45 protein-coding genes, 4 tRNA genes, 3 pseudogenes and 1 riboswitch (2 of these 53 cut by a window edge) are annotated in these 57,496 nt (G+C 66.7%); of the genes and pseudogenes, 28 read left to right on the forward strand and 24 right to left on the reverse strand.

Annotation, left to right across the window (positions count from 1 at the left end):
• The 4 genes from GK109_RS06385 to GK109_RS06400 all read right to left on the reverse strand — a co-directional run.
• Positions 1–818, reverse strand: partial view of a carbon starvation CstA family protein gene (locus GK109_RS06385; RefSeq protein ID WP_157239145.1) — the 5' end (the start) only. Its footprint begins 1,486 nt before the window's first position; only the first 818 of its 2,304 coding nucleotides appear in the window; the start codon lies at positions 816–818; its stop codon lies off the left edge, out of view.
• A 232-nt stretch (positions 819–1,050) separates the two neighbouring features.
• Positions 1,051–1,335, reverse strand: a complete 285-nt coding sequence (locus GK109_RS06390) for a DUF1540 domain-containing protein (protein WP_157239147.1) — start codon at positions 1,333–1,335, stop codon at positions 1,051–1,053.
• Positions 1,336–1,429: 94 nt separating this feature from the next.
• Positions 1,430–1,963, reverse strand: coding sequence for a PadR family transcriptional regulator (locus tag GK109_RS06395; protein WP_157239148.1), 534 nt, complete (start codon positions 1,961–1,963; stop codon positions 1,430–1,432).
• A gap of 38 nt (positions 1,964–2,001) precedes the next feature.
• Complete coding sequence (locus GK109_RS06400) at positions 2,002–2,985, reverse strand: NAD(P)H-quinone oxidoreductase (RefSeq protein ID WP_157239150.1); 984 nt, start codon at positions 2,983–2,985, stop codon at positions 2,002–2,004.
• Positions 2,986–3,092: 107 nt separating this feature from the next.
• Between GK109_RS06400 and GK109_RS06405 the strand changes: the two genes are divergently transcribed.
• A tRNA-Ser gene (locus tag GK109_RS06405) sits at positions 3,093–3,180 on the forward strand.
• A 109-nt stretch (positions 3,181–3,289) separates the two neighbouring features.
• Here GK109_RS06405 and GK109_RS06410 read toward each other — a convergent pair.
• Positions 3,290–5,230 (reverse strand): FAD/NAD(P)-binding protein, encoded by a 1,941-nt coding sequence (locus GK109_RS06410; RefSeq protein ID WP_370460438.1) that lies wholly within the window; start codon positions 5,228–5,230, stop codon positions 3,290–3,292.
• 84 nt (positions 5,231–5,314) lie between these two features.
• Between GK109_RS06410 and GK109_RS06415 the strand changes: the two genes are divergently transcribed.
• From GK109_RS06415 to GK109_RS06430, 4 genes are all read left to right on the forward strand, one after another.
• Positions 5,315–7,558, forward strand: coding sequence for a prolyl oligopeptidase family protein (locus tag GK109_RS06415; protein WP_157239151.1), 2,244 nt, complete (start codon positions 5,315–5,317; stop codon positions 7,556–7,558).
• Between the two features lie 2 nt (positions 7,559–7,560).
• Positions 7,561–8,082, forward strand: a complete 522-nt coding sequence (locus GK109_RS06420; RefSeq protein ID WP_157239153.1) for a GNAT family N-acetyltransferase — start codon at positions 7,561–7,563, stop codon at positions 8,080–8,082.
• 102 nt (positions 8,083–8,184) lie between these two features.
• Positions 8,185–8,272: transfer RNA gene (locus tag GK109_RS06425), tRNA-Ser, on the forward strand.
• Between the two features lie 124 nt (positions 8,273–8,396).
• The gene (locus tag GK109_RS06430; protein ID WP_157239155.1) at positions 8,397–9,830 is read left to right on the forward strand and encodes an MFS transporter; all 1,434 of its coding nucleotides are present in this window, start codon (positions 8,397–8,399) and stop codon (positions 9,828–9,830) included.
• Positions 9,831–9,939: 109 nt separating this feature from the next.
• Here the strand turns inward: GK109_RS06430 and GK109_RS06435 are convergent, their stop codons facing one another.
• Entirely contained in the window at positions 9,940–12,150 is a 2,211-nt protein-coding gene (locus GK109_RS06435; protein ID WP_157239157.1) for a RecQ family ATP-dependent DNA helicase, read from the reverse strand.
• A 143-nt stretch (positions 12,151–12,293) separates the two neighbouring features.
• Between GK109_RS06435 and GK109_RS06440 the strand changes: the two genes are divergently transcribed.
• The 4 genes from GK109_RS06440 to GK109_RS06455 all read left to right on the forward strand — a co-directional run bounded on the left by GK109_RS06440 (position 12,294) and on the right by GK109_RS06455 (position 15,974).
• The gene (locus GK109_RS06440; RefSeq protein WP_321215343.1) at positions 12,294–13,712 is read left to right on the forward strand and encodes a phosphomannomutase/phosphoglucomutase; all 1,419 of its coding nucleotides are present in this window, start codon (positions 12,294–12,296) and stop codon (positions 13,710–13,712) included.
• Between the two features lie 6 nt (positions 13,713–13,718).
• The gene (locus GK109_RS06445; RefSeq protein ID WP_370460439.1) at positions 13,719–14,207 is read left to right on the forward strand and encodes a hypothetical protein; all 489 of its coding nucleotides are present in this window, start codon (positions 13,719–13,721) and stop codon (positions 14,205–14,207) included.
• Positions 14,208–14,222: 15 nt separating this feature from the next.
• Positions 14,223–14,672, forward strand: coding sequence for an Rrf2 family transcriptional regulator (locus tag GK109_RS06450; RefSeq protein ID WP_157239159.1), 450 nt, complete (start codon positions 14,223–14,225; stop codon positions 14,670–14,672).
• A gap of 141 nt (positions 14,673–14,813) precedes the next feature.
• Entirely contained in the window at positions 14,814–15,974 is a 1,161-nt protein-coding gene (locus tag GK109_RS06455) for a globin domain-containing protein (RefSeq protein ID WP_157239161.1), read from the forward strand.
• Between the two features lie 150 nt (positions 15,975–16,124).
• Here GK109_RS06455 and GK109_RS06460 read toward each other — a convergent pair whose 3' ends face one another.
• Positions 16,125–17,960, reverse strand: a complete 1,836-nt coding sequence (locus GK109_RS06460; RefSeq protein WP_157242707.1) for a phosphoenolpyruvate carboxykinase (GTP) — start codon at positions 17,958–17,960, stop codon at positions 16,125–16,127.
• A gap of 277 nt (positions 17,961–18,237) precedes the next feature.
• Between GK109_RS06460 and GK109_RS06465 the strand changes: the two genes are divergently transcribed.
• The 6 genes from GK109_RS06465 to GK109_RS06490 all read left to right on the forward strand — a co-directional run bounded on the left by GK109_RS06465 (position 18,238) and on the right by GK109_RS06490 (position 24,022).
• A tRNA-Arg gene (locus tag GK109_RS06465) sits at positions 18,238–18,314 on the forward strand.
• Between the two features lie 81 nt (positions 18,315–18,395).
• Positions 18,396–19,847 carry an NAD(P)/FAD-dependent oxidoreductase gene (locus GK109_RS06470; protein ID WP_370460770.1) on the forward strand — a complete coding sequence of 484 codons (1,452 nt, stop codon included), beginning with the start codon at positions 18,396–18,398 and terminating at the stop codon, positions 19,845–19,847.
• 80 nt (positions 19,848–19,927) lie between these two features.
• Positions 19,928–20,593: an ABC transporter ATP-binding protein gene (locus tag GK109_RS06475; RefSeq protein WP_157239164.1), complete on the forward strand. Its 666-nt coding sequence runs from the start codon at positions 19,928–19,930 to the stop codon at positions 20,591–20,593.
• Positions 20,590–22,626 (forward strand): YhgE/Pip family protein, encoded by a 2,037-nt coding sequence (locus tag GK109_RS06480; RefSeq protein WP_157239166.1) that lies wholly within the window; start codon positions 20,590–20,592, stop codon positions 22,624–22,626. Before GK109_RS06475 ends, GK109_RS06480 begins: the two co-directional genes overlap by 4 nt.
• Positions 22,623–23,306, forward strand: a complete 684-nt coding sequence (locus GK109_RS06485; protein WP_157239167.1) for a TetR/AcrR family transcriptional regulator — start codon at positions 22,623–22,625, stop codon at positions 23,304–23,306. The genes GK109_RS06480 and GK109_RS06485 overlap by 4 nt, the downstream gene beginning before the upstream one ends.
• Before the next feature lie 8 nt (positions 23,307–23,314).
• The gene (locus GK109_RS06490) at positions 23,315–24,022 is read left to right on the forward strand and encodes a hypothetical protein (protein ID WP_157239169.1); all 708 of its coding nucleotides are present in this window, start codon (positions 23,315–23,317) and stop codon (positions 24,020–24,022) included.
• A 31-nt stretch (positions 24,023–24,053) separates the two neighbouring features.
• Here GK109_RS06490 and GK109_RS06495 read toward each other — a convergent pair whose 3' ends face one another.
• The gene (locus GK109_RS06495) at positions 24,054–24,581 is read right to left on the reverse strand and encodes a histidine phosphatase family protein (protein WP_157239171.1); all 528 of its coding nucleotides are present in this window, start codon (positions 24,579–24,581) and stop codon (positions 24,054–24,056) included.
• Positions 24,582–24,657: 76 nt separating this feature from the next.
• Complete coding sequence (locus GK109_RS06500; RefSeq protein ID WP_157239172.1) at positions 24,658–25,524, reverse strand: winged helix-turn-helix domain-containing protein; 867 nt, start codon at positions 25,522–25,524, stop codon at positions 24,658–24,660.
• 659 nt (positions 25,525–26,183) lie between these two features.
• Between GK109_RS06500 and GK109_RS06505 the strand changes: the two genes are divergently transcribed.
• From GK109_RS06505 to GK109_RS06515, 3 genes are all read left to right on the forward strand, one after another.
• A complete protein-coding gene (locus GK109_RS06505) occupies positions 26,184–26,924 on the forward strand; it encodes a response regulator transcription factor (RefSeq protein WP_157239174.1) in 741 nt (246 codons plus the stop codon).
• 7 nt (positions 26,925–26,931) lie between these two features.
• Positions 26,932–28,458, forward strand: a complete 1,527-nt coding sequence (locus GK109_RS06510) for a HAMP domain-containing sensor histidine kinase (RefSeq protein WP_157239176.1) — start codon at positions 26,932–26,934, stop codon at positions 28,456–28,458.
• A 95-nt stretch (positions 28,459–28,553) separates the two neighbouring features.
• Positions 28,554–28,714: riboswitch (cyclic di-AMP (ydaO/yuaA leader) on the forward strand.
• 5 nt (positions 28,715–28,719) lie between these two features.
• On the forward strand, positions 28,720–29,415 hold the full coding sequence (locus tag GK109_RS06515) for a hypothetical protein (RefSeq protein ID WP_157239177.1): 696 nt from the start codon (positions 28,720–28,722) through the stop codon (positions 29,413–29,415).
• 15 nt (positions 29,416–29,430) lie between these two features.
• On the opposite strand, the gene GK109_RS06520 is transcribed toward GK109_RS06515, so the two are convergent.
• Genes GK109_RS06520 through GK109_RS06530 form a run of 3 tightly spaced genes read right to left on the reverse strand, consistent with a single transcriptional unit; the run spans position 29,431 to position 31,295 of the window.
• On the reverse strand, positions 29,431–29,820 hold the full coding sequence (locus GK109_RS06520) for a glyoxalase superfamily protein (RefSeq protein WP_157239179.1): 390 nt from the start codon (positions 29,818–29,820) through the stop codon (positions 29,431–29,433).
• 44 nt (positions 29,821–29,864) lie between these two features.
• On the reverse strand, positions 29,865–30,500 hold the full coding sequence (gene upp / locus GK109_RS06525) for a uracil phosphoribosyltransferase (RefSeq protein ID WP_157239181.1): 636 nt from the start codon (positions 30,498–30,500) through the stop codon (positions 29,865–29,867).
• A 12-nt stretch (positions 30,501–30,512) separates the two neighbouring features.
• Positions 30,513–31,295, reverse strand: coding sequence for a phosphatase PAP2 family protein (locus tag GK109_RS06530; protein WP_157242708.1), 783 nt, complete (start codon positions 31,293–31,295; stop codon positions 30,513–30,515).
• An 83-nt stretch (positions 31,296–31,378) separates the two neighbouring features.
• Here GK109_RS06530 and GK109_RS06535 point away from each other — a divergent pair, with 83 nt between their 5' ends.
• On the forward strand, positions 31,379–31,879 hold the full coding sequence (locus GK109_RS06535) for a nucleoside deaminase (protein ID WP_157239183.1): 501 nt from the start codon (positions 31,379–31,381) through the stop codon (positions 31,877–31,879).
• Here the strand turns inward: GK109_RS06535 and GK109_RS06540 are convergent.
• The 4 genes and pseudogenes from GK109_RS06540 to GK109_RS06555 form a co-directional block, all read right to left on the reverse strand.
• On the reverse strand, positions 31,876–32,943 hold the full coding sequence (locus tag GK109_RS06540) for a glycosyltransferase family 4 protein (RefSeq protein ID WP_370460440.1): 1,068 nt from the start codon (positions 32,941–32,943) through the stop codon (positions 31,876–31,878). The two genes, GK109_RS06535 and GK109_RS06540, sit on opposite strands and share 4 nt — an antisense overlap.
• 4 nt (positions 32,944–32,947) lie before the next feature.
• Positions 32,948–33,361 (reverse strand): 6-carboxytetrahydropterin synthase, encoded by a 414-nt coding sequence (locus tag GK109_RS06545; protein ID WP_157239186.1) that lies wholly within the window; start codon positions 33,359–33,361, stop codon positions 32,948–32,950.
• A gap of 3 nt (positions 33,362–33,364) precedes the next feature.
• The gene (locus GK109_RS06550; protein ID WP_231754810.1) at positions 33,365–34,471 is read right to left on the reverse strand and encodes a zinc-binding alcohol dehydrogenase; all 1,107 of its coding nucleotides are present in this window, start codon (positions 34,469–34,471) and stop codon (positions 33,365–33,367) included.
• 159 nt (positions 34,472–34,630) lie between these two features.
• Positions 34,631–36,375 (reverse strand): annotated as a pseudogene (locus GK109_RS06555) (DUF222 domain-containing protein).
• A gap of 165 nt (positions 36,376–36,540) precedes the next feature.
• Here GK109_RS06555 and GK109_RS06560 point away from each other — a divergent pair.
• From GK109_RS06560 to GK109_RS06580, 5 genes and pseudogenes are all read left to right on the forward strand, one after another.
• Positions 36,541–36,630: transfer RNA gene (locus GK109_RS06560), tRNA-Ser, on the forward strand.
• Positions 36,631–36,878: 248 nt separating this feature from the next.
• Positions 36,879–38,468 carry a CdaR family transcriptional regulator gene (locus GK109_RS06565; RefSeq protein ID WP_157239188.1) on the forward strand — a complete coding sequence of 530 codons (1,590 nt, stop codon included), beginning with the start codon at positions 36,879–36,881 and terminating at the stop codon, positions 38,466–38,468.
• Positions 38,465–39,397: a glutaminase gene (locus GK109_RS06570; protein ID WP_157239190.1), complete on the forward strand. Its 933-nt coding sequence runs from the start codon at positions 38,465–38,467 to the stop codon at positions 39,395–39,397. The genes GK109_RS06565 and GK109_RS06570 overlap by 4 nt, the downstream gene beginning before the upstream one ends.
• An 89-nt stretch (positions 39,398–39,486) precedes the next feature.
• A pseudogene (locus GK109_RS06575) lies at positions 39,487–41,003 on the forward strand (amino acid permease).
• Positions 41,004–41,023: 20 nt separating this feature from the next.
• Positions 41,024–42,769: a thiamine pyrophosphate-dependent enzyme gene (locus tag GK109_RS06580; protein ID WP_231754811.1), complete on the forward strand. Its 1,746-nt coding sequence runs from the start codon at positions 41,024–41,026 to the stop codon at positions 42,767–42,769.
• 119 nt (positions 42,770–42,888) lie between these two features.
• On the opposite strand, the gene GK109_RS06585 is transcribed toward GK109_RS06580, so the two are convergent.
• Positions 42,889–44,139: an FAD-dependent oxidoreductase gene (locus GK109_RS06585; protein WP_157239192.1), complete on the reverse strand. Its 1,251-nt coding sequence runs from the start codon at positions 44,137–44,139 to the stop codon at positions 42,889–42,891.
• The gene (locus GK109_RS06590) at positions 44,132–45,490 is read right to left on the reverse strand and encodes an aromatic acid/H+ symport family MFS transporter (protein ID WP_157239194.1); all 1,359 of its coding nucleotides are present in this window, start codon (positions 45,488–45,490) and stop codon (positions 44,132–44,134) included. The genes GK109_RS06585 and GK109_RS06590 overlap by 8 nt, the downstream gene beginning before the upstream one ends.
• 12 nt (positions 45,491–45,502) lie before the next feature.
• Here GK109_RS06590 and GK109_RS06595 point away from each other — a divergent pair, with 12 nt between their 5' ends.
• The 4 genes from GK109_RS06595 (at position 45,503) to GK109_RS06610 (ending at position 49,173) form a co-directional block, all read left to right on the forward strand.
• On the forward strand, positions 45,503–46,336 hold the full coding sequence (locus tag GK109_RS06595; protein WP_157239196.1) for an IclR family transcriptional regulator: 834 nt from the start codon (positions 45,503–45,505) through the stop codon (positions 46,334–46,336).
• A gap of 118 nt (positions 46,337–46,454) precedes the next feature.
• Positions 46,455–47,585 (forward strand): cupin domain-containing protein, encoded by a 1,131-nt coding sequence (locus GK109_RS06600; protein WP_370460441.1) that lies wholly within the window; start codon positions 46,455–46,457, stop codon positions 47,583–47,585.
• Positions 47,585–48,424 (forward strand): fumarylacetoacetate hydrolase family protein, encoded by an 840-nt coding sequence (locus GK109_RS06605; protein WP_157239198.1) that lies wholly within the window; start codon positions 47,585–47,587, stop codon positions 48,422–48,424. Before GK109_RS06600 ends, GK109_RS06605 begins: the two co-directional genes overlap by 1 nt.
• Positions 48,424–49,173: a maleylpyruvate isomerase family mycothiol-dependent enzyme gene (locus GK109_RS06610; protein WP_157239200.1), complete on the forward strand. Its 750-nt coding sequence runs from the start codon at positions 48,424–48,426 to the stop codon at positions 49,171–49,173. Before GK109_RS06605 ends, GK109_RS06610 begins: the two co-directional genes overlap by 1 nt.
• Positions 49,174–49,240: 67 nt before the next feature.
• On the opposite strand, the gene GK109_RS06615 is transcribed toward GK109_RS06610, so the two are convergent.
• The 6 genes and pseudogenes from GK109_RS06615 to GK109_RS06640 all read right to left on the reverse strand — a co-directional run.
• Positions 49,241–51,526: a gluconokinase, GntK/IdnK-type gene (locus GK109_RS06615; RefSeq protein ID WP_157242711.1), complete on the reverse strand. Its 2,286-nt coding sequence runs from the start codon at positions 51,524–51,526 to the stop codon at positions 49,241–49,243.
• A gap of 38 nt (positions 51,527–51,564) precedes the next feature.
• Positions 51,565–52,793: pseudogene (gene manD / locus GK109_RS06620) on the reverse strand (D-mannonate dehydratase ManD).
• A 185-nt stretch (positions 52,794–52,978) separates the two neighbouring features.
• Positions 52,979–54,412, reverse strand: a complete 1,434-nt coding sequence (locus GK109_RS06625; RefSeq protein ID WP_370460442.1) for a mannitol dehydrogenase family protein — start codon at positions 54,410–54,412, stop codon at positions 52,979–52,981.
• Positions 54,409–55,809: a glucuronate isomerase gene (gene uxaC / locus GK109_RS06630; protein WP_157239202.1), complete on the reverse strand. Its 1,401-nt coding sequence runs from the start codon at positions 55,807–55,809 to the stop codon at positions 54,409–54,411. The genes GK109_RS06625 and uxaC overlap by 4 nt, the downstream gene beginning before the upstream one ends.
• 4 nt (positions 55,810–55,813) lie before the next feature.
• On the reverse strand, positions 55,814–56,719 hold the full coding sequence (locus tag GK109_RS06635) for a sugar phosphate isomerase/epimerase (protein ID WP_157239203.1): 906 nt from the start codon (positions 56,717–56,719) through the stop codon (positions 55,814–55,816).
• 4 nt (positions 56,720–56,723) lie between these two features.
• Positions 56,724–57,496: the 3' portion of a Gfo/Idh/MocA family protein gene (locus GK109_RS06640; RefSeq protein ID WP_157239205.1), read on the reverse strand. Its footprint extends 394 nt past the window's final position; 773 of the gene's 1,167 nt are visible here — the last part of the coding sequence; its start codon lies beyond the right edge, outside the window; it ends in the stop codon at positions 56,724–56,726.

Here is a 57,496-nt window from a genome sequence, read left to right on the forward strand (position 1 = left end):
ATAATGGCAGCCATCAGCAGGACGAAGCCGATCAGCGAAACCTCCATCACCTTGCCGGGCCGCAGGTAGCGGAGGTAGATGCCCATGAACAGCGCAATCGGAATGGTCATGCCGACGGAGAAGACGCCCCATGGGCTCTCGCCCAGGGCGTTGACGACGACGAGGGCCAGGATGGCCACAATGATCACCATGATGAGCAGGGTGGCGATGAGGGCGGCAGTGCCGCCGATAACGCCCAGTTCCTCGCGTGCCATCTGGCCCAGGGAACGGCCACCGCGCCGCATGGAGAAGAACATCACAAGGTAGTCCTGGACGGCGCCGGCAAGGACGACGCCGATGATGATCCAGATAGTGCCCGGCAGGTAGCCCATCTGGGCCGCGATGACCGGGCCCACCAGCGGCCCGGCGCCGGCGATGGCGGCAAAATGGTGGCCGAACAGGACATTGCGGTCCGTCCGGACATAATCCTTGCCGTCGGCCTTGTACTCCGCCGGAGTGGCGCGGCGGTCATCAGGCCTGGTGATGTAGCGCTCGATGACCTTGGAGTAGAAGCGGTAGCCGATCAGGTAGGTGCACACGGAGGCGAACACGAACCAGATGGCGTTCACGGTTTCGCCGCGGACGATGGCCAGCATGAACCATGCCACGCCGCCGAGGAGGGCAATCGCAGCCCACAACGCGATCTTTCCCGGCGTCCATTTCCGCTCTTCGGCCTCCCGGACCGCTTCATCCACCGCTGTCGGCGGCAGCGCCGGGTCGGTGGCGGCCACGCCCCTGCCTCCGGATGCACTACCCCGCTGATCAGGCGTTTCGGCCATGTCTCCTCCTTGAGATTGTTATGCGTCTTCTGTCACGCACCCTACCAAGCCGCAGTCACAATCCGGAGGCATTCTGCCGGCTGCCGCAGAAACGTGCGGCGAGCGGAGTGGACGCGGCGACGAACGACCGGACCCGGGCTGCCAGTTGTGCCTGCGTCAACGCAGGCAAGGCCCCCGTCCGGAAGGTCCGGGCGGAGGCCTTGGCTCGTGGGAACTGCGTAAAGCTGCCCCCTTACGCGTGTGAGTAGGTGAGGCAGTCAGCGTTGTCGGCGCCGGGGCCGACGTGGACCTCGGTGGCCTTGCACATCAGGTGGTCATTGTGGACGCACTCGGCGCGCTGGCACGCCCCGACGTCGGCAAGGACCTTGGGCAGTCCGCCGTGGATGCCGGTCTCGATGAACGTGGCGCAGCGGGCGTGGTTTTCGGCGCCGCCCACAGTGATGGCGGCGGCGTTGCAGTTGGTGTGGTCATTAAAGGAACAGTTCGTTACGCTGCAGTCGGCGACGTGCGTTGTCATGAGCTTCCTCCGTTTGTTCCACCGCCCGGCCGGACGGTTCCTGGGACTTACGGTATGCCTGTCCGGGTCATTCAAAAAGACCCAATTGTGTGACCTATTTCCCCTGTCCCTGCTGGATCATCCTGGCCTCGCACAAGTCCAGCCACCGGACTTCCGCCTCCGCCTGGAAGATGAGTGAGTCCAGGACCAGCAGCGACGCGGTGTCACCGGCGCGCTGGTTCAGCGCCATGTCCCGGCGGGCCTTCGAATAGTCCTGCAGCGACTTCATGGAGGACACCCGCTGGCTCTGGATGATGGCCTTGACGTCGACGCCGGGCAGGGTGACGGCCAGCGCCAGCTTGATGGCCAGTTCGTTGCGGGGCGGGTTGTTCCGCTCCACCGGTGCCGCGAACCAGTTCCGGATTTCGGTCCTGCCGGCTGCGGTGATGCTGTACACCACGTGGCCGTTCCCGTCGTCGCCGTCCCTGGCCACCAGCGCATCGCGTTCCAGCCGGTCCAGCGTGGTGTACACCTGCCCGATGTTCAAGGGCCAGGTGGCACCGGTGCGGTTCTCGAATTCAACCCGCAGCTGGTAGCCGTAGCGGGGCTGGTCCTCCAACAGGGCGAGGAGGCTGTGGCGGATGGACATGCTGTTCCTTGTACTTGGCGGGCGTCGGTGTGCCGGACCTACATGACCAACAGGACCTTGCCCACGTGGTCGCCGGTGTCGAAATACCGGTGGGCGGCGCGCACCTGGTCCAGCGGGAACGTCTTTGCCACCAGCGGCCTGACCGATCCGTTGCTGACCAGCGGCCACACGGCGTCGCGGACGGCGTTCATGATGGCGCCTTTTTCCGCTACCGGCCGCGGCCGCAGGGCGGTGGCCACGACGGCGGCGCGCTTCTTCAGCAGCTGCCCCAGGTCGAGCTCCCCCTTCCTTCCGCCCTGAAGTCCAATCACCACCAGGCGTCCGTAGTCAGCGAGCGCGTCCACGTTCTGGGCCAGGTACTTGGCGCCCACGACGTCGAGGATCACGTCTGCGCCCTTGCCCCCGTTCTGGCGGCGAAGGCTTTCCGGAAAGTCCTCCTCGGCGTAGTTGATGGCGATGTCGGCCCCCAGGAAGGCTTTCGCCGTGCTCACTTTTTCGTCGGATCCTGCAGTTGCGGCAACCTTGGCGCCGAGCGCCTTGGCGAGCTGGATGGCCATGGTGCCGATCCCGCCCGTTGCCCCGTGGATCAGGACGGTCTCGCCTGCCTGCAGCTGGGCCGTCATCACCAGGTTGGAGTAGACAGTGGCCGCAACCTCGGGAAGGGCGGCCGCGGTCACCAGGTCAACGCCGTCGGGCACCCGAAGGACCTGCTCGGCCGGGACCGCCACCTGCTGCGCATACCCGCCGCCGGCCAGCAGCGCCACCACCTTGTCACCGAGGGAGAATGCCTTTGTGACGCCGGGACCGAACCCGGCGATCCGGCCGGATACTTCAAGGCCCGGAATTTCCGATGCGCCGGGAGGCGGCGGGTACAAACCCCTCCGCTGCTGCACGTCCGCCCGGTTCAGGCCGGCCGCCACGACGTCGATGAGCACCTCTCCGGGACCCGGTACCGGGGCCTCCACCTCGCGGACCTCCAGAACTTCCGGGCCGCCAGGCTCCGAAATGTAGACGGCTTTCATGGAACACTCCCGTTTCTGACTGAATACTGCGTGCAACCAGTGTGCACCGGACGCGTTCCGGGTTCTGTTTTGTTGCAGGCAAGTGCCTATGAAACACTACTGGGTGAGGAAGGTTGTCCGAGCGGCCGAAGGAGCTAGTCTTGAAAACTAGTGTGCGGTAACCCCGTACCAAGAGTTCGAATCTCTTACCTTCCGCGAAACAGGACCCCTGTCCGCCAGCATGCTGGCCGGCAGGGGTCCTTCGTTTTGCCGGCAAAAGCCTGCGGGCGCCGGGTTCCGACTGCTTGAAGCAACCTCCGGGCAGTTACAGCGCGAGTATTGCCCCGGCGATTTCGTCCGCGTCGCGAAGGGTCCGCTGGCCACTGCGGTAGTTTGGGCCGCCGGGCTGGATGGCCTCGGCGGCGATGGCCGTGCCCCATTGGACCGATGAGAGCTGGAGTCCCAGCACGTACAGGCCTCCGGTCACCGAGCCGTTGGCTGCCACGGGACGGTAGGGATGCGGCACCACATCCAGGCCGGTGGACTGCACGGGGGCACCCTCCACCGTCATCATCAGCCGCGGCCGGACCAGGCCGTCCGCCAGCAGCTGCTCCAGCACCGGCGAATCACTGGCCGAGACCCGGTTACCGGGCGCGAGCGCCTCCACCATGGTCCGGGCAGCCACCGGAGCTCCGGCCACCCAAGGTGAAGACGCCGTGAAGGCGGCGTTCTTCCGGTCCACTGAGAACTTGGGGTCTGGACCCACGAAGCTCACCACCCCCGCCCTGGCCAGCGCCGCCAGCTGCTCGGAGCGCAGGGCCGGAGGCCCGCTGGCGAGTCCTTCCACAAACGACTCGAACCAGCCACGCAGTCCCGCCACCCAGGATTCATCGGTGATGCCGCCGTCGGCCACTGCTGTCTTCAGCACGGCGCGCCCGTGGTGGAGTGCCCCAATGGCCATCTTCACGGGGTCATCTTCCCCGAGCGCGGACCGGCGGGCGTCGTCCAGCAGGTAGTCGACGACGGCGGCATCGAGTTCGGTGCGTGAGGCAAAGGATCGTCCGGCAAGGGGTGCGGCGAGCGCCGGCAGGTCCAGCCGGTGCCGTGGCCCCACGTGCACGGCCAGCACACTCTCCACGCTGTCTTCCCAGTTCGCGGCACTGTGCGCGTGCGGATGCAGCGCCTCATCGAGTGCGGCGAGGAAGGCCGCCGGATCCGGTACCGCGTTCGGCTGGGAACGCACCAGGGTGGAGTAGTACGCCCACAAAGCGTCACGGTGCAGGAGCGGCCAGAAATCGTGGTCGAACGCCGGGCGGATTCCTGCGGTGCGGAACCGTTCCAGCGCCGCTTCGGTGAAGTAGCGCAGGGTGACCGACGCCGGGTAGTAGCCGTCCAGGGCAGCTTTCGCCCGGTAGGGCGTTCCCCGGCGGGAGGCGGCAATGATCCGCGGTTCCTGGCCCGAAGGCTCGTACCTGAGCGCCGTTCCGTTGCTGATGAATTTTCCGCCGCGGCCCTCGGTCAGCTGCACCATGGTGTCGAAGAAGTTCAGGCCCATGCCGCGGACCAGGACGGGCTCCCCTGCGGGAACCAGGGACCAGTCCACGTCCGCAGGTACAGCCGGCGGGAAGTATCGGAGGCCCAACCGCTTGGCCGACGCCTGCAGTTCGCGCTGTTCGGGGTTCAGGCGGGACGGGACGTGGCCCAAGGCAAGCACCACGGCGTCGGTGCGCAGCCTGTCTCCAGTGGCCAGGCCGACGTCGAACGTTCCGTCCCCCGCGGGGCGCACGGACTGTGCCGACGTTTCGTGGAAGTCGATGGTGACGCCGTCGGGCGCTTTGGACGTCAGCTCCTCCAGCGTGCTGCGGAGGTAGCGGCCGTAGAGGGCCCGGCTGGGAAAGCCGTTCGGGCCCAGGGCGGCCAGTTCAGCGAGGTCCTCCCCTCCCAGGGACGGCGAGGGGTTGCGCTGCTGGCGCGCCCGCCACAGGTCGAAGGTGGTTCCTGCGACCGGCGGCGCCAGGTCAGGGTCCTCGGGGATCAGCGTGGGGTAGAAGGACTGCGTGTTCATCAGGAACAGCCGGGACTGCTGCGGCTGCCACACGTGCCCCGGGCCCGCCGGAAAGGGGTCGACGACATCGATGTGGAGACGCACCGTTCCTGCACCGGAAGCGATCTGCGCAGCACGGCGGGCAAGCAGGCGTTCCAGCACGCTGGTGCCCCGCGGACCTGCGCCGATGATGGCGGTCCGGATGCTCTGCGTTTTTTCCACGCCATCCAGCGTACGGGCTGGAAACAGAGTGTGGGCTGAACGCTTGACTTGCCAGCCGTCCGCGGTGTTGTTTGGATGGGGCGCATGACCACCACTGAAGCTGATCCAGCGCCCGCCTCCGGAACCGGCAACCCCTCCGGAACCGGCCCGCGGGACATCGCGCCCGAGCCCACTGACGAAAACGCCTGGCTCGAAGACATTTACGGCGAGGAGCAGCTTGCCTGGGTGAAAGAGCAGAATTCGCGCACGGAGGACCTCCTGGAGGACGCGGACTACGCCGGACTGGAAGGCAGCATCCTGGAGGTGCTGGACTCCACGGACCGGATCGCCATGGTGGGGAAGCGCGGTGACTGGTACTACAACTTCTGGAAGGACGCGAAGAACCCCAAGGGCCTGTGGCGGCGCACCACCTGGGAGAGCTACTGCACGGATTCCCCCGAGTGGGATGTGCTGCTCGACGTCGACGCGCTGGCGGCAGCCGAGGGCCAGGAATGGGTTTTCCACGGCGCCACCTTCCTGCGCCCCGCTTCCGGGGAACCGTACCGGCATGCACTTCTTGCCCTCTCCCCCGACGGCGGCGACGCCAACCGGTACCGCGAATTCGACGTGGAGGGCAGGACTTTCGTGGACCCCGCCCAGGGCGGTTTTGACCTGCCGACGGCGAAGGGAAACGTTTCCTGGCTGGACGCGGAAACGTTGCTGGTGGCCTCCACCGCGGACGGACTGCCGAAGACCGCTTCCTCCTACGCCCGGGCGGCCGTCACGCTCAAACGCGGGGATTCCCTGGCCGGAGCGCCGCGGCTGTTCGAGGTCCCCGAGCACCACATGATGGCCGTGGTTGCCCACGATTCCACCCCCGGTTTTGAGCGCACCTTCGCCGTTGACTACATCGATTTCTTCAACCGCAGGAACCTGGTGCTGCGTGAAGGATCCTGGGTCCAGATCGATGTGCCCACCGATGTGAATGTCAGCGCGCATCGGGAATGGCTGCTGTTCCGGCCGCTCCAGGACTGGGTGCGTGGCACGTCAACGTACCCGGCGGGCTCGCTCCTCGCTGCCCGGTTCGAGGATTACCTGGCCGGTTCAGCCGACCTGGCCGTGCTGTTCACCCCGGATGCGAATACGTCCCTGCAGTCCTGGAGCTGGACCCGGGACTTCCTGCTGCTGAACCTCCTGAAGGACGTGTCCTCCGAAATCCGGGTGCTGGATCCCTCCCGGCCAACGCACAATGCCCAGGCCGCGTGGGCGTCGTCGCCGCTGGATGCCTGCCCGCCGCTGCATGACGTCAACGCCTACGCGGTGGACGACGAAGACGAGGCCGACGGCGGTGCGGGCAACGACTTCTGGCTCGTCGCCACGGGCTTTACCACGCCTACCACGCTGCTGCGCGGCAGCTTGGAGCGTGCGGCGTCCGGTCCCCCCGGCGTGGTGAGCCGGCACGCGGTGGTCAAGGCGTCGCCGTCGTTCTTCGATGACGGCGGCTATGAAGTGCAGCAGCACTTCGCCGTGTCCGACGACGGGACCCGGGTTCCGTATTTCCAGGTGGCTTCCCGGGACCTGGCCCTGGACGGGCAGAACCCCACCCAGCTTTCCGGATATGGCGGATTCGAGGTTTCGCGCACGCCGGCGTACAGCGGCACGGTGGGCAGGGCCTGGCTGGAACGGCGCACGTCCGGGGCGCCAAACGCGGACGGCGGGGCACCACACTCCCGGGGCGGCGTCTACGTCGTGGCAAACATCCGCGGCGGCGGCGAATACGGGCCGTCGTGGCACCGGGCGGCGCTGCAGGAGAATCGGCACAAGGCGTACCAGGACTTCGCGGCCGTTGCGAGGGATCTTCTGTCCCGGGGAGTCACCTCACGGGAGCGGCTGGGCTGCGTCGGCGGGTCCAACGGGGGGCTGCTGGTAGGCAACATGCTTACCCGGTACCCGGAGCTTTTCGGAGCTGTCTCATGCGGCGTGCCGCTGCTGGACATGCGCCGTTACACCAGGCTTTCGGCCGGGCACTCCTGGATTGCCGAATACGGCGACCCTGACGTCCCGGAACAGTGGGAGTACATCAAGACCTTTTCCCCCTACCACCTGCTCAAGGACGGGGTTGAGTACCCGGAGACGTTTATCTGGACGGCCACCTCCGACGACCGGGTCGGCCCCGTCCAGGCGCGCAAGATGGCAGCCCGCATGCTGGCCATGGGCATCCCCAACGTCTGGTTCCACGAGGCGCTGGAGGGCGGCCACGCAGGGGCGTCGGACAACCGGCAGGCTGCGGCGCTGCAGGCCCGCAGCCAGCACTTCCTGTGGAAGGCACTGGCGGGCGGGGCCTCGTAGCGATGGCGCTCGAGGTGCGGCGGGCGGCGGCCTCCGACGTGGAGCGGCTGGCCGAGGTTCACGTCCTCTGCTGGCAGGAGACCTACCGCGGGATGCTGTCCGACGGGTTCCTGGCCTCGCAGAAGACCGGTTCGCGGCTGCAGCTGTGGCGCCACCTGCTGGAAGCCGCCGAACCCGCGCATGCCTGGGTGGCGTCCGACGGCGGCACGGTAGTTGGGTTTGCCGGCATCCGCAGGGAGCCTGGGGCCGCGTCGCACGGGTTTGCGCCGCCGTCGTCCGGGGACCTGGAACTGTGGGGGCTGTACCTGCTGGCGTCGCACCAGGGGCTGGGCCTGGGCCGCCGCCTCCTGGCGGCAGCGCTGGGCAATGAGGCGGCGAGCCTGTGGGTGGCCGCCGACAACCAGCGCGCCATTGGCTTCTACCGGCACTTCGGGTTTGAACCTGACGGCGCCGCCGACGTGATTCCCGGGTGGGAAGACCTTCGCGAAATCAGGATGGTCCGGGGCGGACAGCCGCCGGGGTGAAGCCCGCACCGGGCAGCCGGGAAGTCCTTTGGAGGCCCGGGCGATCCGTTTTGCACTGCATGCCCCGTTCTGCGTATCCTTGGTGGGCTAGGAATAGCAATTGGAGACGTGCCAGAGCGGCCGAATGGGCTTCACTGCTAATGAAGTGTGGGGCACAACTCCACCGGGGGTTCAAATCCCCCCGTCTCCGCGTTTGGCCCCGGTCCTGGACCGGGGCCTTTTGCGTTCCCCGGCAGGTTCAACGACCCGGACGTATCCGTCCGTGGGACGGACACCCGGCGCCTTGCCCGTCCCGGCGGTGGCAGGATTGTCGGATGGCAGCAAGCGACACGGTGGATGAGGCGCACGGCACGGTGCAGGCGTGGAACCCCCGCCTGGCGCTCCTGGTGGCCGCCACCTTCTTCATGGAGTTCCTTGACGGCACAGTCCTCACCACGGCCATCCCCAACATCGCTGCCGACTTCCGGGTGCCCGCCGCGGACGTCAACATCACCATGACGGCGTACCTGCTGACCGTTGCCATGGGTATCCCGCTCAGCGGCTGGCTGGCTGAGCGCTTTGGTGCCCGACGCATCTTTTGCCTTGCCATTGCGATCTTCACGGCAGCATCCCTGGCCTGTTCGCTCAGCCAGGACCTGGTTGTCCTCACCCTCAGCCGGACCGCGCAGGGATTCGGCGGCGCCATGATGGTACCGGTGGGAACCCTGCTGGTCCTTCGCGGGACGCCGAAGGCGGACCTCCTGCGCGCCACTGCGTTCCTGGTGTGGCCCGGGCTCCTGGCGCCAGTGCTCGCACCGCTGGTAGGCGGGGCCCTGACCACCTATCTTTCCTGGCACTGGATCTTCCTGATCAACCTCCCGCTGGGTGTGGCCGCACTGCTTGCGGCACTCCGGCTGGTTCCTGCTGCCGCGGGCGACGGCGGACGGCGGCTGGACTGGGTGGGCTTGTCCCTTACCACGCTGGGCGTGGGCGCCCTGGTGGCTGGCCTTGAACTGGTGAGCGCCCATCCTGCCGCCCCCTGGGCGGCCCTGAGCGCAGGTTTCGGCGTGACGGCTGCAGCCTGCGCCGTGTTCTGGATGCGCAGGACCCCCAATCCACTCTTTGACCTCGGGGTGTTCAGCACCCGCACGTTCAGGGCGATGGCCACCGGCGGGTTCGCCTACCGGCTGGCCATCAGCTCCGTCCCTTTCCTGCTGCCGCTGATGTTCCAGGCCGGGTTCGGCTGGTCCCCGCTGCACGCAGGTGCCATGGTGGCGGCCGTCTTCATCGGCAACATCGGCATCAAGCCGGCCACCACGCCGCTGATCCGGCGCTTTGGCTTCAAGGCGATGCTCGTCTTCGCCTCCCTTGCCTCTGCAGCCACGTTCATCCTCTGCGCCCTGCTCACGGCAGAAACGCCAGAGCCGCTGACGTTTGCCCTGCTGGTCTGCAGCGGCGCCTTCCGCTCAATCGGGTTCTCCGCCTACGCGTCGGTCCAGTACGCCGACATCGCGCCGGCGCAGCTCACCTCGGCAAATACTGTGTCTGCCACCCTGGTCCAGCTCGCCACTGCTGCGGGCATTGCCATTGGGGCCTTGCTCATCCGGCTGTTCGACGGGCTCAACAGCTTTCCAGCTGATTCCGCCGGACCTTTCCGCGGCGCATTCCTCGCCATGGCGGTGCTGATGCTGGCGAGCACGGCGGACAGCCTGTTCCTGCCACGGCATGCCGGAGCGGAAGTCAGCCGGCGCGGGGCCCAGCGGGTCTAGGCCCTGCGGGGTCCAGGCGCAGCGCGTCCAGGCCCTGCGGGGTCCAGGCGCAGCGCGTCCAGGCCCTGCGGGGTCCAAGCCCTGCCGGATTAGGTTAGCGAACCCAGAGTCAGCCCGCCTGGGCCAGCACCAGCGGAAGCACAGCACCAGCCCCGGCCTGGCGAAGAGCCCGGCCGGCCACGGTGAGCGTCCACCTGCTGTCCACGATGTCATCGACCAACATCACGCTGCCGCCCTGCAACGAGCCCAGCGCGGCCTCAAGTTCCGGCCCCACCACCAGACGGTCCCACACCCCCGCCAGCCGGTAGGCGCTGTTGCCCCCGCGGTTTCCCGTAGGGCCACCGTGCGCCAACTGAAGCTCGCCCAGGTACGGGATGCGTCCGATCTCCGAAATTCCCTTCGCAAGGGACCCCACCAGCTCAGGCTTGCCCCGCGACGGGATGCTAACAATGGCGGCCGGCCGTCCGGCCCCGCTCCACGCGGGGTTGCGCGGGTCACCGCCGGCCCATTCGCGCAGTACCTGGACGCATGCCTGAAGCATGCCCGGGTCAACGGGCCGGTCCCCCGCGCCGGCCGCAAACAGCTCCCGCAATGCCCCGCCCCAGCCCAGGTCTGTCAGCCGTGCGAGGACCCGCCCCTCGGAGACTCCTTCTGCAGGTTTGAGCTTCCCCTTCACCGGAACACCAAGGCGGTCCATGCCGCTGGGCCACTGCAGCCGCGATTCCAGTACTCCGCCCGCCCTGCTGAGGGTCTGGCCGGCCGCCGCGGTGGCCTGCTCGGCAATCTCCGCCGGGAACCACCGGCCGGCGCAGTTATCGCACCTGCCACAGGCGTGGGCGGTCTCGTCATCAAGGACGGACGTGATGTATTCCATCCGGCAGCCGGCAGTGTCCTGGTAGATCACCATGGAGTCCTGCTCGTCCACGCGGGCCTCAGCTATCCGCCGGTACCGCTCGGCGTCGTATGCCCAGGGCCGGCCAGTGGACCGCCATCCACCGCCCACCCGCTCCACGGCGCCATCCACTGAGAGGACTTTCAACAGCAGTTCCAGCGGAGTGCGTCGAAGGTCCACCCTGGCTTCCAAGGCAACTGTGGACAGTGCGGTGCCTGCTTCAGCGAGCGCCGTGAGGACGGCGGCGGCTTTTTCCTCCGACGGCATGGAAGCTGTGGCGAAGTACTGCCAGATGTCCCGGTCTTCAGGACCCGGCAGGAGCAGGACATCGGCGTTCGCCGCCCCACGGCCGGCACGCCCAACCTGCTGGTAGTAAGCCACCGGCGAGGACGGCGCTCCGAGGTGGACCACGAAGCCGAGATCGGGCTTGTCAAAACCCATGCCTAGCGCGGACGTGGCAACCAGCGCCTTGACCTCGTTGTCCTTCAGGAGCTGTTCGGCGCGTTCCCTGTCTGCGGGGTCCGTGCGCCCGGTATAGGCCAGCACCTCGTGGCCGGCCTCCGCCAGGAGGCGCGCTGTGTCCTCCGCCGCGGACACCGTCAGCGTATAGATGATGCCGCTGCCGGGAAGGTCGGCCAGATGCGTCAACAGCCAGCCCAGGCGCTGCTTGGCATCAGGAAGTGACAGGACCCCCAGCCGCAGCGAATCCCTGCCCAGCGCACCACGGATGGTGAGGACGCCGGCGCCGAGCTGCTCTTCGATGTCGTGAACCACCCGGGAGTTGGCGGTGGCTGTGGTGGCCAGCACGGGAACCGAATCCGGCAACTGGGTTATCAGGTCGGCGATCCTGCGGTAGTCGGGCCGGAAGTCGTGGCCCCAGTCCGAGATGCAGTGTGCCTCGTCGATGACCAGCAGGCCTGTGCGCCGGATAAGTTCGGTAAGCTGGTTTTCGCGGAAGGAGGGGTTGGTCAGCCGTTCCGGGGACACGAGCAGGACGTCCACCTGGTCAGCGGCGAGCTGTTCGCGGACGGTGTCCCATTCCAGCTGGTTCGCGGAGTTGATGGCCACGGCACGGACCCCTGCCCGGGCAGCCGCGGCTACCTGGTCCCGCATGAGGGCGAGGAGTGGCGACACGATGAGCGTGGGTCCGGCCCCGCGGCGGCGCAGGAGCAGGGAGGCCACGAAATAGACTGCCGATTTTCCCCAACCCGTGCGCTGCACCACCAAAGCCCTGCGGCCGTCGTCCACCAGTGCCTCGATGGCTTCAAACTGGCCCTCGTGGAAACCGGCTGCCTGGTTGCCCACCAGCTCACGGAGAACGGCGAGCGCCTGCGCGTGGGTTGCCGAAGAAGGAAGGACGCCGGCATTTGCCGGTTCAGGAACGGTTGCGGGTTCAATGAGGTTGGTGGCGTGCTGGTTATCGACCATTGATTCAGTATCCCAGCCACCTCCGACACGAGGCACACGGGAGCGCCCTATGTGGAAACCCCGCCACCGCAGCTTCGCGTCACATACGCCGGCCCCCACCCGTCCTCCACAGCCACTTCCGCGGCCCACGTAAGATAAAGCCCGTGACTAGCGAACAGACAACGACTTTTGACCTTTCGGCATCCTTCAAGGCGTACGACGTCCGTGGCATCGTGGGCGAGTCCATCACCGCCGAAATCGTCGAAGCCGTGGGCGCCGCCTTCGTGGACGTCCTCCAGCTCGAAGGCCAGACCATCCTGGTGGGCGGCGACATGCGCCCGTCCTCCCCGGAATTCAGCAAGGCCTTCGCCAACGGCGCAGCCACCCGCGGCGCCAACGTTGAGCTGCTGGACCTGATTTCCACGGACGAACTGTACTTCGCCTGCGGTTACCTGAACCGCGCCGGCGCCACCTTCACCGCCAGCCACAACCCGGCCGGCTACAACGGCATCAAGATGTCCAAGGCCGGAGCCGTTCCCATTTCTTCCGAATCCGGCCTTAAGGACATCCAGGCCCTCGCCGAGCAGTACCTCAACACCGGCACCATCCCGGCCGCGGCGAAGCGCGGCCTCATCGGTGTCCGCGACGTCCTCAAGGACTATTCCGAATACCTCCGCAAGCTCGTGGACCTGTCCGGTTCCCGGCCGCTGAAGGTTGTTGTGGACGCCGGCAACGGCATGGCAGGCCTCACCACCCCTGCAGTGCTGGGCGACACCCTGCTCCCCAAGCTGCCCCTGGACATCGTCCCCCTGTACTTCGAGCTGGACGGTTCCTTCCCCAACCACCCTGCGAACCCGCTGGAACCGGAGAACCTCCGCGACCTGCAGGCGGCAGTGGTGGAACACGGTGCGGACATCGGCCTGGCGTTCGACGGCGACGCCGACCGCTGCTTCGTAGTGGACGAGAAGGGCGAGCCCGTGTCGCCGTCGGCCATTACCGGCATGGTGGCGCGCCGCGAGATTGCCCGCGCCAAGGCCCTGGGCGAGGCAACCCCCACGATCATCCACAACCTCCTCACTTCGCGCGCCGTGTCAGAGCTCGTGGAGCACGACGGCGGCCGGGCAGTCCGCACGCGCGTGGGCCACTCCTTCATCAAGGCGGTCATGGCGGAGGAAGGCGCGGTCTTCGGCGGGGAGCACTCAGCCCACTTCTACTTCCGTGACTTCTGGAACGCGGACACGGGCATGCTGGCGGCCATGCACGTCCTGGCAGCCCTGGGCGAACAGGACGGCCCCCTCTCGGAACTGGGCCGCGAGTACGAGCCGTACGTCAGCTCGGGCGAGATCAACTCCGAGGTCGACGACAAGCCCGCCGCCGTCGAGCGCGTACGCGCTGCCTTCGCGGACGAGGACATCACCATCGACACCCTGGACGGCAGCACGTTCACGGCCAATGACGGCAGCTACTGGTTCAACCTGCGTCCGTCCAACACCGAACCTTTCCTCCGGCTCAACGCCGAGGCGACCGACCGCGCCACCATGGAACGGGTCCGGGACCGGGTCCTGTCGATTGTCCGGGCGTAGGCAAGCGTGACACAGTCCCCGGAGCCGGGCTCCGAAGAACAGGGCTCCTGGCGCGGCTCGGTGCCGGAAGCCACCGCCACGGATCTGGAGAACCTCCTGGGCACGGGCGTCAGTGCCGCCCAGGAGCAACTCCACCGCAGCGGCGGCTTCCTGCCCTTCGCCCTGACCGTCCAGAACGACGGCGAGGTGCGGCTGGTGGCCGTCTCGCCGGCAGATGCCGCGGAAGGTTCGGACGGCGACTTTGATGCCGACGCCATGATCAGCGACCTCACAGCCCTGCTGCGGCAGAACCGGGAGGACTTCCGGGCTGCCGCCGTGGTCTGCGACATCCTGCTGGTGGAGGAGGACTCGGACGCCATCCACGTGGCGGCGGAGCACCGCGACGGCTCTGTCTTTGCTGCCGTGCTGCCTTACTCGGCGAACGCGGGCACCCAGACATGGGAATTTGGGGAGCTGGCGGCCGACGCCAGCGAGCCCGCGATCTGGGTGGACTAGACCGGCCGCGCCGCCATGAAGATCAACGCCTTCGCCGACGTCAGCCTGCGCGCCCTCATGGTGCTTGCGGCAGCTCCCGCGGGTGCCCTGCTGACCACGCAGAACATCGCCGACTCCGTAGGGACGCCCTACAACCACGTCAGCAAAGCCATGGCGAAGCTGCGCACCCTCGGATATCTCGAGGTGGTCCGCGGCCGGACCGGCGGCTCCCGCCTCAGCCACGCCGGCCGCAATGCCACCGTGGGGCAGGTCCTGCGGCAGCTCGATACCCGGACCGACGCGGCAGACTGCGTGGCTCCCGGCGGGAACTGCCCCCTGATCAACGAATGCCGGCTCCGCTCCGCGCTGTCCCGGGCACGCGAGGCGTTCTACCACGAACTCGATTCCGTCAACATTGCGGACCTCCCCGTGTCCGGCCAAATGGCCCCGGTCTTCAGCATGATCGGTCTCCGCCCGGGGCTCTGATACCCGGGCCAGGCCTGTATTACCGGGCGATTTGCTTCCATCTTCTACAACATGTAGAAATTGGGTATGAAAACCAGCATTTTGAATGCAGGTATTCGCAAAGGCCGGACGAAGGCCCCGGTCACTACCTCAGGAGTTCCCATGCTCTCGGAAAAATCCCGCCCCGTCATTGAAGCAACGCTGCCCCTCGTCGGATCCCGGATCGGCGCTATCACCCCCAATTTCTACGCCCGCCTGTTCGCCGCCCACCCCGAACTCCTGGACGGCCTGTTCAGCCGCTCCAACCAGCGCTCCGGCAACCAGCAGCAGGCGCTGGCAGGCAGTATCGCGGCCTTCGCCACCCACCTGGTCAACAACCCGGGCACCCTTCCCGAGACCGTCCTCTCCCGCATTGCCCACCGGCACGCTTCCCTGGGCATCACCGAACCGCAGTACCAGGTGGTCTACGAGCACCTCTTCGCCGCGATCGCCGAGGACCTGGCGGAGGTCATCACCCCGGAAATCGCGGAAGCCTGGACCGAGGTGTACTGGCTGATGGCCGATGCCCTGATCAAGCTCGAAAAGGGCCTCTACGCCGCCCAGGCCAATGACCGGATGTGGATGCCGTGGCGCGTGGCGGCCAAGACCCCCGCCGGCGCAGGCTCCATGACCTTCACCCTCGAACCGGCCGACGACACCCCGGTCACCCCGGCCCTTCCCGGCCAGTACATCAGCGTCAAGGTGACCCTGCCGGAAGGCCTTCGCCAGGTGCGCCAGTACTCGCTCTCCGACGAGGCCGGCACCAGCCGAAGCTTCACCACCAAGCTTGACGACGGCGGCGAGGTCTCCCCCGTGCTCCACAACAACGTGCAGGTTGGCGACGTCCTGGAGATCTCCAACCCCTACGGCGAGATCACCCTCAAGGAGGGCGACGGGCCGGTGGTGCTGGCGTCCGCGGGCATCGGCTGCACCCCCACCGCTTCCATCCTTCGGTCCCTGGCAGAGGCCGGGTCCGAACGGCAGGTGCTGGTGCTCCACGCGGAAAGCACCTTGGACAGCTGGGCGCTGCGCAGCCAGATGACGGACGACGTCGAGCGCCTGGACGGCGCCGAGCTTCAGCTGTGGCTCGAAGAGCCCGTGGACGGAGCCAGGGAAGGTTTCATGTCCCTGCGTGAGGTGGATCTGCCGGCGGATGCGTCCCTGTACCTGTGCGGCCCGCTGCCGTTCATGAAGAACATCCGCAACGAAGCCATCAACGCCGGCATCCCGGCCACCCGGATCCACTACGAAGTGTTCGGCCCCGACATCTGGCTCGCCAGCTGAATCGATTGCTCCGTACCTGTCGTTTTGGAGTTCCATAACGACAGGTGCGGAGCAATCGATGGCGGGCCGGTGGGGGAACGACGGCGGCGCCGCACCTTTTTCCCAAAAGGTGCGGCGCCGCCGTCGTTATGCCTGCTTGATGCCGGCTGGTCAGCTGTGGTCAGCCATGCGTTCCTTCAGGGCTTCCAGCTCGGCACGCAGCGCGTCCGGGAGTGAATCGCCGAACTGCGCGTACCAGTCCTCGATGGACGCCAGCTCGGCGTCCCATTCCTCCCGGTCCACGCGGACAGCCTCCTCCACGTGTGCGTGGGTAAGGTCCAGGCCCGTGAGGTCCAGCGAGTCACCGGTGGGAACGTAGCCGATAGGCGTCTCCACGGCAGCGGCCTTGCCCTCGATACGCTCGATGGCCCATTTCAGGACCCGGGCGTTGTCCCCGAAGCCCGGCCAGGCGAAGCCGCCGTCGGCGGTGCGGCGGAACCAGTTCACCAGGAAGATGTGCGGCAGCCGCTCGGGGTTGGCCTTCCCGGAAACACTGATCCAGTGCTTGAGGTAGTCGCCGGCGTCGTAGCCGATGAACGGGAGCATGGCCATGGGGTCGCGGCGGAGCCTGCCCACCTGGCCGGCTGCGGCGGCCGTGGTCTCCGAGGAGAGCGTGGAGCCCATGAAGATGCCGTTTGTCCAGCTGCGGGCCTGGGTCACCAGGGGAACCGTGGTCTTGCGGCGGCCGCCGAAGAGGATGGCGGAAAGCTCCACGCCTTCGGGGCTGTAGTATTCCTCGGCCAGCATGTCGATCTGGGAGATGGGCGTGCAGAACCGGGAGTTCGGGTGGGCGGCAGGCTTGTCCGAATCCGGAGTCCAGGAGTTGCCCTCCCAGTCGGTGAGATGGGCCGGAACGTCGTCCGTCATGCCCTCCCACCACACGCCCCCGTCGTCCGTGAGGGCCACGTTGGTGAAGATGCTGTGGCCCTTGGCGATGGCGCGCATGGCGTTGGGGTTGGTGCCCCAGCCGGTGCCCGGAGCGACACCGAACAGGCCGGCCTCCGGGTTGGTGGCGCGCAGTTCGCCTTCCTTGCCGATCCGCATCCAGGTGATGTCATCGCCGAGGGTCTCGACTTCCCAGCCTTCAATGGTGGGATCCAGGAGGGCCAGGTTGGTCTTGCCGCAGGCCGACGGGAAGGCCGCCGACAGGTAGTACGACTTCTTCTCCGGCGAGGTGAGCTTGAGGATGAGCATGTGCTCAGCCAGCCATCCTTCGTCGCGGGCCATCACGGAGGCGATGCGGAGGGCGTAGCACTTCTTGCCCAGGAGGGCGTTGCCGCCGTAGCCCGAGCCGAAGGACCAGATGGACCGTTCCTCGGGGAAGTGGACAATCCACTTGTCCGGGTTGCAGGGCCATGCGACGTCGGCCTGGCCGGGTTCCAGCGGGGCCCCCAGCGAGTGCAGGGCAGGGACGAAGAACGCGTTGGTCTCGGTGATCTTGTCCAGCACCGCGGTTCCGATGTTGGCCATGATCCGCATGGAGGCAACAACGTAGGCGCTGTCCGTGATCTCGACGCCGAACTTGGGGTCCTCAGCCTCAAGGTGGCCCATGACGAAGGGGATGACGTACATGGTGCGGCCGCGCATGGAGCCGGCGAACAACCCGCGCAGCTTTTCCTTCATCTCGGCGGGAGCCATCCAGTTGTTGGTGAACCCGGCGTCGCGCTTGTTTTCCGAGCAGATGAACGTCTGCTCCTCAACGCGGGCTACGTCTGCGGGGTCGGAGAAGGCAGCGAAGGAATTCGGAAAGAGATCCTGGTTCAGCCGTGTCAGGGTGCCGGCTGCCACCAGCTCATCGGTCAGCCGGGTGTTTTCCTCTTCGGACCCGTCCACCCAGTAGATGCGGTCCGGCTGCGTTAGCTCTGCAACCTCTTCGACCCACGCCAGCAGACCGGCATGTGTGGTGGGTGCTTTCTCAAGCAGCGGCTTCTGCGCCAGATCGCCCATTTCGGTTCCCTTCCTCGGGTTCATCGGTGTGTCCTAAATGCTATGGTCCGGACCACTGGGGTTTTTGGGACGTATGCTGACGATTTGAGGCCACAGAAATGTAATTCCGCGGGAAATCAAGGAACTTTAGGCTGAAATCCTACGACAAAGTGACGAAGGTCACCTATACCGGTCTAGTAGCCGAGATTACACGCCCCTCGATTTGGCATCCCAGCCAACCCTCGCGTAAAGTAATTCGAGGTTCAGGGAGAGCGGTTCTTCTCCAGGAACACGGAATGCGCCCATAGCTCAGCTGGATAGAGCGTCTGTCTACGGAACAGAAGGTCAGGGGTTCGAATCCCTTTGGGCGCACCAACAAGGTCCGCACCGGTTCGCCGGTGCGGACCTTTTGCGTTAACCACGTCCGCATTGTCCCGGGCGTAGGCTGTCCCCATGATGCCCGAGCCTGTGAAGCAGGAATTTGACGTTGTGGTGATCGGCGCAGGCGCCGTGGGGGAAAACGTTGCGGACCGCGCCGTCCAGGGCGGCCTCTCCGTGGTGCTGGTGGAGGCGGAGCTGGTGGGCGGCGAGTGTTCCTACTGGGCATGCATGCCGTCAAAGGCCCTGCTTCGGCCCGGAACGGCGCTGCACTCTGCGCAGACGACGCCGGGTGCCAAAGAGGCCGTCACACGGACCCTGGATGCTGCAGCAGTGCTCAAGCGCAGGGACCATTTCACGTCCAACTGGCAGGATGACAGCCAGGTTGCCTGGGTCAAGGACTCCGGCATCGACCTCATCAGGGGCCATGCCTGGCTTACGGCTCCCAAGGCGGTCCAGGTTGCGGGGCTGGACGGCACCTCCCACCTGCTGCGGGCGCGACACGCGGTGGTGCTGGCCACAGGGTCAATGCCGAACATGCCCCCGATCGAAGGGCTTGAGGACGTGCAGGTCTGGGGAACCCGGGACGCCACCTCCGCCAGCGAAATTCCGGAGCGGCTGGCTGTCCTGGGCGGGGGTGTTGCCGGCACGGAGCTGGCCCAGGCATTCGCCCGCCTCGGATCCGCCGTGACGCTCGTGGCGCGCAGCAGGCTGCTGGGGAACTATCCGGAGGAGGCAGCCAGCCTGGTTGCCGCGGGCCTGCGGGCGGACGGCGTGGACATCCGGCTCAATACCGCAACGGAGGGCATCACTGCGAACGACGACGGCACCTTCAGTTTGCAGTTGGCCGGCGGGTCAACGGTCATCGCTGACAAGGTCCTCGTCTCCACGGGCAGGCACCCCGCCCTTGAGGGTCTGGGGTTGGAAAGCGTCGGCATCGAGCCGGACAGCCACGGCCGCCTGAGCCTCAGTACGGATAGTTCCGGCCTGGTGGAGGGCATCCCGGGCGACGACCCGTGGCTGTATGCCGTGGGTGACGCGGCGGGCAAGAACCTGCTGACGCACCAGGGCAAGTACGAGGCACGGGCGACGGGCGATGCCATCACGGCCCGGGCCAAGGGCGAACTGACCGGGCGGCCGGCAGACTGGAGCCGCTATTCCCAGACCGCCAACCAGTATGCCGTACCCAACGTCGTCTTTACCGATCCTGAGGTTGCCACCGTAGGCCGCACGCTGGAAAGTGCCCGCGAGGACGGCTACAACGCCTCTTCGGTGGAACTCCCCATCCAGGTGGCCGGGTCTTCACTGCATTCGGAGAACTATGAGGGGTGGGCGCAGCTGGTGGTCGACGAGGACCGGAAGGTACTGCTGGGCGCCACGTTCGCCGGCCCGGACGTCGCCGAGCTCCTGCACGCCGCAACGGTCGCCGTCGTGGGCGAGGTCCCGCTTGACCGGCTGTGGCATGCGGTCCCCTCCTACCCCACGATCAGTGAGGTTTGGCTGCGGCTCCTGGAGAAATACGGCCTGTAGGGCGTCGAACCAGCCGCTATTTGAACTGACCGGTCAGTTTAGTTAGGCTGGAGCTGGACGCATTCTGCGAAAGGCCAATCTTGCTCTCAGCTCAGCTGCTCTCGGTCAGGGGGCGCAGGGACCCCCTGCTTCCGGCCACTTCCCTCCACGTTAACCGCGGTGAACTCCTGCTGGCCACCGGCGGACGGCAGGACCACCGCACGGCCCTTGCGCTGGTCCTCAGCGGCAGGATGAAGGCAACCGGAGGCCGCATCACCTGGGACGGCAGCGAGCGGGTCAAGCCGCGCCGGCTGGCGAGCGCCCTGGTGGACTCCCCGGGCGTCAACGAGCCGGAGCAGCACCTCAGCGTCCGGGACCTTGTCACGGAGGACCTGGCCCTGATCCCGCGCCGCTACCGGGGCGCCCTGCTCAGCAGTCCGTGGCTGAAGGTGAACAGCTTCGAGGACATCGCCGGCCTTTGGACCGAGCAACTGGATCCGGGCCGGCGGCTCGAGCTCCTGACCGCGCTGGCGCTGGCCAATCCGCGCACGGACCTGCTGGTGGTCGATTCCCCCGACCGGCACGGTGACTCCGAGTGGCTGCCGCGGCTCCAGCGGCTGGCGTTCGACGGCGGACGGCCGCTCGCCGTCGTCGCCACTGTTGGCGCCCTCCCGCCGTCGTGGAACGGACCAAGCGTTGCCATCGGCAACGCCGCCACGGGGGATGCCGCGGAAACTGCTGAACTCGAAACAGAGGTTGCCAAATGACGATACTGCGGCTGGCCCGCTCCGAACTCAAGAGGATGACCGGCGGGCTGCTGCCGAAGCTGACCATACTCGCGCTGACCATGGTCCCCCTGCTGTACGGCGCCGTCTACCTCTACGCAAACTGGGATCCCTATGGCAACCTCGACCACGTCGACGCAGCCCTTGTTGTTGAGGACGCCGGAGCCCCGGCCAGCGACGGAACGCGGCTTGACGCGGGAGCGAAGGTGGCGGACAGCCTGGTGGACGGCAACGTGTTCCACTGGATACCCGTAGCCACCACGGAAGAGGCGGACCAAGGAGTCAGCAGCGGTGAATACGCGTTCGCACTGAAAATTCCGCGGGACTTTTCGGCCAACCTGGTCTCCCCCGGCAGTTTTGATTCCGCCAGCCAGGCAATGCTGAACGTCACCACCAACGATGCCAACAACTACCTCCTGAGCACCATCGTGGATAAACTCACCACCGCCGTCCACAGCACCGTTGCCACGGAGGTGGGCGAGGAAACGGCCAACCAGCTGCTGACGGGTTTTGGCACCATCCACGCACAGATGGTCAAGGCGGCAGACGGCGCGGGCCAGGTGGCGGACGGCGTGGCGCAGCTCCGCGACGGAGCCGCCGCCCTCCATGAGGGCACCTCCGAGCTGAGCAACGGCGCCGGCGGGCTTTATGCCGGGCAGGCCAAGCTGCGCGACGGCGCCAACGAGCTGACCGACGGCGCAGGCCAGCTCAGCAGCGGACTCTCCACGCTCAAGGACAAGACGTCCACGCTGCCCACCGATTCCCGTACCCTCGCCGCCGGGGCAGCCCAGGTGGCAGCCGGAAACGCGCAGCTGAACGCCAAGGTGCAGAACGTTGCAGCCCAGCTGGAAGCCGCAGACCAGGGGCTCCGGACACGGGTGCTGGAATCAAACAGCAGGCTTATCGCGGCAGGCGTCCTTACGCAGGAGCAGGCCGACAGCATCCTGGCCGACTTCGACGCCACAGCCGGCTCGAGCCCAATGGCTGCAGCCAAAACGGGAATCCAGGCAGATGCCGCCCAGATCCAGCAACTGGCGGACGGGGCACAGTCTGTCAGTGCCGGCGCGGCGCAGCTCGCCGCCGGCACGCCGGCACTGAGGGACGCCGTGTCGCAGGCTTCGTCCGGCGCCGACCAGCTGCACACCGGGGCTGCCGCACTGGCCACCGGAGAACAGGCCGCGCTCGACGCGGCCGGCCGTCTTGCTGACGGAGCAAGCAGTGTGGATGCCGGGGCGGCCCAGCTGATGAATGGTGCCGGGACGGCAGCGGGCGGGTCACGCACGCTGGCGGACGAAATCGGCAAAGGCGCCGGGCAGGTGCCCAACCCCGATGACGCCCAGAAGAGCAACATCTCCCGCGTCATGGCAGACCCTGTGGCGGTCAGCAACGTCTCACAGGCCAAGGCCGAGTCCTACGGGGCCGGGCTGGCACCGTTCTTCCTCGCCCTCGCGCTGTGGATCGGCATCTTCATGCTGGTCCAGGCAATGCGTCCCATCACCCAGCGGGCGCTGGCGTCCAATGCGGCGTCCTGGAAGATCGCACTGGGCGGCTGGCTCCCGTTCCTGGCGGTCTCGGCGGTGCAGGCAACCCTCCTTACCCTGGTCGTGAATCTTGCCCTGGGGCTCAATCCCGCCCACCCTGTCCTGATGTGGTTCTTTATGCTGGCCGCAGCAATGGCGTTCAGTGCCCTCATCCAAGGCGTTGTGGCGCTGCTCGGCTCTCCGGGGAAACTCGTGGTGCTCATCCTACTGGTCCTGCAGCTGGTGTCCTCCGGCGGGACCTTCCCGTGGCAAACCACCCCGCAGCCGCTCCACGTGGTGCATGAGGTCCTGCCCATGGGCTATGTAGTGGCCGGGATGCGGCACCTGGTCTATGGCGGGGACCTGACCATGATCGCACCCACGGTCCTGGGCCTGGTGGGCTATACCGCCCTGGGCGCGGCCATGTCCACGGTTGCGGTGCGCCGGAATAAGTACTGGACCCTGAAGACGCTGAAACCTGAGATTGCGGTATGAGCACGGAACCACCGGGAGCGGCGAAGAGCCTGCGCACCGCCCGGACTACCGCTACGCGCCAGAAACTCTTCGAGGCGTCCATGGAACTCATCGGCGAGCGGGGTGCGGCCGGCGTCACGGTTGATGAGATCGCCGCTGCGGCAGGCGTCTCCAAGGGAACCGTCTACTACAACTTCGGCAGCAAGTCGGAGCTCATCGCGCAGCTGCTGCGGCATGGGGTGGACATCCTGAAGGCCCGCCTCCTGGGAGCACCGGAACAGGGAGCAGGCCAGCCCGGGGGCCGAGCCGGGGCTGGCGGCTCCCGGGCAAGCGACCCGCTGCTGGCCATGGAGGCAATGATCGGACAGGCCCTGGACTTCATGGCGGACTACCCGTCCTTCGCGCGCCTCTGGGTCAGCGAAAACTGGCGTACGCCCAGCGAGTGGCAGGGCACCTTCGCCGTCCTTCGCGGCGAGCTGCTCGGCGTGATCGGGGAGGCAGTGGAGAAGGTGGCGCAGGCATACCCGGTGGACCCGTCGGTTTCCCGGGGCAGCCTGGAAACCGCCATTTTCGGGGCCTGCTTCGTGGTGGGACTGGACCGCCAGACATACCACCCCGAGCGGACGCGTGACCAAAGCGTTGCAGCAATCATGGCCATCATGCGCGGCTACGTGCTGAAGCAACCCTCAGCTCAGGGATGATTGGACCCATGGGGAAGAGCGGAAAGTTCGCGGTTATTTCCGGTGTTGTTGCGGCCGGCCTGCTGGTGCTGACCGGGATGACGCTCGCCGAGCCGGTATTCATTGCGTTCCTCGGTGTCCTGGCGCTGGCATGCCTGGCCTGCATCACGGAGATCCTGAACCGGGGGCGGCGCCTTGCCCTGCTCGTAGCATGCGCGGGCACCAGCCTCACCATCGGCTTTTCCCTCGCCTTCGTCAGCACGTGGGAACTGGCTTTCGCCGGCCAGTCCTCGTTCGTCGGAACGCCGTTGCCCACTGACGACCCCGACAACTACTTTTTCGGCGCTGCCACTGCAGCCGTGGTTACCCTGCTCGTGCTGTTCGTCGGTGCGGCCTGGCCCCGCGGGCGCCGGCTGCACGCGCTGTCGCGGACAGGCACGGCTGGACGGAGTACGGCTGGACGGGGCCCCGGCAGAAAGGGCACGGCAACAAAGGGCACGGCAGGCAGGAACACAACAAGCAGGGGCACGGCCAGCAGGGACGCTTCCGTGAAAGGCCGGACGACGGCGGGCAGGCCGGCCGCCAAGGGAACAGCCCAGCGCAAACCGGCCCAGCAGGCCGGGGGCCTCCGCGCGCCCGCGCGGGTGCCTTCAAGCGCAGCCAACCGCCCGTCGTCGTCCGCTTCCCCTGCCAGGACGCCGCCGAAAACGGGGGCCAAAACCACGCCGCGCCGGTGACTCCTGCCGGCCCGGCAGGATGGGCGCCAGGTTAGTGGGCCCGGGGAACCTTGAACTTGGTGATGCGGGCGTCCTGTCCGTCCAGTTCGGCCCAGGATTTCTCCGTCTCCAGGACGGTGAGGGCGTTGGTGGGGTACCGGGTGGCAGCGTCCATGTAGGCATGGTGGTCGGAATCCCGCGAGGCGAGGTGCATTGCCAGGTCCTGGACCCCCGGCAGGTGTGAAATCACCATCAACGTGGTCACGGTGGCCGGAACGTGGTTGATGACCGTCAGCATCCGAAGTGCTGAGGCAGCGTACAGCCCGTCCTCAAGCTTGGGGGTGGGCGCTTTGTCCCCCAGCTCCGAGCATACCCAGGTGCAGGTCTGCCTGGTCCGCAGGGCACTGGAGCAGAGGATGAAGTCCGGGACGATGTTGTGCTTGAGCAGCCAGCGGCCGGCCAGGGGCGCCTCCCGGTGGCCGCGCTCCTCCAGCGGACGCTCGTGGTCGGCCACCCCGCCCGGCCAGTCGGCCTTGGCATGGCGCATGATCACAAGCCGTCGAAGATGGTGCCCACTCATGGCCCTAGCCTATAGCCCGCCGCCCAAGCCAGGCACGGAGGGCACATACGCAGAGAGCGCGGCCTTGAGGTTAGTGCTAGATCGAGTATTCCGGAGCGGCCCAGACAACCACTTCGGGGTGCTCGTAGAACCGGTATCCCTGGCCGCGGACGGTGCGCACGGTGTTGGCGAGGCGGCCCAGCTTGGAGCGCAGCCGGCGGATGTGGACGTCGATGGTGCGCTCGTTGGGGACCTCTTCGGCGTTGCGCCAGAGGCCTTCCAGGAGCTCATCGCGGCCCACGGTGCGGGTTCCGTTCTCCACAAGGTAGTTCAGGAGCTCGAACTCCTTGAACGTCAGGTTGAGGGACTCGCCGTCCAGGTGGACTTCGCGGCGAGCGAGGTCGATCAGGACACCGGACGGGCGCGGCTCCTGGGCCTGCGCGGGACGCGTGGCCTCAGTGCGCGGGCGGTTGTTGACGGTGGGGTCACCGAACGTGGAACGGACGACGTCGAGCGCGGAACCGGGAGTACCTGCGGGGGCCACGGCGACGGCTGCGTAGCTTTCGGCCCCGGACACCAGGGACTGGGCGTAGGCGCGGATTTCCTGGGCCAGCTTGGCGATGGAGGTCCCGGCGGCTGCCGCGGTTTCCTCGTCGATGCCCATGTAGAGCACGAATCCGCGGGCGACGTTGTCATTGGCGACAGGCCGGACAGCAGCCGGACCGGCCACTACGGGAGTGGGGGCCGTCATCGGTGCCGCCTCGGCAGGCTGGACGGCACGGAGCTGCCCGTAGGAATTGGGGTTATAGCCCTGGGGCGCGTAGCCCTGGGCGGGAAAGTTGCTTCCGGAAGCAGAGGGAGCAAGGGCAGGGCGGGGGCCGAAGCCGGGGCGGAGGCCGGTCTGCTGGCCCGCCTTGGCGGCGTTACGGACAGAGATGTGGACGTATCCGGATGCAACTGACATAAGTGCTTACCTCAATGTGAATGGCCGTCATCACGGCCCGAATGCTGGGTTTCCCCATAAAGCGAACTGGGGAGGGGCGCCCGACGCTGGGCTGGGGGCGAATGCCTAAGAACTTCGGAGGGTGGGAAGGTCAGGCGTGCATTCGACAACAGCGCATGTCGGCAGCAGCGGATGTGCTGGGCCAATATTCTGCGTCTGCAGGTGCTGTTGAGTTCTTGTTCACATTGGAAGTGTGCAGCGTAACAATGCCAACTTGCAAGTAACAATGGACGCGATCGTCCGCATAATGAGACGAACTGGGCTAATGTGCCGCAAATCACGATTCTGGCGGAGCCATAAAAATAACGCTTGTTATCCCTTGGAGGCGTCCGATTCCGCCCCTAGGCAGAATTTTGTTCGACAGCATGGCGCTTCCCGTCGAAAATATTCAAGACTGGGACTGATAGGGAAATCCCACTCACCGCCTTGCTGGCGTGTCCAGCCGCCCGCGTTTTCGGACAAGAAATTTTCCCGGAAAACTGCCGCGCGACGGCAATCCCGCAGCAGCGGCCACGCAGGAGCAGCCGCATTTCCGGCATCCAGCTCGCTAGGCTGGGATTCACAGCTTGGTCACAGGAATGCCATAGCCGGGCTTAAACCAATAATCGGAAAGTTGTCCCATGGCCACGTCGCACTCCATGACAAACAACCTCCCCAAACTCACCCATCCGGACGGCTCCCCCATCAGGGCCCTCGTCGTGGATGACGAACCCAGCCTCTCTGAACTCATGAGCATGGGGCTGCGCATGGCGGGCTGGTCCGTGGCAGTAGCTGCCGACGGCCCGGAAGCGGTGAAGCTGGCCAAGGACTTCCGCCCCGACGTCCTGGTATTGGACGTCATGATTCCAGGGTTCGACGGCGTCGAGGTCCTGAACAGGATCCGCGCTTTCGCACCCGAGGTTCCCGCGCTTTTCCTGACCGCCAAAGACGCGGTCCAGGACAGGATCGTGGGCCTCGCTGCCGGCGGCGACGACTATGTGACCAAACCCTTCAGCATGGAGGAAGTCCTGCTGCGGCTGCACCGGCTGGTCCAGCGCTCCGGAGTTGCCGCCATGGACACTGCGGAACTGGTAGTGGGAGACCTTGTGCTCAACGTCGACACCCGGGAGGTGACCCGCGCGGGCGAGGAGCTCCAGCTGACGGCCACCCAGTTCGAGCTGCTGCGCTACCTCATGGAGAACCCAAAGCGCGTCATCAGCAAGGCCCAGATCCTGGACCGGGTGTGGAACTACGACTTCGGCGGGCAGGCAAACATCGTGGAACTCTACATCTCCTACCTGCGCAAGAAAGTGGACGCCGTGCACCCTCCCATGATCCACACCGTGCGGGGCGCCGGGTACGTCATCAAGCCGGCGGAGTAGGCGCGCCATGACCTCCGTGCACACCGCGGAGCCGCAGCCCCGGAGCTGGCTCAAACCCGCCACCTGGCACTTGCGCACACGCCTTATCCTGCTGGCCATGGCGCTGTTGATCGCCATCTGCGGTGCGGTGGGCGTAGCCAGCTACGCCTCGATGGACTCCTTCCTCACCCGCCAGCTGGACGAGCAACTGAGCCAGGCCGCAGCCCGCTCCAACGATCCCGGCCGGCCTCCCTCCGGCGGCTTCAACGGCAGGGACCCCCTGGATTCCCGCGGACAAAGCGTGGGAACACTGAACGCCCGCATCCTCAACGGCCAGGTCAACAGCGCCGGCTTCCTGGCCCCGGACACTACGCGCTCTGCGCTGTCCTCCGAGGACAAGCAGGTCCTGCTCGCACTGGCCACCGATGCCCGGCCCGTTGACCGCACGCTCTCAAACGGTGACTACCGGCTGATTGCGGTCAAGACCAGTTTCGGCGACGTCCTGGTCACAGGGCTCCCCCTGGCCGCCAAGGAGAGCACGCTGACGTCCCTGGTGTGGACCTTCGTGTTCGTCTCGCTGGGCGGGTTGCTCCTGATCGGGCTGGTGGGCACGGTCCTGATCCGCCGCACCATGAAGCCCCTTGAACAGCTCTCCGAGGTGGCCACCCGGGTTTCGCAGCTGCCCCTGGACGCCGGCGAGGTGGCACTCGCCGTTCGCGTCCCGCCGTCGAACTCCAACCCTGGAACTGAGGTGGGCAGCGTGGGGCACGCGCTGAACCTCATGCTGGACAACGTTGCGAATGCGCTGCAGGCGCGGCAGAAGAGCGAGACCAAGGTCCGGCAGTTCGTGGCTGACGCCTCCCATGAGCTGCGCACGCCGCTGACCGCCATCCGCGGCTACACCGAACTGATGAGAATGACGGAAAACTTCACTCCGGACGGGGAGAAGTCGCTGGCACGGGTGCAAAGCCAGTCGGAACGGATGACCGCTTTGGTGGAGGATCTCCTGCTGCTCGCGCGGCTCGACGAGGGCCAGCCGCTGAAGCTTGCCGAGGTGGACCTGACCCAGCTGGTGGTGGAAGGCGTCAGCGATGAGAAGGTCATGGCGCCAGGGCACACCTGGCGGCTGGAGCTCCCCGACGAGCCGGTGGTGGTGAACGGGGATCCGTCCCAGCTGCGGCAGGTGCTGATGAACCTGCTCTCCAACGCCCGCAAGCACACCCCTCCGGGAACCACGGTGGTAACGGGGGTGCGGAAAACGCCGGAGGGCGCCGCAGTGGTGACCGTAACGGACGACGGCGGCGGCATACCGCCGGAGTTCGTGGACCAGGTCTTCGCCCGGTTTGCCCGCGCAGACGCGGCACGTGCGGGGACCAGCGCGCCCGGCGCGTCCGCCGCTGAAGGAACCAGCGGTTTGGGCTTGTCCATCGTCGAGTCCATTGTTGAGGCCCACGGCGGACGGGTAACGGTGACGTCGCAACCCGGCCGCACGCAGTTCGCCCTGCGGCTACCCCTCATGCGGGGAATGGCACAAGGCGGCGCGCCGTCATCGTGACCTCCGTTACCAAAATGTGACTTATGCGCTGAACTCCTGTACCGTCGAATGGGTGCGGTCCCCGTTCGGGCCGCATATCCCGGGTTGACGCCAAGCTCTGCCACTTCCCGGATTCCTCTTGAACAACGGCAGAGGCGGGGGACCCACCGTCCCGGGCACTGACTGCCCTTGGGGTTAAGCCTGCACGTGTTTTTTCCGTGCGGCCGGATGCCCTCATCCGAACCCGACAGCTAACTCCGCAGGTGTGAGAGGCGATCTATTATGTCGAAGTTCCTTGTAAAACCACGCCCGAATTCAGGCACGGATGCACGCTCCACGCGTGCAGCAGGCAAATTCCCCTCCGTCGGCCGGCGCGCCGGGCTGCTGGCAGCATCCTGCGCCCTCCTTGTTGGAGTTGGCGCTGCGGGCCAGGCCACCGACACGGGTGCCCGCGTGGCAGCCACCGGGGCGCAGGCTTCGGAGTCCCATTCCAAGCTGAGCATGGAGCAGAGCGAAATCCGGGCCAACCCTGCGCCTGAGCCCGCAGCCGAGCAGATCAACGTTGTCCCGCAGGCAGCCGAACCTGCTCCCGTTGCCGAGCCCGCACCGGCTCCTGCGCCGGAACCCGCTCCGGCCCCGGCACCCGAGCCCGCGCCCGTCGTCGCGGTTAATGATCCCGCAGGCGCCCAGGCGTACGCCGCAGGCCAGCTGGCTTCCTATGGCTGGGCTCCGGACCAGATGCAGTGCCTGCAGACCCTCTGGACCAAGGAATCGGACTGGACCACCACGGCCACCAACCCGAGCAGCGGCGCCTACGGCATCGTCCAGTCCCTGCCGGCTGAGAAGATGGCCAGCGCCGGAGCCGACTACCTCACCAACTACCGCACGCAGATCAACTGGGGCCTGAACTACATCCAGGAGCGCTACCAGTCGCCGTGTGGTGCACTGAACTTCCACTTGTCGAACAACTGGTACTAGGCGGGATGCAGTAACCTACTTCTGCTGCTCCCCCGCGTCCCGGCCGGGGATGTACTGGACGGCCCACCGGTTCCCGTCCGGATCCGCGAAGTACACAAAATGGCCCCAGTCCTGCACGTCCACTTCGCTCACGTCCACCCCGTTGCCCTTCAGGTGCTCGTAGGCAGCCTGGATGTCGCTGACCACGAGCTGGAGGTTCGAGCCGGTACCCGGAGGCGCGTCCGTGAGCCCTTCCCCGATGCAGATGGAGCAGGCCGAGCCGGGAGGAGTCAGCTGGACAAAGCGGATGGAGTCCGTGGGCCGCTGATCGAAATCGGCATTGAACCCCACCTTGTTGACGTAGAAATCCTTGGCCCGGTCCACGTCGGACACAGGGACAAACACAAGTTCCAGTTTCCAGTCCATCCGCACAGGCTAGCCCTGCGGCCGGGAACAGGAAAGGCCTGGCTTTAGCCTGCGATGCCGTACAGCCGGTCGCCTGCGTCGCCGAGGCCGGGAACGATGTAGGACTTCTCGTTGAGCCTTTCGTCGATGGAGGCCAGCACGATGGTGACGTTGGCGCCGGAGAGTTCTTCCTCCAGCTTCGCCAGTCCTTCCGGAGCGGCAAGCAGGCAGATGCAGGTGACATCAGAGGCGCCGCGCTTGAACAGGAACTTGATGGCTTCGCGCAGCGTCCCGCCGGTGGCCAGCATGGGGTCCAGGACGAAGATCTGCCGGTCGGTAAGGTCCTCAGGCAGGCGCTCGGCGTACGTGATGATGTCCAGGGTTTCCTCGTCACGGGCCATGCCGAGGAAGCCCACTTCAGCTGTGGGGACGAGCTTGGTCATGCCCTCGAGCATTCCAAGGCCCGCGCGCAGGATGGGCACCACCAGCGGGGTGGGCTTGGTGAACGCCGTGCCCACGGTGGTGCTGACGGGCGTTTCGATGGTGACGGGCTCGGTGCGGACCTCGCGCGTTGCCTCGTAGGCGAGGAGCGTCACCAGCTCCTCCGTCAGCTGCCGGAAGACCGGGGACGGAGTGTTTTTGTCGCGGAGGACAGTGAGCTTATGGGCGACCAGCGGGTGGTCCACAACGAGAGTGCGCATTGGTCAAAACTATCACCCGGCCGCCGGCCCCCTCCCCGGCACTTCGCCGCTGGCCTCCGGCTCCCCGGTGTGGTCCTCGCGGAGGACGGGGTGTTCAAACGTGGGCGCAGGGCCCGCGTGCTCGCGGCGGCGTATCAGGTGGAACAGCCGGTGGGCGAGGATCACCATGGACACCCACGCAAGGCCAAGGAACCAGCCGGCCATCACATCGGTCAGCCAATGGTGTCCCAGGAAAACCCTGCTCAGGCCCATGGCGATGATGAAGATGGCTCCGGCCGTTATCGCGGCGATCCTAGCCCACAGGATTTGGAACTGGAGGCACATCAGATAGACCAGGACGCCTATCACCACAGTTGTGTTCAGCGTGTGTCCGCTCGGGAAGGACGGTGTGGTCTCATAGGGCGGCACCGCCTCCGAATGGTCCGGACGGGTCCTGCCGACCAGTCGCTTGCCGAGGGTGGTGGCAGTTGTGGAAACGAGGGCAGCGCCGCCCACCAGGACGATGGGCCGCCACGTCCTGCTCAGTAATGTCAGCCACGCGGTGAGGATGCTGGCGAGAATGGGCATGCCGATCCCCCCGCCCACGTTGGTAAAGCCGGTGGCGAAGGCGTCCACCTCGGGATTCCGCAGCGACTGGGAGTATTCCAGCGCGGGAATATCCAGGCTGGCCAGCCCCTCCTCGTCCACTACATTCGCGTATACCTCCGCACCGAGCAGGGCCAAGGTGACCACCAGTGTTCCGCCGATGATCAGGGTCAGCCACAAGGCGGCATAGGGCTTGATCCACTTGTCCATGCGGTCTCGGACGGTGCTCACTGTGCCTCCCGGCGTCTGGGGCGTCACGGGCTCGGGTTATCCCACGAAACTATCATTGAGCCATGGTCTCCGCAGATAAAAAACACGACGCGTGGATGGGCCTTGCCCTGGCCGAGGCCCGCCGCGCCCTTGCTACGGAGGATGTGCCGATTGGTGCGGTGGTCATAGGGCCCGACGGCGCCGTGCTGGGTTCCGGCCGGAACCAGCGGGAGGAGCTTGGTGATCCCACCGCCCACGCCGAGATGGTTGCCATCCGGGAGGCGGCAGAACGGTTGCGCCAGCTTTCAGTGCTCGACGGCGGCAGCGGAGACGGCTGGCGGCTCGCCGACTGCACGCTGGTGGTGACCCTGGAGCCCTGCGCCATGTGCGCCGGCGCCATTGTCCTGGCCCGGATTCCGCGGGTGGTCTTCGGGGCTTGGGATGAAAAAGCGGGGGCGGCAGGATCCGTGTTCGACGTGCTCCGCGAGCGCCGCCTGAATCATTGGGTTGAGGTTTATCCCGGGGTGCGCGAGGCGGAGTGTGCCGGGCTGCTGCGTGATTTCTTCGCCGGGCACCGGCTCTAACTCCTGGTGGCGTCCAGCACTACGGCCGCTGTCCGGTCCCAACCCGGCAGCGTGCTCCTCGCCTGAACCGCCCTTTCGCGCCAGGAAGCCCTGGCTGCGGTGTCCTCCAGCCAGCTGCGGAGGACCTGGGCCAGCAGGGCCGGGTTGGCAGGGTCGTCATCGGCAGGGAAGGCGACCTTCGCCCCGGGAAGCGGGCCGCCGTCGTCGTCCGTACCCGGTGCGCCCAGGCGCAAGGCCTCGACGGCGCCCGTCCCCTCGCGCACGATCACCGGGATACCGCGGGCGAGCGACTCGGTGACCACCATGCCGAAGGCCTCAGCGCGGGAGACCAGCAGGCTGAGGTCTGCCCGCAGCCATGCGTTTTCGAGCGCCTGTCCCGTCAGCTCGCCGGTGAGCCGGATCCGTCCGCCCAGGCCGTTCGCCTGAACGGCAGCGCGAACCTTGCCGGTGTATTCCGCGTCTGCCCGGTCCGAACCCACCAGGGCTGCCGTCCAGTCGAGGTCCTGCAGCAAGCCCAGCGCTCCAACCACAAGCAACTGGTCCTTGTTGGGCAGGAGCGCGGCCACGGCAACGATATGGGGCGGCGTGGATCCCGGGGCCAGCGGAGCCGGGTCGGTGCCGGGAAGGGCGACCTTCAACCCATGTAGGCCATGGCGTGCCGCCAGGACATTCCTGGCCCAGGTGCTGGTGCACAGCACCCCGGTGGCGGCACGCAGGGACCTTGCCTCAAGTCCGTAGCGGGCGGGTGCAGGCATGTGGACCAGCACCCAGGTTTCCCGGCCGGCTTTGGCCGCGAATTCCAGCTCATCCGGCGCACCCATGGCGATCAGCCCATCCACAAGGATCACGGTGCCCTGCAGTCCTGCGTCCGGTTCCCAGGCGCCAAGCAGGATGCCCAGCCGGCGCCGAGCGTGGGCATTGGCTTCAGGCCAGGAGCCGTCCACTGCGATCACCTCGACCTCTGTCCCCAAGGCCTCCAAGCCCTGCACCAGCCGCGCGTTGTAGACGTTCCCGCCGGAATGGTGGTGGATGTTGCCGGGTACCAGCAGGCGGATGCGGGGCACGGGATCAGGCTGCTGGAGAGTCCGCTGCCGGGAGATCCAGCGAGTAGGTGGCCCAGGCATCCGGGTTCTCCCGCAGGGTGACGTCGATGCCCTCAAGACGGCCGCCGTCGTCGTCATCCTTCAGCTTTTCCGCAACTGAATGGGCAATGTATTCCGCGAGCGCCTCAGTGGTGCTGAGTTTGCCCGCAAAATCCGGATGCTCGTCCAGGTTGCGGTAGTTCAGGCCTGCCAGGACCTCCTCGATAATGGTGCCGGCGGCGCCGATGTCCAGCACGATCGCGTCCTTGTTGAGCGTCCGACGGCGGAAGGACACCTCGGCGACAAAAGTCGCCCCGTGCAGGGCCTGGGCCGGCCCGAACGCCTCACGGGGCAGGCTGTGGGCGATCATGAAGTGGCGGCGGACGGTCAGGCTGAACATGGACTACCTCTGGTCTTCTCGGGTCTGGTGCGGGTCTTTGTTCTCGGGGTCTTTGTTCCCGCGGTCTTTGTTCCCGCCGCCTTCGTTCCCGCCGCCTTCGTCGGTGGGGTATTCGATGACGTGGCACAGGGCTTCAAGCTTCCCGTGGGCGAGGTCCTGCACCGTGCCGGGCAACTCGGCGAACCGCGAGGTACCGGTGAGGAAGGCATCGAATACGGGGTCCTTGAGCAGCGAGACGGCGAGGTCCAGGCGGTCGGCGCTGGTCCTGCGGTGGCGGCGCGCACGCGCCACCACACCCACCTGGCTGGCCCGGATGGACAGCCGCCGGGCATGGAAGTCCTCCCCCAGCGGCAGGGTTACCTCGCGGTTGGCGTACCAGGACATCTCGATGACGTCCCCCTCGTCGCCCACGAGCTGCAGGCTCCGCTCCAGGCCTTCCTGGGATGCAGAGCAGTGAAAAACGATGTCGCAGTCGGCCAGGGCGTCATCCGGGCGGGCGAAGTCCACGCCCAGGGACTCCGCCAGGTGCTTCCGGCCCGGATCCAGGTCCACCAGCTGCAAGCGCTGCAGCGGGAAGGTCCTCAGCAGGGTGGCAACCATGCCGCCCACCAGCCCGGCTCCCACCACCGCAACCCGGTCTCCCAGCCGCGGACCCGCCTCCCACAATGCGTTCACGGCGGTCTCCACCGTGCCGGTGAGCACTGCCCGGCGGGAGGGCACGTCATCAGGGATCTTCGTCAGTGAGCTGACCGGCACCACGTAGCGGTCCTGGTGGGGGTTAAGGCAGAAGACGCGCTGCCCCGCCCAGCCCTCCGGACCCTCCTCGACAACCCCGACGGAGAGGTACCCGAACTTCACCGGCCCGGGGAAGTGTCCCTCCTGGTGGGGTGCCCTCATCTCCTCGGCAACCCGGGGCGGAACAGCGCCTGCATGGACCACCATTTCCGTGCCCTTACTGATGCCGGAGTACAGGGCGCGGACCAGGGCCTCGTCCGACCCGCGGGCAGGCAGCTCCTCGGGCCGGAGCTCGCCATGTTCCCTGGCTGTGGTCCAGTAGGCGGTTGCGTGCGTGCGACTGGATTGATGCGCTGGACTGGATTGATTAGTCATGTTGCTGATGAATCTAGCCGTCAACGTGCGCGCGGGAAAGCTGGACGGCGGCAGTCCCCTTGTCCCGTCGCTTCCTCCCCGTCGGGAGGCACAGTCCGGTTCCCGTCGGGAGGCACAGTCCGGGCAGGCCTCACCATCACGATTGCGGAGAGGGCTTCGTTACGTGACGCCAGCGCTTGCCTGGCAGGCCATCTCCCACCAAACATCTTCGGGCAGCGGGTCCTTGGGCTGCTGGTACCCAGGCACGAACCAGTCAGCAAAAGTGTCCTCGGGGAACTCCTCCTTTGGATACAGGTCCTGGAGCGACAGATCCTGGAGCGACCGGCCGGCCGCTGGAGGCCAAGCATCAGACAAGTCATCAGGCAGCGACACCCCCGAAAGGTCGTTGGGCGGTGGCCACATCTCCGCACTGTCATCAAGCGCGCGGAGCCCTGCCGGCACAGCCCGTTCCGGCCACCGTGGTGGTTCCCAGTCCTGGTGTTCGCTTGTGTAGTGGCGGCCGGTGGGTGAGGTCCAGCCGGGTGGTTCGTTCTTTGTTGCGGGGGTGGGTTTCCAGCCGCTGGTGTGGCGGAGTTTGTGGTGTTTCGGGCAGGGCTGTCCGAGGTTCGAGACTCCTGTGGTGCCGCCGTTGTGCCAGGCGAGGAGGTGGTCGGCTTCGTTGTCGAGGGAGGGGTTGCTGCAGCCGGGGAAGGGGCATTTGCCGTCCCGCAGCCTGAGCCAGTTCCGCATCGCCTTGGTCACCCGGTAGCTGGTGCGGCCGATTTCCAGGGGCGCCCCGTCCCGCGGGTCCACCAGCACCCGGTAGAAGGAGCTGGCACCGTCGGCGACGAGGTCCCGGGCCATCGAGGCAGGGATGGGGCCGGCCCCGTCCAGCACCGCCGGCTCGTCCGTCAAGCCCATCAGGGAAAACACGGGCACGGTGACCAGCACCTGCGGCCGAATCGACGACGACGGGCCGGGACCTGCCACCTCCCGCCGCCGGAACTTCCCGCCTCACCGTGCCCGGCACTGGTTGCCTCGCTGTGCCCGGTAACCCGGGAGATGTTCCCGCCGCCCAGGAGCGCCTCGGCGAAATTGTCGGCCCTGAGCTGGGTCAGGGTGCGGGCCTCGTCCGGGCCCTGCAGTCCCCGGGAAATGGCGGTCAGCCGGTTCCAGATCGCGGACGCCTGGTCCGCGGGCAGGTAGGCGGCCACCCAGGCCATCGCATCATTATCCGGCCAGCACTCCACCCGCCGGTCCGCCAGGGACTTGGCGTGCCGCTTCGCCAGGCTCTCCGGATGGTGCCGCTCCCGCCACCCCCGCGCCTTGGCCCTGAACCGGTACGCGGGCATCTCCCCCACAGGGCACCCGCGGACCGCCCCCGGGGCGTCCGGGTCCAGGAAATGGGCCTCCAGGGCCGCCGCCCCGGCCGGGCCAAGGCCGACGGTCTGGTCCACCATGGTCCGGGCATGCGCCCAGGAAATCGTCCCGCCCTGCAGGGCGGCCAGGGTCCGGGGCAGCGACGCGGTCAAGGCATGGGCTTCAGCCAGCAAAGCTCCGGCGGCCCGGTCACCGATGGCCAGCGCACACCCGACCTCCGCCACCAGGCTCCGGTCCTGCGCCGTGGCCTCGTGAGGGGACCCGGGCGGAGGATTCATCGCCTTCGTCGCCCCGGCAAGGGCCGCCGCGGCCACTGCCTTCACCGCCGCCAACTTCGCTTCCGACCGCGCCACCCCACCCAGGACATCCAACGCCGCATCAGCAACCCGCTGCAACGGATCATCAACGCCCCCGCCCCCGCCACGGCCACCGGAAACGGCAGGCCCGCCCGCGGCAAGGCCTCCGCCAGCCAGCGCAGCCATAAACGCCGCGACAGAAGCGTCAACCGCTTCCTCCCCCTGCACCACCGCCGCGTTCGATTCCATACCTCCATCATCGCGAGGGGGTCCGACATTATTAGGCCCTCAGCCCACCGCTGCGAAAAAGTTTTTGAATCTTCTTGGGGCCACCTCTGCCCGGACCATAACGGGCCAGGCGTGATCGGCCCCGTTTTGGGGATGGGCGCCTCGCTCCGGTACCCTATTGAGGTTGGTGACGTGTCCGAGCGGCCGAAGGTGCAACACTCGAAATGTTGTTTGGTGTAAAAGCCAACGTGGGTTCAAATCCCACCGTCACCGCCAAGTAGCAGGGCCCCGCTTCTCTTTATGAAAGAGAAGCGGGGCCTTTTTGGTTTGTGGACCAGTTCCCGCTCCGGCGTCCTGCGTCGGGTGCCCGGCAGGGCGTGGAGGCCGGTGAAGCAAATACATTGGAAAAGAAACCGAAAAGCACCCGCCGGATTGGGATTTCCTCACAAATTTTCCGTGTTCAGCGGTGGATACGATGGGCTGACCGGACAGAGCCGTCCGGCCAGATCGACCAGAAGGAACCCATGACTGCGGTGACGGTGGACGATATCCTTTCGGATCTCCCCTTGGGCTTTGGAAGCCTCATCCTCCGGCCGGCGGACGGTTCCGCGGTGGAACGTTTCCTGATCATGGACGCCGAGGATGAAAAGCTCGACGGCGACAGGGCGTTTGTCCTGCTGATTGGAGTCCGCGGACGGTCGGCTTTGCCCGCATTGCGGCGGCTGCTGCGGAACCCGCCGCCGGTGGTGGCCGTCAAGGGAAGCCGGCAGGAGCTGTCCGAAGCCGAAGAGTTGCTGCGCGACGCCGGTACCGGCCTGCTCCTGGTGGACCCCGCGGCCGACTGGGACCGCCTGCTGTCTATCGCGAAAGACAGGATCCAGCCGCCCAGTTATCAGAGCGAAGTCCTGACGCTGCTGGAAGAAGATCTGTTCGCGATCGCCCAGACCACTGCCCGGCTCACCTCCAGCCACGTGGTGATCGAAGACGCGGCCAACAAGGTTCTGGCGTATTCCACCGTTTCCAACGACATCGACGAGCTGCGCAAAGCCTCCATCCTGGCCAGGCGCGGGCCACGGAAATACGAGCTGCTGCTCAAGGACCTTGGAGCCTACCGTGAACTCCATGGCACCCGGTTCCCCGTGCGAGTACCCGCCAGGCCCCAGGACGGACTGCGCGAACGCGTAGCCATCACCCTTTTCGCCGGTAACAGGATCATGGGCTACATCTGGCTCCAGGAGACCGGCGACGGCTTCGGCCCGGACGTTGACCAGGTGTTGCAGGGTTCCGCTGCCCGTACCTCGGCTGAGCTGATCCGTTACCGCAACCAGCAATCGGTGCACATGCGGGAAGACCGCATTGCCCGGATCCTTTCAGGCCCCGCGGAGGCAGCAGCCAGCGCGCACAGCGAAAAGATCTCCGCTGACCGCCCGGCCGCGCTGATCCTGATCGGGATCTCCGATGTGGAAGCCGATGACGCCGCACTAAAGCACGGCGAGCTTGCCAACCTGGCTTCCATCCACGCCGCTGCCTACAAAGCTTCGGCAATCGTGGGGCAGTTCAAAGGCGACACCGCAGTGATTGTCCCCGGACTGCAGTCTGCAGCGGCGGAACCGGGACTCCGGGGCCTTGCAGAGTCCATCGTCCGGGATGCACGCAAGCACCTTGGCATCACCCCGTTTGCGGCCGTAGGCCCGGTGGCCCCGGACCTGCTCTCCATCCACTCGGTCACCCGGATGGCAGAAGCACTGTTGAGCTGCGTGGGAAGGTCCACAACGTCGTCAGTGGCCACCGTGGACGATTTTGAGGGAGAGATCCTTTTCCGCGAAGCAGTACAGAATTTCGCGTCTTCGGCTTTCCGCCATCGCAGCCTCTCGGCCCTCCTGTCTGAGGACGTGGAATTGGCCGAAACGCTGCGGGTGTACTTCGAAGCTTCGCTTGATGTTGCCGCATGCGCCCAGCGGATGAAGCTGCACAAAAACACCGTCTACTACCGCATCAGCAAGGTATCCAAAGTGACGGGACTGGACTTCGGCAACCCCCGGGACTCGCTGGTTGCCCTGCTGCACATCCAGGAATGGGCTGAAACATCCAATCGAAAAGCGGGCCGGAAATGACCGTAGCAATTGCGGCACCACCGCTCGGCCCCCTCCTCCACGACCTCGTGCGGAACCACCGGCCGCGGCGGGAGACAGGCTCTGTCCCGGCGAACATCCCGTTCCTTGCGGACGTTCCCTTCAACAAGTTCGGCATAGCCGTTGCCACCACTTCCGGCCAGGTCTTCAGCTCCGGCGACGCGGATGTCCCCTTCTCGATCCAGAGCATCTCCAAGGTGTTCACGCTGGCCATGGCCCTGCAGGGCGACACCACCGGAAGGCTGTGGTCCCGGGTCCTGCGTGAACCGTCAGGGACCCCGTTCAACTCGCTGGTCCAACTGGAGGCGGAACACGGGATCCCGCGGAACCCCTTCATCAACGCCGGCGCTTTGGTTGTCACGGACCACCTGATGGAAGGAACATACGACGCCGCCGCTTGGGTATTGCGGTTCCTCACCGCACAAGCGGGCGTCAGCGGGCCGTACATCGATGAAGCGGCGGCCGCCAGTGAGCTTTCGGGCAGCAGCCGCAACCTGGCGCTGGCGCATTTCCTGAAGGACTTCGGCAACCTGAAGCGACCGGCGGAAGCAGTGGTGGAGAACTACGTGCGCCACTGCTCCATCATGATGACCTGCGTTGAACTCGCCAAGGCGGGGCTTTTCCTGGCTGGGGAAGGCCGGGGAACGGCGGGACCCGTCCTGTCCCCGAGCGATGCCAAACGTGTTGGCTCCATCATGCTGACCTGCGGCATGTACGACGCTGCCGGAGAGTTCGCGTACCGCGTGGGCCTTCCTGGCAAAAGCGGTGTGGGTGGCGGCATTTTGGTCATCGTTCCCGGCGAGTGCTCCATCTGTGTGTGGAGTCCCCGGCTCGACGGCAAAGGCAATTCCCTTGCCGGCACTGCCGCCCTCGCCGACCTTTCCGACCGCACCGGCTGGTCAGTTTTCTGATCTGCGTTCCCCTGCCTGCCATGTGAAGGTATCCGCCCCACAACTTTTCCCCACCCAGTCAGATCTTCCCCGGATCGAAACGATCAACCATGCCCCACAACCCCAACGACGAGGTTGCAGCAGACCACATCATCGACGGCGGGCACGCCCATGCCTCCGAGACCGCCCTGCATGCCGAGGACAAGGGCTACCACAAGAACCTCAAGCCCCGGCAGATCCAGATGATCGCGATCGGCGGTGCGATCGGCACCGGCCTGTTCCTCGGCGCCGGCGGCCGGCTCAACGCCGCGGGCCCGTCCCTGGTCATCGCCTACGCCGTCTGCGGGTTCTTCGCGTTCCTGATCCTGCGCGCCCTGGGCGAACTGGTCCTCCACCGCCCCTCCTCCGGCTCGTTCGTCTCCTACGCCCGCGAATTCTTCGGCGAAAAAGCCGCCTTCGTCTCCGGCTGGTTCTACTGGATCAACTGGGCCACCACCACCATCGTGGACATCACCGCCGCCGCCCTCTACATGAACTTCTTCGGCAACTACATCCCTGGATGGCAGCCGTCCCGCAATGGGCCTGGGCACTGACCGCCCTGATCGTGGTCCTCGCCCTGAACCTCGTCTCCGTGAAGGTCTTCGGCGAAATGGAATTCTGGTTCGCCCTGATCAAGGTCGCCGCCCTGGTCATCTTCCTCATCGCCGGCACCTACTTCGTCATCTTCGGCACCCCCGTGGACGGCCAGCAAGTCGGCCTGAGCCTCCTCTCGGACAACGGCGGCATCTTCCCCAACGGCCTGCTCCCCATGATCATCCTCATGCAGGGCGTCCTCTTCGCCTACGCCTCCATCGAACTCGTCGGCACCGCCGCCGGCGAAACCGAAAACCCCGAAAAAATCATGCCCAAAGCCATCAACTCCGTGGTCTTCCGCATCGCCGTGTTCTACGTCGGCTCCGTCATCCTCCTGGCCCTGCTGCTGCCCTACACCTCCTACGAAAAGGGCGTCAGCCCCTTCGTCACGTTCTTCGGCTCCATCGGCATCCAGGGCGTGGACGTCATCATGAACCTCGTCGTCCTCACCGCCGCCCTGTCCTCCCTCAACGCCGGCCTCTACTCCACCGGACGCATCCTGCGCTCCATGTCCGTCAACGGCTCCGCCCCGCGCTTCGCCTCCCGCATGAACAAAGCAGGCGTCCCCTACGGCGGCATCGCCATCACCGCCGCCGTCTCCCTCCTGGGCGTCCCCCTGAACTACCTCGTCCCCGCCCAGGCCTTCGAAATCGTCCTCAACGTCGCCTCCGTGGGCATCATCATGACCTGGGCAACCATCGTCCTGTGCCAAATCCAGCTCAAACGCTGGGCCGACAAAGGCTGGCTCGAACGCCCCACCTTCCGCATGATCGGCGCCCCCTACACCGGCTACCTCTCCCTCCTCTTCCTGGTGGGCGTGCTCGTGATGGTCTTCATCGACTCCCCCCTCACCATGCTCGTCACCGCCATCGCCTCCGCCCTCATGGTCGTCGGCTGGTACGCCTGCCGCACCCGCATCCGCGAAATCGCCGAAACCCGCGAAGGCTTTACCGGCCTCTCCCCCGTCATCGCCAACCGCACACCCATCAGATAATCGAACAATAAAGAAAGACCATGACAACGGAACCCGCAGCAGCAACCCTGACCGAACCGCGCGTCCCGCACGCCGCCGTCGAATCCTCCGCGCAGCACAAGCTGCAGGCAATCCCTGCGGAGAAGCCAGAACCAGCAACCAAATCCGCGGGCCATGTGATAGTTGATTCGCTGGCCGCGCACGGCGTGGAGCGCACCTATGTAGTGCCGGGCGAGAGCTTCCTCGACGTATTGGATGGCCTGCACGCATCGGATATTGCAACCGTCGTCTGCAGGCATGAGGGCGGCGCCGCCTACATGGCTGAAGCGGACGGCAAGATGAACCAGCGCCCCGGCGTGGCGATGGTGACCCGTGGTCCAGGCGCCGCCAACGCCCATGTTGGCCTGCACACCGCATGGCAGGACTCCACCCCCATGCTTCTGTTTGTGGGCCTGATCCCCTTCGCTCACCGGGACCGGGAGGCCTTCCAGGAGTTCGACATCAAGTCCTGGTTCGACACGGGCGCCAAGCGGGTGATGGTCCTCGACCACGCAGAACGGGCGTCCGAGATCGTGGCGGAAGCCATGTTTGCGGCCATGAGCGGCCGGCCCGGGCCCGTGGTGGTGGGGCTGCCCGAGGACGTCATCCGGCAGCAGATCGACCCTGCACTGCATCCCGCCATTCCCGTGGCCTCCGGTGGCATGAGCAGCACGGACGCCATCGCCCTCCGGGCTGCACTGGCAGAATCGAGCAGGCCCCTGTTCGTCACCGGCGGCAACGACTGGACCCAGGCGGCGGCAGACCAGCTGACCGCCTGGCTGGAGCGGCACCATATCCCGGCAGCTGCGGAATGGCGGACACAGGGGACGGTGCCCTTCGATTCGCCCTCCTATGTTGGCCCTATTGGCTATGGCCGGCCCCGCCCCACCTACGATCTCCTGGAGGAAACCGACCTGCTGGTCTTTGTGGGGACGGTGCCGGGCGATGTTATTACGGACGGGTTCGTCTGCCGGCAGGACTGGAGCAAAAAGAACTTCCTGGTTACCGTGGATCCTTCGCTCCGCGGCCGGTCGGGCCCGGTCTCCCGGCAAATCCTGGCCAAGCCGGAAGCCTTCGTACGCGACCTCGCGGGCATCAGCCTGCCGGCCAAGGCGGAATGGAAAGCGTGGACCGGGCGGATGCGGACGGAGCAGCAAAGGTTCGCCGCCCTGCCCCCGGCCTCTCCGGCACCGGGCCGGGCGCGGATGGACACCCTGATGGCGAACCTGGTGCCACGGCTTACGGAGGATGCGATGGTGACCTTCGGCGCCGGCGAACACACCAACTGGGCCCACCGCTACTTCCCAACCCGCCGGTACGCCTCCATGATCAGCGCCCGCAACGGCTCGATGGGGTATTCCGTGCCTTCGGCCATCGCGGCCTCGCTGGCGGAACCGGCACGCCGGGTGGTCACCATTGCGGGCGACGGCGAGTTCCTGATGAACGGCCAGGAACTGGCGACGGCGGTCCAGTACGGTGCCACGCCGCTGGTGATCGTCATGGACAACCAGGAGTACGGGACCATCCGCACCCACCAGGAGCGGCACTATCCGTCGCGCGTCTCCGGCACGCAACTGAAGAATCCGGACTTCGGCCTGATGGCCAGGGCCTTCGGCGGTTTCGGGGTCACTGTTACCAAGGACAAGGACATCCCCGCCGCACTCGATGCAGCCCTTGCGGCCATCGAGGAGGACGGCGTCTTCGCACTTATCCACCTCGTCGTCGACCAGCGCGTCAAGGCCTACTAAGCGCCGCCCACGCCCGGCAACCAGGCTGACCTGGCGAGGCACTGGCACACAGCAGCGGACGACGGCGGAGGGTCCCGCCGTCGTCCGCTGCTGCCGTGGGGGCTGGCTTGCCGGCGGACCTACGCGGCCGCCTCCTGCGCGATCCGCTTCGTGGCTCCGGCGGGAACGCCGTCGCCATCCTGCCCGTACAGCCAGTCGTTGTACTGGAAATTGTTGTCCTTCCGGCTCTTGAACAGCAGGTTGCGCAGGGTGCGCGCGAGGCCGGACACGTGCCAGGACTCGCCCCAGACGCGGGCGGTGCGCTGCACCCGGGCGGTCCGGCCGGCGCGGACTTTGTTGAAGTCGCGGATGGCCTCGTCCCAGCCGTCGGGGTTGACGCCGTCCGCCGTGAAGACGGTGCCAACGGACGCATCCTGAAGCGCGGCAGCGTCCTCCAGGGCCTGGCACGCTCCCTGGGCGAGGTACTGGAGCATGGGGTGCGCGGCGTCGCCCATCAGGACCATGCGGCCGGCCACCCAGTTCTCGATCGGATCGCGGTCGTACATGGGCCAGCGGATGCCGGTGGCGAGGTTCTTCAGTGCCTCCTGGACGGCGGGAACGCAGTCCTTGTACGCAGCCTCGAGCTCGTCCACTCCCCCGTACTGCTCCTCGCCGCGCTCGAAGGACGGCGACTTGAAGACAGCAACAGTGTTGAGCAGTTCGCCTTTTCGCAGCGGGTACTGCACCAGGTGGCAGTCCGGCCCGAGGTACACGATGACGTCCTCGAGGTCGGCCTTGGGCGTGTTTTCGGTGATGGGCACGGTGCCGCGGTACGCCACGTAGGCGGAGGAGACGGGCTGGTCGTCTGCCACGAGCGGACGCAGCGTGGACCGCAGGCCATCGGCGCCGATTACGACGTCGGCCTCGAAGTCCACTCCGGCTGCGGTATGCGCCACGCCCCGGCCGCCCACGGTCTCAACACTTTCGACCATGACGTCGTTGACGAGCTTGACGCCCGCCGCTTCACAGCCTTCCAGCAGGACCCGGTGCAGGTCGCTCCGGTGGATCACAACGTAGGGAGCGCCATAACGTTCCTCGAATTCACCGTTGAGCGTCTGGCGGGTGAGCTCCTCGCCGGTGACGGCGTCGCGGAACACCAGGTGCTTGGGCTGCACGCCGATTTCCAGCGCCTTTTCGAGCAGGCCCCAGCGGCGGAGGATGCGGGAGGCGTTGGGTGCCATCTGCAGTCCGGCGCCCACCTCGCCGAACTCGGGGGCGCGCTCCACGAGGGTCACGCTGGCACCGTTTTCGCGCAGTGCGAGGGCGCCGGCCAGGCCGGCCATCCCCCCTCCGATCACCAGGACATCGGTGGACGTGGCGTGCTCAGACATTGCTTGCTCCTGTTGTTGGGCTTGAAGGGGAAGTTGGGAGTTTGGACTTGAGGTTGATGCCGACGGCGGTCAGCAGGACCGCAGCGACGGCGGCCGCACCGGCGAAGGCAAGGAAATTGGAGTTGACACCCAGTCCGGCCGCCAGCAGGAGGCCGCCCACCTGGGGAGCTGCGACGGCGCCAATCCGGCCGGTGCCCAGGGCCCAGCCAAGCGCCGTCCCCCGCAAATGGGCGGGGTAGTGGCTGGCCACCGCGGCGATGATGAGGCACTGGGTGCCATGGGTTCCGACGCCGGCGAGCACCAGCATGAGGTAGACGACGGACACAGGCGGTCCGCTCACCAGCACCACAAGCGCGACGGCGGCGACGGCGGCAGCTGCGATCGCCGTCGGAATTGGTCCGAAGCGGGTACCGGCCCAGGCCGTGATCACTGAGCCGGCCACTGCACCGAGGTTCAGGGCCAGGGCAAACGTCAGGGCGGAGCCCAGGTTGTAGCCCGCAAGCTGCATGAGGTTGGGCAGCCAGGTGCCCAGCCCGTACCACGCGAACAGGGTGGCGATGGTAGCAACCGCGAAGAGCATGCTGATGCCCAGGTAGGGTGCGCGGAGGAGCAAGGAGAAGCCGGACGGTTCCTTGGCTGCGCCAAACCGGCGGGCAGCTTTTTCGGCCTTGCCTTTCGCGCTGTCCGTTGCGCCCACGGGTGCAAGCGTCTCGGGCAGGTACTTGAGCCCAAGCGGCACCACGACCACCAGGGCCAGCACGGCCACCAGGAACATGGACTGCCAGCCGAAGGCCGGAATCAGCTGGATGCCCACGAGGGCAGCAATGGAACCGCCGATCGGGACGCCGGACATCATCAGGGTGGCCACGATGGAGCGCCACTTGGTGGGGACCAGTTCCGCCACCAGGGCATTCGCGGACGGCACCAGGCCGCCAAGCCCGATGCCGGCCAGGAGCCGCAGGACCCCGAAAATGGCGGCGCTGGGAGCGAAGGCACAAAGAACAGTGAAGACGGAGAAAACGATGGCGCAGCCCAGGATGGTCCGGCGGCGGCCCCACGAGTCGGCCATGCGGCCGGCGAAGATCGCGCCGATCATCATGCCCAGGAAGGCCATGGAGCCCACCGTCCCGGCGGTTGCCTTGGTCAGGCCCCAGCCGGTTTCGGAAATGAGGGAGGACTGGACAGTGCCGTAGACGATGAGGTCGTAGCCGTCGAAGACCACCAGCAGCCAGCAGACAAGGACTGCGGCTGCCGAGGCCTTGGAGAACCGGCCGTGCCCGTCATTGGACGTGGGGGTGGGATCCCCCGGCGAGAACCGGTGCGTCGCTGCAGCGGGAAGTGTGTGATTCATCCCACTACTGTCATGGCCACCGAAGATGAACCACAATACAATTCTGATGTGCAGAAAAAGCCCGTGCAGAAGCGCCCCACCTATTCCATCGAGGCGGTGGACAACGCGCTGCAGCTCCTCCAGCTCCTGCGCGACGGCGGCGCCCTCCGGCTGAAGGATGCGGCCGAGGAACTGGGAGTGGCCCCCTCCACGGCCCACCGGCTCCTGGCGATGCTGGTCTACCGCGGCTTCGCCGTGCAGGACGAAACCCGTCGCTATGTTCCGGGTCCCGCCATGGGCGTCGGCCCCGCCGGACTGAGCTGGACCAGGCTGCTGCGCTCGCTCGCACAGCCCCATATGGAACTGCTCGCCGCGCGGCTCAACGAGACCGTGAACCTCATGGTGCGGGTTGGCACCAAAGTCCGATTCCTGGCGACCGTGGAGGGGACCAACGTGCTGCGGGTAGGTGACCGGCAGGGGACGGTGATGCCTGCTGACAAGACGTCCGGCGGCAAGGCCATGCTGGCGGAACTGGAACCGCGTTTGCTGGACCAGCTCTTCCGCAGCAACAACGCCGAGATTGGCGGGGACACCATCCCCGACGAGGAATATCCGGGATTCCTGCGCGAGCTGGAGTCCATCCGCGGCAACGGTTTTGCAGCCAACTTTGAGGGCACTGAGGACGGTGTGAGCGCCCTGGGCATGGCGCTGCACAACCGGCACGGGCAGGTTGTGGGCGCCCTCAGCGTTGCCACACCCGCCACCCGTTTCCGCACGGTGTTCGACGCCGGGCTGGTACCGGCCCTGCGCGAATGCTGCAGGCAGCTGGAAATCGACATCGCGGCAAACCCGGCAGAGCCGGACTGACAGGGCCAGAGTAAAGCGCACCAATTCTGAAGAGCAGAATATGCTGGGGGTCACACCACCTTCTTCCGTAGAGTCGAGCCACGCCAAAAAACTGTTCTGACCCACAAAGGAGGCCCACGTGTCCATCAGCGCCGAGAACACGACCCATGAATCTGTGGCCGCGGGGATCACCGCTCCGGAGCCCACCGCCGAGGAGGCTGCCCAGCTCGAGCAGCTGTACAAGGACTTCGACAAAGAGAACCTGATCCCGCTCTGGACCGAGATCGGTGACCTGATGCCGATGGTCCCGTCCCCCAAGGCAGTGCCGCACGTGTGGCGGTGGAGCGACCTCTACCCGCTGGCCGCCCGTGCCGGTGACCTTGTTCCCGTGGGCCGCGGCGGGGAACGCCGCGCGATTGCCCTGGCCAACCCGGGCCTTGGCGGAACCGCCTACGCCACGCCCACGCTCTGGGCCGCGATCCAGTACTTGGGCGGCCGCGAAACCGCACCGGAGCACCGCCACTCGCAGAACGCTTTCCGCTTCGTCGTCGAGGGCGAAGGCGTGTGGACCGTGGTGAACGGGGACCCGGTGCGGATGTCCCGCGGCGACTTCCTGCTCACCCCGGGCTGGAATTTCCACGGCCACCACAACGACACCGACGAGCCGATGGCCTGGATCGACGGCCTGGACATCCCGTTCGTGCATTACGCCGACGCCGGGTTCTTCGAGTTCGGCACCGAACGCGTCACGGACGAGGCCACCCCGGACATCTCCCGGTCCGAGCGCCTCTGGGCCCACCCCGGCCTTCGCCCGCTCTCGGGCCTGGAGGACACCACCAGCTCCCCCATCGCCGCCTACCGGTGGAAGTACACGGACGCGGCCCTGCGTGAGCAGTTGCTGCTGGAAGACGAGGGCCACCCGGCCACCGTGTCCCAGGGCCACGCCGCCGTCCGCTACACCAACCCCACCACAGGCGGGGACGTCATGCCCACCATCCGCGCCGAGTTCCACCGCCTCCGCGCCGGCGCCGCCACCGAGACCGTCCGCGAGGTCGGCTCGAGTGTCTGGCAGGTCTTCGAAGGCACCGGCTCCGTAGTCCTCAACGGCGAAACCCGGCAGCTGGCCAAGGGCGACCTATTCGTGGTCCCGTCCTGGGCCGCCTGGTCATTGCAGGCCGAGAGTGAATTTGATCTGTTCCGCTTCAGCGACGCCCCCATCTTTGAGCGCCTGAACTTCAACCGCACCTATATCGAAGGACGCAGCAAGTAATGAAACTCCTCACCCTCCGTACTGCTGACAGCTCAGGAACCAAGGGCACCGTGGCGGTCCGCCAGGACGGCGACACCCTCACCGAGATCTCCGGGTTCGCCGACGTCGGCGCCCTGCTGCAGGACCCCGCCTGGGAAACCACCGCCGCGGCGGCCAGCGGCGCAACGCACGCCCTCGACGGCGCGGACCTCGCCGCCGTCGTGCCCTCGCCGGGGAAGATCATCTGCGTGGGCCACAACTACCGCAACCACATCAAGGAAATGGGCCGGGAAGTGCCCGAATACCCCACCTTGTTCGCCAAGTACGCCGAGTCCCTGATCGGCCCCAACGACGACCTCGCCCTGCCGCAGGAATCGGACACCGTGGACTGGGAAGCCGAACTCGCCGTCGTCATCGGCAAGCAGGGCCGCCGGATCAGCGAGGCCGACGCCGCGGACCACATCGCCGGCTACGCCGTCCTGAACGACATCTCCATGCGCGACTACCAGTTCCGCACCATCCAGTGGCTGCAGGGCAAGACCTGGGAGAAGTCCACCCCGTTCGGCCCGGCCCTGGTCACCAAGGACGAATTCACCCCCGGCCCGCTGATGACCTCGGCCGTGGACGGCGACGTCCAGCAGTCCACCCCCACCTCGGACCTGGTGTTCACCCCAGAATTCCTGGTCTCCTACATCTCCACAATCATCACGCTGAACCCGGGCGATGTGATCGCCACCGGCACCCCCGGCGGTGTGGGCCACGCGCAGGACCCCAAGCGCTACCTGCAGGAAGGCCAGGTCCTGGTGACCACCATCGAGGGCCTGGGCCAGCTGAAGAACCGCGTGGTCAAGGAAGCCTGATGGTTGCCCGCCACGACCAGGCCACCGACCCGGCGCTCCTGGAGGCACTGCTCCAGGCGCGCCGGGGCACCGCGTTCTTCGCCCGCAAGCTCAACGAGCTCTCCGACGCAGAGCTCGACGGCGGCACCCTCCTTCCCGGCTGGACCCGCAGGCATGTCGTGGCACACGTGGGCTACAACGCCCGCGCCATCGCGCGGCTGATCGAATGGGCCGCCACCGGCGTGGAAAACCCCATGTACTCCTCGCCCGAGGCCCGGAACCACGAAATCGATTTCGGGTCCACCCTGTCCCCCATCGCCCTGCGGCACCTCTTCGACCACTCAGCCGTGCACCTGAACGTCGAATGGCGCGACCTGCCCGCGGACGCCTGGCACCACAAGGTCAAGACCGCCCAGGGCCGCATCGTCCCGGCGGAGGAAACCGTGTGGATGCGCACCCGCGAGGTCTGGATGCACGCCGTGGACCTGGACAACGGCGCCACTTTCGGCGATATCCCTGCCCCCGTCCTGGAACGCCTGCTCAAGGACATCACCGGCGCCTGGCACACCCGCGGCACGGATGCCGGCCTGGTCGTCAAGGTGGACGGTACGGACCTGGCGTTCGGCGATGTGGGCGCCGCTGACCCGACGATCATCACGGGGCCGCTGCCCGCCGTCGTCGCCTGGGCTGCCGGCCGGGGGTCGCATGGGGTCACGGCCACCGGCGCGGGTGCGGCGGAAGGAACGCCCGCCGCACCGAAGTGGATCTAGCCGCGTCCTGCTATCAGCAAGAAAGGAAAGCCCCTCATGGAGGGGCTTTCCTTTTTTAGTGCGCCGGTCAGAGCCGGGTGTCGAAGGAACCGCAGAACACGTTGTCGTTGAACGTGCCCTGGAATGCGGACTTGCCCTGGATCTTTTCAATGGTGGCCCGGATGGCCTCGCGGGACCCTGCGTGGGCGTGGATCGCCGTCTTGACCATCGGCACATCGATCAGGTGGTTTGGCTGGTTCAGCGAAACGAACACGGTGGGAACCTCGGTGACATACCACGGAATCTCCGCGGCCATGGGAGTGGACCACTTGATCCGGATGGCCGCCTCCTGGGCGAACCCCTTCACATTGGCGAACACAAAAGCGGCGTCGTACTTGTCCGCATAGTCCCCGGTGGCTTCCTCGGAGATGATCGACATGAAGTTAACACCGGTCTCCCCCGCAGCCTCCCGCTGGTCCGCGGTTTTGAACAAGTGCACCTCGAAGCCGGCGGCCTGCAGCTCTTCCTTGACGGTGTCCAGGTAGGCCAGCGGATCGGCGCGCGTGAAGTCCGCCCCGCCGGAGATCCCGTACAGCCGGATCCGCGGATGCGTCTGCGGCGTGATGGGCAGGTTGTGCGCAGTGTCCTTGACCAGGGTGACTGTCTTGTCTGCAATCTCCGCCGCAACAGCCCGGTGCTCCGCGCTGCCGATCACGGCCAGCGCCGCAGGAGGCGGAACCAGCTGGTCCGCCGGCTTGCGGTGCAGTCCCAAGGAAGCTTTCAGTCCAAGGATCCGGCGCAGCGCGTCGTGGAGGCGCTGTTCGGTGATGACGCCGGACTTGACGCCGTCCAGCATGTAGCCGAAGTCCTCCGCCGGATTGCGGAAGAAGAGGAACATGTCGCAGCCGGCGGCGATGGTGGCCGGCACCAGGTCCTTTCGCTTCATGGCCTGGGTGAGGCCCACCATCTGCGAGGCGTCGGTAAGGACCAGTCCGTTGAACCCGAGCTCACCGCGGAGCAGGTCCTGCAGCAGCTCCGGAGACAGCGTGGCCGGCAGGATGTCCGCGTCCGCCATGCCCGGCCGGAAATGCCGGGACAGCTCCGGGGCGCCGATGTGCCCCACCATGATGGACTGCACGCCGTGCCCGATCATCTCGCGGTACACGTGCCCGTAGGTCCGGTTCCACTCCTCGTAGCCAAATGTGTTGTAGGAGGTGACGACGTGCTGGTCGCGCTCGTCCACGCCGTCGCCCGGGAAGTGCTTCATGGCGCACACCGTCGGGGACTCGCTGATGCCGTCGAAGTATTCCTTCGCGCGCTCCACCACGATCTCGGGGGTGTTCCCGAAGGACCGGGTGGAGATCACCGTGTTCCGCCAGTTGTAGTGGATGTCCACGATCGGCGCGAACGCCCAGTTGCAGCCCAGCGCCGCGGTTTCCACCCCTGCCACCTGTCCCATTTGCCGGGCGATGGCCTTGTCCGGGTGGGAGCCGGCCTGCAGGTGCGTGGACACGAACGTGCCGTCGTCACAGCTTCCGGCTCCCCCCATTTCCGGGTTGGAGGCCACCAGCAAAGGGATGCGGGTCTTGGACTGCGCATACCGGATGTGCTCCTGCACTGCCGCGGACGGACCCGGCCGGTACCGCATGCCGCCCACGTGGTAGTTCTCCAGGACGCCATCGAGGTACTCCGGGGAGTAGTCGTTGTTGTGGTTGATGAACAGCTGGCCGATTTTTTCCTCGAGGCTCATGCCGGCCAGGGTGGATTCCACCCAGGCGACGGCGTCGTCGTCGAGGTTGAACGGCGCGGCCTGGAGGTCGACGTCGAACTGCCGCGGCCGGGTGCCGGGGGCACCGGCACGGCTGGCAGCGCTGCCGGAGCCACCAGTTTTGGAGCGCGCGACGACGGCAATTCCGGCGAGTGCCTCCCGCACCACCTCGTCCACGCCGGCAGCGATGTCGACGACGACGCCCGCTTCGTCAGCCTGGAGCGGTTCCAGCGTGGCGAGCTGGGAGTCGAGGAGGGCCGGCGGCATGAAGTGGCCGGTGCGCCCTTCAGTCCGCGCCCTCAGGACCTCTTTGCTCCCGTGCAGGTGCAGGAAGACGGTATCCGGCGCCTGGGCCCGGATGGCGTCGCGGTAGCTGCGCCGGAGGGCGGAGCACGCCAGGACCATGCCGCCGTCGCCCGCGTTGGCCAGCTCGGTGCCCACCGTGGCGAGCCACGGCCAGCGGTCGTCATCCGTCAGTGGCGTGCCGGCCGCCATTTTGGCGACGTTCTCCACAGGGTGGAGGGAGTCGCCGTCGAGGAACGGCACGCCGAGTTCCCGGGCGACGAGGTCGCCAATGGTGGTCTTGCCGCAGCCGGACACCCCCATCACGATGACGCGGAGCTTGGTTTCGGGGTGGTACGTGGTCACCAGTCGTGGACCGTTCCGTCGATGAGGCGGTTGTAGGGCAGGTAGGCCTGCTGGTAGGGGTAGGCGGCTGCGGCTTCTTCGTTGAACTCGACGCCGATGCCGGGCTTGTCCCCGGGGTGGAGATAGCCGTCCACGAACGTCATGGACTGCTCGAACACCTCGTTGGTCTTGTCCGAATGCTGCATGTACTCCTGGATCCCGTAATTATGGATCGCCAGGCCCACGTGCAGCTGCGCCGCGAAGCCCACCGGGGAAATGTCCGTGGGCCCGTGGAAACCGGACTTGATCTGGTACTGCGCCGCGAAATCCATCACCTTCTTCAACGGGGAGATCCCCCGAAGTGCGTGGACGCCGCCCGGACGTAATCAATCAGCTGTTCCTTGATAAGGGTCTGGAAGTCATACACGGTATTGAAGATCTCCCCGATCGCCAACGGCGTGGTGGTGTGCTGCCGGACCAGGCGCAGGCCCTCCTGGTTCTCCGCCGGGGTGCAGTCCTCCAACCAGAACAGGTCATACGGCTCCAGCGCCTTGCCCAGCTTCGCCGCCTGGATCGGCGTCATCCGGTGATGCCCGTCATGCAGCAACGGGATCTCCGGACCGAACTCATTCCGCACCGCCTCAAACACCGTGGGCAGGTGCCGCAGGTACGCACGGGTGTCCCAGTCCTCCTCCACCGGAAACGCACCCCGCCCGGCCGGCTCGTAGTCATACCGCTCCCCCGAAGCCTGCGCCTGCGCCGCCACCCCGTACACGGCCTTAATCCCGGGAACCGCCGTCTGGATCCGGATCGACTTGTACCCCAGCTCCAGATGCTCCCGCACCGAATCAAACAACGACGGCAAATCCGCGCCCGACGCGTGCCCGTACGCCCGCAACCCGTTCCGCGACGCCCCGCCCAGCAACTGGTACACCGGCATCCCGGCCACCTTGCCCTTGATATCCCACAACGCCATATCCACCGCCGCGATCGCCGCCATCGTCACCGGACCCCGGCGCCAGTACGCGGACCGGTACAGGAACTGCCACGTATCCTCGATCCGGTGCGGATCCTTCCCGATCAGCAACTGCGCCACATGCTCCTTCAAATACGCGGCGACCGCAAGCTCCCGCCCGTTCAGCGTGGCATCCCCAATACCCGTCACACCATCCTCCGTGGTGACCCGCAGCGTCACGAAGTTACGGGAGGGACTGGTCACAAACACATCGGCAGCAATGATTTTCACAACAGATCCAGGCTTTCTTAATCGATGGAGCGGTACTTGGTGGATTGGCAGGGGCTCAGCCGGTGGTTGCCGGCTGTTTGGCGGCCGCGGCATCCGCGGCGCCAGGTTCCGCGGCGGCGGGGCGGCGACAACGGCCCAGTCCCCGAATCTCTCCGGGAACCGGGCAGATGTGCGTGCTTGCACAACTACCGCGGGACAGTCCTCGGCTCAAACGTCCCGCAGAGGCCCTCAACCAGGTCCACTGCGCCGGCGTCCCCGGCGAGGGCAGGATCCACCAAGGACAGGAGGGCACGGATCCGCTCCCTGCCCCGGAGTGAGTTGGCTGCGGCAACCTCGCCCGCGAGCGGATCCTGGACCGCGCCGCCGGCCGTGTAGTCCATCCACGCAGCGATCATCAGCGCGGCGGCTGCGCCCGAGCGTCCCGCGGCACGCTCCGCCTGCAAAACGGGGACGGCACGCATGCGCAGCTTGGTGCTGCCGTCCATTGCGATCTGCGCCAGGTGGTGGGCAATCCGGGCATTGCGGAACCGCGCCAGCAGGGCCGCGCGGTAGGCCGGGATCTGCAGGTCGACCCCGTCACCCTCCTGTTCCGTGAGGTTGGTTTCCGCCTCGTTCCAAAAGCTCTCCACGGCCTGCAGGCAGCGCGGGTCCGCCAAGGCCTCCGCGACGGTGGTATGGCCGCGGAGCTGGCCGGCGTAGGCGAGCAGGGAGTGCGCCCCGTTCAGGAGCCAGAGCTTACGGTTCTCATAGGGTTCGATGTGGTCAACGAACACCGCGCCGGCATCTTCCCAGTGCGGACGCCCGGCGGGAAAGTCCCCGCTGAGCACCCAGTTGGCGAAGGGCTCGGCCACCACCGGAGAGGTGTCGCGATACCCGCAGGCGGCCTGGACGGCCGCGATGTCGGCGTCAGTGGTGCGCGGTGTTATCCGGTCCACCGAGGTGCTGACGAAGCTGACGTTGGCATCGATCCATCCGGCCAGGTCGGCATCCCAGGCCTCGGCCATGCCCGTGACGGCATGGTGTGCAATGGTGCCGTTGTTGGCGAGATTGTCGCAGCAGACCACAGCGAGCGGTCCCGCAGAAGCAGCCCGGCGGGCGGCGAGGGCGAACACGAGGCGGCCCAGCGGCGTCGTCGGTTGGCCCTTGCCGGAGGAGAGCACGGCAAGGTCGGCAGCTACGCCGGGCGCGGTGAGGTCCAGCCGGCCGCCGGAACCGATGCCGTAGGCGGCTTCCGTGATCGTCAGGGTGATGACGGCGGTACCGGGGGCGGCCACCAGATCCGCCAGGCGCTGCACGTCGGCGCCGTCCACGGCCTCCACAATGCTGCCGACGACGGTGTAGGAGTCGCCGTCGTCAGCACGTTCCACCAGGGTGAACAGGCCGTCCTGCTCAGCGAGGGCCAGAGCAGCATCGGGACGACGGCCGGTGAAGGCTGCGATGCCCCAGTCCGGGGCATCGGACGCCTGCTGCGTGTACCAGGCCTGGTGGGAGCGGTGGAAGGCGCCCAGGCCAAGGTGGACAATCCGCACTGGCGCCTTGGGTAGCTGGTGCAGGCGGCGGTTCAACTGCGGAAGGTCCCCGGCGGCGGACCCTGGTTGTGGTGGCAGTGCAATGCTCACAGCTTGAAGACCCTCCTCGGCGAACCGTCAACGATGTCCACGATCAGTTCGCGGGCGCGCTCTTCGCTGATGCGGTGCTCGGCTACCAGGCGTGCCAGGAAGGCCGACTCGATCCGGCGTGACGTGTCGTGGCGTGCCGGGATGGAGCAGAAAGCCCGTGTGTCGTCGATGAATCCCGAGGAGCGCGAGAAACCGGCAGTTTCCGTGACGGCGGACCGGAACCGCAGCATCGCATCCGGCGCATCCAGGAACCACCACGGGGCGCCGATGTAGACGGACGGGTAGAACCCCGCCAGCGGCGCCAGCTCCCGCGAGAACACGGTCTCGTCCAGGGTGAACAGCACCAGGTGGAAGTCCTTGGCCGTGCCGAAGTCCTGGAGCAGGGGCCGGATGGCCTCGGTGTAGTTGATCGCGAACGGAATATCGTGGCCCGTGTCCGCGCCAAATGATTCGAACGTAGGCCCGTGGTGGTTGCGGTACGAACCCGGGTGGATGGTCATGACCAGCCCGTCCTCCACGGACATCCGTGCCATCTCGTAGATCATGTGGGCTTCGAACGCGTCGCGGTCCTCCGGGGTCGCGTTCCCCGCACGCGCCCGTTCGAACAGCCGTTCCGCGTCGGAGCGGTCCAGCTTAAGGGTGGCCGGCGTACGGACGCCGTGGTCGGCGGACACCGCCCCGTTTTCGACGAAGTGGCGCCGCCGTGATTCCAGCGCGCTGATGTAGCCGGCGTATCCCGAACCGCCTCCACCGGAGGCGATGAGACGCTCCACATTGTCCTGCCAGGCCGGGTGGGCAATGTTGAGGTACTGGTCCGGCCTGAAGGTGGGCAGGACGCGGCTGGCGAAGGACGGGTCCTTGGCCAGGGCTGCATGGCTGTCCAGCGTGTCCAACGGATCGTCGGTGGTGGCCAGCACCTCGATGTTGAATTCCTTGAACAGCTGCCGGGGCCTGAAGCCTGGTTCGGCAAGCTTGGCCGAGATCGCGTCGTAGATCCTGTCGGCGTTTTCGGCGGTGGGCTCCTCATGCAAACCGAACACGTGCTCGAATTCCTGCCGGATCCAGTACCCCGAGGCCGTACCCTCAAATTGCGGCCACGCGGCACAGAAGTTGCGCCAGACCTGCCGGGAGCCTGCAGCGGAGCCGCCAAGGCCCAGCTGGTCCATTGGGACGCCGCCGGCATGGATCAAGCGGGTCACATAGTGGTCCGGGGTGACCAGGAGCGCGGCGGGATCCGGAAAGGGCAGGTTCTGTTCGATGACGGCGGCATCAACGTGTCCGTGCGGGGAGATGATCGGGAGGCCGGCCACCAGGCTGTAGAGCGAACGGGCAATCTCCCGAACGCCGGGGTCTGCGGGCAGGAGCCGGTCGGGGTGGGCTGCCATTGAATGTGCCATGGCGTCAACGCGCCCCGGCCCCTGCGGTGAGCCCGGCGAGGGCCGCTGTACGCCGCAGGTAGTCGAGATTGCCGGCAGTACGTTCGGCAAGGGGCAACTCCGTGGAGAAGTCTTCCACCGTGACCCACCCGTCATAGCCATGGGCCGCGAGCGCCTTGAAGTATTCGAGGACGCTTCCCTGTCCGGACTGCAGCGGTGCCCATTCGTTGCTGAACACGGCGGCACCTGATTCGTCCGTTGCGTCCTGGCGGACCCAGACGGCGTTCTTGACATGGATGTGTGCCAGGTATTCGCCCAGCAGTTCGAAGGCCGGAAGGTAGTCTTCCTGGCCTTCGATCAGCAGGTTGCCGAGGTCGTGGATGACCCCCACGTGCCGGGGGTCGAGGCCCTCCAGCAGGCGCCGCGCCGAGGACGCGGATGCGGTAATGGTGCGGTGGTGCAGTTCCACCAGTGCCTTGACGCCATGGTGGGCGGCCCGTTCAGCCACCCACTCGAAGTCACGGCGGGCTGCCTCAAACAGGGCAGGATAAGGAATCCCGCTCGGTCCTTCGTTACCCCACGCCGCCGTTCCCAACGGAAGCGTAGTGACGCGGACCTGGCCCGCGCCCAAGGCGGCCGTAGCTGCCAGCATGCGCTCGACGTCGTCGTGGTTGTCACAGCGCGCATAGCCGCCGATTCCGGAGAACTCCAGCCCGGCGTCGCGGGTAATGGTTGCCACCCGCCCAAGGTTGTCTTCGAGTCCGGTGAGCGGGATCGTCGCTTTGTTGCCGGCCCAGAAACCTGGCTCGGGCGCCTCCGCCTGGTCCGTGATCCGCCACTCGATGCCGTCCCAGCCCTGGCCCGAAAGGTGGCTCACGGCTTCCTCGTGGGTCCAGTCCGGCGTGGAGGCTGTAAATACTGAAAATTTCATGGCTTCAGGCGCTTTCTGTCGCAGTGGAGCCCGTGCGGACCTCCAGGTCGTTGTACTTGCCGGCCAGGACGTCGTCGAAGAGGACCGCCTGGTTGAGCGTGGCGGACACATAGACGGCACGCACGGCGGCCAGGGCATTGACTGCATCGCTCACCGTGACCCCCGGCTGGCGGCCCTCGGTGATGGCCCCGAGGATGTCGCGGTACTGGCGGATGTGTCCGGCCGGGTACACCGTGGGGTCCTTGGCCTCGTAATCCTCTGCCGGGTACTTGGCGAGTTCTTCCCGGGCCTGGTTGCCGCCGCCCTGAAGCCCCATGTCCGCCGAAGGGCCGCCGGCGTCCTTGGCGTGGAAGTAGTGCAGCTGGTCGTTGTCCACCACTGCGGAGCCTTCGGAGCCCATCAGCTGTACCCGCACTGTCAGGCCCGGGTATGCGGCGGTGGTGGCATGCAGAACTGCCAGGCCGCCGTTTTCGAACGTCACGGTAGCTACGGCGGTGTCCTCCACCTCGATGCGTTCGTGTGCCAGGCGGGCCGTGTGCGCGTGGATCTCAACCGGGCGGCCCATGAACCACAGCAGCAGGTCAACCGTGTGGACGCCCTGGTTCATCAAGGCGCCACCGCCGTCCATTGACCAGGTGCCGCGCCAGTCACCGGAATCGTAATAGCCCTGCCCGCGCCACCAGGCAACAGAAGCGATGGCGGACGTCAGCCGGCCGAACCGGCCTTTTGCCACGGCATCGGCAACCGCAACGCTGGCCTGGTCAAAGCGGTGCTGGC

The sequence above is a fragment of the Pseudarthrobacter sp. GA104 genome, from assembly GCF_009741265.1.
Taxonomy (GTDB): domain Bacteria; phylum Actinomycetota; class Actinomycetes; order Actinomycetales; family Micrococcaceae; genus Arthrobacter.

Excerpts from the sequence above, each read along its gene's own strand:
- GK109_RS06615 (WP_157242711.1), bottom strand. The coding sequence starts at position 51,526 with ATGGGGGTGTCCGGCTGCGGCAAGACCACCATTGGCGACCTCGTCGCC.
- GK109_RS06490 (WP_157239169.1), top strand. The coding sequence starts at position 23,315 with ATGGGGAAGAGCGGAAAGTTCGCGGTTATTTCCGGTGTTGTTGCGGCC.
- GK109_RS06605 (WP_157239198.1), top strand. The coding sequence starts at position 47,585 with ATGAAACTCCTCACCCTCCGTACTGCTGACAGCTCAGGAACCAAGGGC.
- GK109_RS06415 (WP_157239151.1), top strand. The coding sequence starts at position 5,315 with ATGACCACCACTGAAGCTGATCCAGCGCCCGCCTCCGGAACCGGCAAC.
- GK109_RS06450 (WP_157239159.1), top strand. The coding sequence starts at position 14,223 with ATGAAGATCAACGCCTTCGCCGACGTCAGCCTGCGCGCCCTCATGGTG.
- GK109_RS06595 (WP_157239196.1), top strand. The coding sequence starts at position 45,503 with ATGGCCACCGAAGATGAACCACAATACAATTCTGATGTGCAGAAAAAG.
- GK109_RS06470 (WP_370460770.1), top strand. The coding sequence starts at position 18,396 with ATGCCCGAGCCTGTGAAGCAGGAATTTGACGTTGTGGTGATCGGCGCA.
- GK109_RS06520 (WP_157239179.1), bottom strand. The coding sequence starts at position 29,820 with ATGGACTGGAAACTGGAACTTGTGTTTGTCCCTGTGTCCGACGTGGAC.
- GK109_RS06570 (WP_157239190.1), top strand. The coding sequence starts at position 38,465 with ATGACCGTAGCAATTGCGGCACCACCGCTCGGCCCCCTCCTCCACGAC.
- upp (WP_157239181.1), bottom strand. The coding sequence starts at position 30,500 with ATGCGCACTCTCGTTGTGGACCACCCGCTGGTCGCCCATAAGCTCACT.
- GK109_RS06590 (WP_157239194.1), bottom strand. The coding sequence starts at position 45,490 with ATGAATCACACACTTCCCGCTGCAGCGACGCACCGGTTCTCGCCGGGG.
- GK109_RS06545 (WP_157239186.1), bottom strand. The coding sequence starts at position 33,361 with ATGTTCAGCCTGACCGTCCGCCGCCACTTCATGATCGCCCACAGCCTG.
- GK109_RS06550 (WP_231754810.1), bottom strand. The coding sequence starts at position 34,471 with ATGACTAATCAATCCAGTCCAGCGCATCAATCCAGTCGCACGCACGCA.
- GK109_RS06635 (WP_157239203.1), bottom strand. The coding sequence starts at position 56,719 with ATGAAATTTTCAGTATTTACAGCCTCCACGCCGGACTGGACCCACGAG.
- GK109_RS06565 (WP_157239188.1), top strand. The coding sequence starts at position 36,879 with ATGACTGCGGTGACGGTGGACGATATCCTTTCGGATCTCCCCTTGGGC.
- GK109_RS06585 (WP_157239192.1), bottom strand. The coding sequence starts at position 44,139 with ATGTCTGAGCACGCCACGTCCACCGATGTCCTGGTGATCGGAGGGGGG.
- GK109_RS06580 (WP_231754811.1), top strand. The coding sequence starts at position 41,024 with ATGACAACGGAACCCGCAGCAGCAACCCTGACCGAACCGCGCGTCCCG.
- GK109_RS06510 (WP_157239176.1), top strand. The coding sequence starts at position 26,932 with ATGACCTCCGTGCACACCGCGGAGCCGCAGCCCCGGAGCTGGCTCAAA.
- GK109_RS06460 (WP_157242707.1), bottom strand. The coding sequence starts at position 17,960 with ATGGGCGATCTGGCGCAGAAGCCGCTGCTTGAGAAAGCACCCACCACA.
- GK109_RS06455 (WP_157239161.1), top strand. The coding sequence starts at position 14,814 with ATGCTCTCGGAAAAATCCCGCCCCGTCATTGAAGCAACGCTGCCCCTC.
- GK109_RS06535 (WP_157239183.1), top strand. The coding sequence starts at position 31,379 with ATGGTCTCCGCAGATAAAAAACACGACGCGTGGATGGGCCTTGCCCTG.
- uxaC (WP_157239202.1), bottom strand. The coding sequence starts at position 55,809 with ATGGCACATTCAATGGCAGCCCACCCCGACCGGCTCCTGCCCGCAGAC.
- GK109_RS06430 (WP_157239155.1), top strand. The coding sequence starts at position 8,397 with ATGGCAGCAAGCGACACGGTGGATGAGGCGCACGGCACGGTGCAGGCG.
- GK109_RS06400 (WP_157239150.1), bottom strand. The coding sequence starts at position 2,985 with ATGAAAGCCGTCTACATTTCGGAGCCTGGCGGCCCGGAAGTTCTGGAG.
- GK109_RS06495 (WP_157239171.1), bottom strand. The coding sequence starts at position 24,581 with ATGAGTGGGCACCATCTTCGACGGCTTGTGATCATGCGCCATGCCAAG.
- GK109_RS06610 (WP_157239200.1), top strand. The coding sequence starts at position 48,424 with ATGGTTGCCCGCCACGACCAGGCCACCGACCCGGCGCTCCTGGAGGCA.
- GK109_RS06480 (WP_157239166.1), top strand. The coding sequence starts at position 20,590 with ATGACGATACTGCGGCTGGCCCGCTCCGAACTCAAGAGGATGACCGGC.
- GK109_RS06530 (WP_157242708.1), bottom strand. The coding sequence starts at position 31,295 with ATGGACAAGTGGATCAAGCCCTATGCCGCCTTGTGGCTGACCCTGATC.
- GK109_RS06435 (WP_157239157.1), bottom strand. The coding sequence starts at position 12,150 with ATGGTCGATAACCAGCACGCCACCAACCTCATTGAACCCGCAACCGTT.
- GK109_RS06485 (WP_157239167.1), top strand. The coding sequence starts at position 22,623 with ATGAGCACGGAACCACCGGGAGCGGCGAAGAGCCTGCGCACCGCCCGG.
- GK109_RS06420 (WP_157239153.1), top strand. The coding sequence starts at position 7,561 with ATGGCGCTCGAGGTGCGGCGGGCGGCGGCCTCCGACGTGGAGCGGCTG.
- GK109_RS06515 (WP_157239177.1), top strand. The coding sequence starts at position 28,720 with ATGTCGAAGTTCCTTGTAAAACCACGCCCGAATTCAGGCACGGATGCA.
- GK109_RS06390 (WP_157239147.1), bottom strand. The coding sequence starts at position 1,335 with ATGACAACGCACGTCGCCGACTGCAGCGTAACGAACTGTTCCTTTAAT.
- GK109_RS06505 (WP_157239174.1), top strand. The coding sequence starts at position 26,184 with ATGGCCACGTCGCACTCCATGACAAACAACCTCCCCAAACTCACCCAT.
- GK109_RS06500 (WP_157239172.1), bottom strand. The coding sequence starts at position 25,524 with ATGTCAGTTGCATCCGGATACGTCCACATCTCTGTCCGTAACGCCGCC.
- GK109_RS06395 (WP_157239148.1), bottom strand. The coding sequence starts at position 1,963 with ATGTCCATCCGCCACAGCCTCCTCGCCCTGTTGGAGGACCAGCCCCGC.